Origin of the sequence: Caballeronia ptereochthonis (assembly GCF_001545075.1) — a bacterium.
GTDB lineage: Bacteria > Pseudomonadota > Gammaproteobacteria > Burkholderiales > Burkholderiaceae > Caballeronia > Caballeronia ptereochthonis.
This window is the reverse complement of sequence record NZ_FCOB02000011.1, coordinates 173,014-218,753: the sequence shown is the minus strand read 5'-3', so window position 1 is coordinate 218,753 and position 45,740 is coordinate 173,014. Positions and strand designations below refer to the sequence as shown.

The 45,740-nt window shown below is 65.2% G+C and carries 52 protein-coding genes and 1 pseudogene (1 of these 53 running past the window's edge); 38 read left to right on the top strand and 15 right to left on the bottom strand.

Translation table 11 applies throughout. The features are described from left to right. The first annotated feature begins 219 nt into the window (after positions 1–219). Positions 220–600, top strand: coding sequence for a TraR/DksA family transcriptional regulator (locus AWB83_RS14205; protein ID WP_087046185.1), 381 nt, complete (start codon positions 220–222; stop codon positions 598–600). Between the two features lie 58 nt (positions 601–658). Here the strand turns inward: AWB83_RS14205 and AWB83_RS14200 are convergent, their stop codons facing one another. Together AWB83_RS14200 and AWB83_RS14195 are read right to left on the bottom strand one after the other, a co-directional pair. Continuing rightward, entirely contained in the window at positions 659–1,045 is a 387-nt protein-coding gene (locus tag AWB83_RS14200; RefSeq protein WP_087046184.1) for a VOC family protein, read from the bottom strand. 224 nt (positions 1,046–1,269) lie between these two features. Continuing rightward, positions 1,270–1,881, bottom strand: a complete 612-nt coding sequence (locus tag AWB83_RS14195; protein WP_087046183.1) for a TetR/AcrR family transcriptional regulator — start codon at positions 1,879–1,881, stop codon at positions 1,270–1,272. Positions 1,882–2,002: 121 nt separating this feature from the next. Between AWB83_RS14195 and yghU the strand changes: the two genes are divergently transcribed. The 9 genes and pseudogenes from yghU to AWB83_RS14150 all read left to right on the top strand — a co-directional run bounded on the left by yghU (position 2,003) and on the right by AWB83_RS14150 (position 9,496). Next, positions 2,003–2,878 (top strand): glutathione-dependent disulfide-bond oxidoreductase, encoded by an 876-nt coding sequence (gene yghU, locus AWB83_RS14190; protein WP_087046182.1) that lies wholly within the window; start codon positions 2,003–2,005, stop codon positions 2,876–2,878. A gap of 23 nt (positions 2,879–2,901) precedes the next feature. After that, entirely contained in the window at positions 2,902–3,798 is an 897-nt protein-coding gene (locus AWB83_RS14185; RefSeq protein WP_087046210.1) for a LysR family transcriptional regulator, read from the top strand. Between the two features lie 97 nt (positions 3,799–3,895). Further along, positions 3,896–4,912: a succinylglutamate desuccinylase/aspartoacylase family protein gene (locus AWB83_RS14180; protein WP_087046181.1), complete on the top strand. Its 1,017-nt coding sequence runs from the start codon at positions 3,896–3,898 to the stop codon at positions 4,910–4,912. Positions 4,913–4,928: 16 nt separating this feature from the next. Then, positions 4,929–6,281, top strand: coding sequence for an MFS transporter (locus AWB83_RS14175; protein ID WP_087046180.1), 1,353 nt, complete (start codon positions 4,929–4,931; stop codon positions 6,279–6,281). A 2-nt stretch (positions 6,282–6,283) separates the two neighbouring features. Beyond that, positions 6,284–7,171, top strand: a complete 888-nt coding sequence (locus tag AWB83_RS14170) for an MBL fold metallo-hydrolase (protein WP_087046209.1) — start codon at positions 6,284–6,286, stop codon at positions 7,169–7,171. Positions 7,172–7,191: 20 nt separating this feature from the next. Then, a pseudogene (locus tag AWB83_RS14165) lies at positions 7,192–7,899 on the top strand (SDR family NAD(P)-dependent oxidoreductase); the annotation flags it as partial. A 168-nt stretch (positions 7,900–8,067) separates the two neighbouring features. Further along, positions 8,068–8,313, top strand: a complete 246-nt coding sequence (locus AWB83_RS14160) for a hypothetical protein (protein WP_087046178.1) — start codon at positions 8,068–8,070, stop codon at positions 8,311–8,313. Positions 8,314–8,632: 319 nt separating this feature from the next. Then, positions 8,633–8,899 (top strand): hypothetical protein, encoded by a 267-nt coding sequence (locus AWB83_RS14155; protein WP_143750054.1) that lies wholly within the window; start codon positions 8,633–8,635, stop codon positions 8,897–8,899. A gap of 120 nt (positions 8,900–9,019) precedes the next feature. After that, a complete protein-coding gene (locus AWB83_RS14150; protein ID WP_087046176.1) occupies positions 9,020–9,496 on the top strand; it encodes a ProQ/FinO family protein in 477 nt (158 codons plus the stop codon). A gap of 144 nt (positions 9,497–9,640) precedes the next feature. Here the strand turns inward: AWB83_RS14150 and AWB83_RS14145 are convergent, their stop codons facing one another. Together AWB83_RS14145 and AWB83_RS14140 are read right to left on the bottom strand one after the other, a co-directional pair. Further along, positions 9,641–10,882 carry a multidrug effflux MFS transporter gene (locus tag AWB83_RS14145; RefSeq protein ID WP_087046175.1) on the bottom strand — a complete coding sequence of 414 codons (1,242 nt, stop codon included), beginning with the start codon at positions 10,880–10,882 and terminating at the stop codon, positions 9,641–9,643. A 164-nt stretch (positions 10,883–11,046) separates the two neighbouring features. Further along, positions 11,047–11,955: a LysR family transcriptional regulator gene (locus tag AWB83_RS14140; RefSeq protein WP_087046174.1), complete on the bottom strand. Its 909-nt coding sequence runs from the start codon at positions 11,953–11,955 to the stop codon at positions 11,047–11,049. A 123-nt stretch (positions 11,956–12,078) separates the two neighbouring features. Between AWB83_RS14140 and metE the strand changes: the two genes are divergently transcribed. From metE to AWB83_RS14125, 3 genes are all read left to right on the top strand, one after another. Then, positions 12,079–14,370, top strand: a complete 2,292-nt coding sequence (gene metE, locus AWB83_RS14135) for a 5-methyltetrahydropteroyltriglutamate--homocysteine S-methyltransferase (protein WP_087046173.1) — start codon at positions 12,079–12,081, stop codon at positions 14,368–14,370. 151 nt (positions 14,371–14,521) lie between these two features. Beyond that, positions 14,522–15,106: a glutathione binding-like protein gene (locus AWB83_RS14130; RefSeq protein WP_087046172.1), complete on the top strand. Its 585-nt coding sequence runs from the start codon at positions 14,522–14,524 to the stop codon at positions 15,104–15,106. 93 nt (positions 15,107–15,199) lie between these two features. After that, on the top strand, positions 15,200–15,523 hold the full coding sequence (locus tag AWB83_RS14125; RefSeq protein ID WP_143750053.1) for a hypothetical protein: 324 nt from the start codon (positions 15,200–15,202) through the stop codon (positions 15,521–15,523). A gap of 24 nt (positions 15,524–15,547) precedes the next feature. Here the strand turns inward: AWB83_RS14125 and AWB83_RS14120 are convergent, their stop codons facing one another. Then, the gene (locus AWB83_RS14120; RefSeq protein WP_087046170.1) at positions 15,548–15,901 is read right to left on the bottom strand and encodes a DUF3022 domain-containing protein; all 354 of its coding nucleotides are present in this window, start codon (positions 15,899–15,901) and stop codon (positions 15,548–15,550) included. Between the two features lie 119 nt (positions 15,902–16,020). Here AWB83_RS14120 and AWB83_RS14115 point away from each other — a divergent pair, with 119 nt between their 5' ends. Genes AWB83_RS14115 through AWB83_RS14105 form a run of 3 tightly spaced genes read left to right on the top strand, consistent with a single transcriptional unit; the run spans position 16,021 to position 16,811 of the window. Then, positions 16,021–16,248, top strand: a complete 228-nt coding sequence (locus AWB83_RS14115) for a hypothetical protein (protein ID WP_087046169.1) — start codon at positions 16,021–16,023, stop codon at positions 16,246–16,248. An 18-nt stretch (positions 16,249–16,266) separates the two neighbouring features. Then, positions 16,267–16,545, top strand: coding sequence for a hypothetical protein (locus AWB83_RS14110; RefSeq protein WP_087046168.1), 279 nt, complete (start codon positions 16,267–16,269; stop codon positions 16,543–16,545). 50 nt (positions 16,546–16,595) lie between these two features. Further along, the gene (locus AWB83_RS14105; protein WP_087046167.1) at positions 16,596–16,811 is read left to right on the top strand and encodes a hypothetical protein; all 216 of its coding nucleotides are present in this window, start codon (positions 16,596–16,598) and stop codon (positions 16,809–16,811) included. A gap of 145 nt (positions 16,812–16,956) precedes the next feature. On the opposite strand, the gene AWB83_RS36490 is transcribed toward AWB83_RS14105, so the two are convergent. Beyond that, positions 16,957–17,184, bottom strand: a complete 228-nt coding sequence (locus tag AWB83_RS36490; protein ID WP_159463053.1) for a hypothetical protein — start codon at positions 17,182–17,184, stop codon at positions 16,957–16,959. Here AWB83_RS36490 and AWB83_RS14100 point away from each other — a divergent pair. Next, entirely contained in the window at positions 17,183–18,979 is a 1,797-nt protein-coding gene (locus AWB83_RS14100) for a thiamine pyrophosphate-requiring protein (protein WP_087046208.1), read from the top strand. The genes AWB83_RS36490 and AWB83_RS14100 overlap by 2 nt on opposite strands. A gap of 138 nt (positions 18,980–19,117) precedes the next feature. Here the strand turns inward: AWB83_RS14100 and AWB83_RS14095 are convergent, their stop codons facing one another. Next, the gene (locus tag AWB83_RS14095; protein WP_087046166.1) at positions 19,118–20,878 is read right to left on the bottom strand and encodes a SulP family inorganic anion transporter; all 1,761 of its coding nucleotides are present in this window, start codon (positions 20,876–20,878) and stop codon (positions 19,118–19,120) included. 100 nt (positions 20,879–20,978) lie between these two features. Between AWB83_RS14095 and AWB83_RS14090 the strand changes: the two genes are divergently transcribed. Next, a complete protein-coding gene (locus AWB83_RS14090; RefSeq protein ID WP_087046165.1) occupies positions 20,979–21,563 on the top strand; it encodes a ParB-like protein in 585 nt (194 codons plus the stop codon). Positions 21,564–21,565: 2 nt separating this feature from the next. Here AWB83_RS14090 and AWB83_RS14085 read toward each other — a convergent pair whose 3' ends face one another. Beyond that, a complete protein-coding gene (locus AWB83_RS14085) occupies positions 21,566–22,666 on the bottom strand; it encodes a glycoside hydrolase 5 family protein (RefSeq protein WP_244197725.1) in 1,101 nt (366 codons plus the stop codon). Positions 22,667–22,706: 40 nt separating this feature from the next. Here AWB83_RS14085 and AWB83_RS36095 point away from each other — a divergent pair, with 40 nt between their 5' ends. The 6 genes from AWB83_RS36095 (at position 22,707) to AWB83_RS14055 (ending at position 28,768) form a co-directional block, all read left to right on the top strand. Continuing rightward, positions 22,707–22,892, top strand: a complete 186-nt coding sequence (locus AWB83_RS36095) for a hypothetical protein (RefSeq protein ID WP_143750052.1) — start codon at positions 22,707–22,709, stop codon at positions 22,890–22,892. Between the two features lie 469 nt (positions 22,893–23,361). After that, positions 23,362–24,405: a cytochrome c oxidase subunit II gene (coxB, locus tag AWB83_RS14075; protein WP_087046163.1), complete on the top strand. Its 1,044-nt coding sequence runs from the start codon at positions 23,362–23,364 to the stop codon at positions 24,403–24,405. After that, positions 24,402–26,387: a cytochrome c oxidase subunit I gene (ctaD, locus tag AWB83_RS14070; protein ID WP_087046162.1), complete on the top strand. Its 1,986-nt coding sequence runs from the start codon at positions 24,402–24,404 to the stop codon at positions 26,385–26,387. Before coxB ends, ctaD begins: the two co-directional genes overlap by 4 nt. Next, positions 26,384–26,998: a cytochrome c oxidase subunit 3 gene (locus tag AWB83_RS14065; RefSeq protein WP_087046161.1), complete on the top strand. Its 615-nt coding sequence runs from the start codon at positions 26,384–26,386 to the stop codon at positions 26,996–26,998. Before ctaD ends, AWB83_RS14065 begins: the two co-directional genes overlap by 4 nt. A 1-nt stretch (position 26,999) precedes the next feature. After that, entirely contained in the window at positions 27,000–27,437 is a 438-nt protein-coding gene (locus AWB83_RS14060; RefSeq protein WP_087046160.1) for a hypothetical protein, read from the top strand. Between the two features lie 56 nt (positions 27,438–27,493). After that, positions 27,494–28,768 (top strand): c-type cytochrome, encoded by a 1,275-nt coding sequence (locus tag AWB83_RS14055; RefSeq protein ID WP_244197729.1) that lies wholly within the window; start codon positions 27,494–27,496, stop codon positions 28,766–28,768. Positions 28,769–28,808: 40 nt separating this feature from the next. Here AWB83_RS14055 and AWB83_RS14050 read toward each other — a convergent pair whose 3' ends face one another. Together AWB83_RS14050 and AWB83_RS14045 are read right to left on the bottom strand one after the other, a co-directional pair. Then, positions 28,809–29,441, bottom strand: coding sequence for a LysE family translocator (locus AWB83_RS14050; protein ID WP_087046158.1), 633 nt, complete (start codon positions 29,439–29,441; stop codon positions 28,809–28,811). Between the two features lie 98 nt (positions 29,442–29,539). Continuing rightward, a complete protein-coding gene (locus AWB83_RS14045; RefSeq protein WP_087046206.1) occupies positions 29,540–30,286 on the bottom strand; it encodes an SDR family NAD(P)-dependent oxidoreductase in 747 nt (248 codons plus the stop codon). 194 nt (positions 30,287–30,480) lie between these two features. Between AWB83_RS14045 and AWB83_RS14040 the strand changes: the two genes are divergently transcribed. Continuing rightward, positions 30,481–31,299: a class I SAM-dependent methyltransferase gene (locus tag AWB83_RS14040; RefSeq protein WP_087046157.1), complete on the top strand. Its 819-nt coding sequence runs from the start codon at positions 30,481–30,483 to the stop codon at positions 31,297–31,299. A 17-nt stretch (positions 31,300–31,316) separates the two neighbouring features. On the opposite strand, the gene AWB83_RS37250 is transcribed toward AWB83_RS14040, so the two are convergent. From AWB83_RS37250 to AWB83_RS14025, 4 genes are all read right to left on the bottom strand, one after another. Then, the gene (locus AWB83_RS37250; RefSeq protein ID WP_244197724.1) at positions 31,317–31,685 is read right to left on the bottom strand and encodes a hypothetical protein; all 369 of its coding nucleotides are present in this window, start codon (positions 31,683–31,685) and stop codon (positions 31,317–31,319) included. Next, on the bottom strand, positions 31,621–32,232 hold the full coding sequence (locus AWB83_RS14035; RefSeq protein ID WP_244197723.1) for an FAD-dependent monooxygenase: 612 nt from the start codon (positions 32,230–32,232) through the stop codon (positions 31,621–31,623). The genes AWB83_RS37250 and AWB83_RS14035 overlap by 65 nt, the downstream gene beginning before the upstream one ends. Before the next feature lie 112 nt (positions 32,233–32,344). Beyond that, complete coding sequence (locus AWB83_RS14030; RefSeq protein WP_167389112.1) at positions 32,345–32,653, bottom strand: DUF1634 domain-containing protein; 309 nt, start codon at positions 32,651–32,653, stop codon at positions 32,345–32,347. Continuing rightward, positions 32,653–33,516 carry a sulfite exporter TauE/SafE family protein gene (locus AWB83_RS14025; RefSeq protein ID WP_087046155.1) on the bottom strand — a complete coding sequence of 288 codons (864 nt, stop codon included), beginning with the start codon at positions 33,514–33,516 and terminating at the stop codon, positions 32,653–32,655. Before AWB83_RS14025 ends, AWB83_RS14030 begins: the two co-directional genes overlap by 1 nt. A gap of 133 nt (positions 33,517–33,649) precedes the next feature. Here AWB83_RS14025 and AWB83_RS14020 point away from each other — a divergent pair, with 133 nt between their 5' ends. Next, on the top strand, positions 33,650–34,564 hold the full coding sequence (locus AWB83_RS14020) for an IclR family transcriptional regulator (protein WP_087046154.1): 915 nt from the start codon (positions 33,650–33,652) through the stop codon (positions 34,562–34,564). Here AWB83_RS14020 and AWB83_RS14015 read toward each other — a convergent pair. Further along, positions 34,561–35,634, bottom strand: coding sequence for a porin (locus tag AWB83_RS14015; protein ID WP_087046153.1), 1,074 nt, complete (start codon positions 35,632–35,634; stop codon positions 34,561–34,563). The genes AWB83_RS14020 and AWB83_RS14015 overlap by 4 nt on opposite strands. 474 nt (positions 35,635–36,108) lie before the next feature. On the opposite strand from AWB83_RS14015, the gene AWB83_RS14010 reads away from it, so the two are divergent. The 12 genes in view from AWB83_RS14010 to AWB83_RS13955 are tightly spaced (at most 44 nt apart) and all read left to right on the top strand, a layout consistent with a single transcriptional unit that may run on beyond the window. Continuing rightward, a complete protein-coding gene (locus AWB83_RS14010; protein WP_087046152.1) occupies positions 36,109–36,426 on the top strand; it encodes a non-heme iron oxygenase ferredoxin subunit in 318 nt (105 codons plus the stop codon). Between the two features lies 1 nt (position 36,427). Then, positions 36,428–36,736 (top strand): recombinase-like helix-turn-helix domain-containing protein, encoded by a 309-nt coding sequence (locus AWB83_RS14005; protein WP_087046151.1) that lies wholly within the window; start codon positions 36,428–36,430, stop codon positions 36,734–36,736. 32 nt (positions 36,737–36,768) lie between these two features. Next, on the top strand, positions 36,769–37,830 hold the full coding sequence (locus AWB83_RS14000) for an aromatic ring-hydroxylating dioxygenase subunit alpha (RefSeq protein ID WP_087046150.1): 1,062 nt from the start codon (positions 36,769–36,771) through the stop codon (positions 37,828–37,830). After that, positions 37,823–38,569, top strand: a complete 747-nt coding sequence (locus tag AWB83_RS13995) for an SDR family oxidoreductase (protein ID WP_087046149.1) — start codon at positions 37,823–37,825, stop codon at positions 38,567–38,569. Before AWB83_RS14000 ends, AWB83_RS13995 begins: the two co-directional genes overlap by 8 nt. A gap of 44 nt (positions 38,570–38,613) precedes the next feature. After that, positions 38,614–39,141 carry a cupin domain-containing protein gene (locus AWB83_RS13990; RefSeq protein ID WP_087046148.1) on the top strand — a complete coding sequence of 176 codons (528 nt, stop codon included), beginning with the start codon at positions 38,614–38,616 and terminating at the stop codon, positions 39,139–39,141. Between the two features lie 16 nt (positions 39,142–39,157). Further along, complete coding sequence (locus AWB83_RS13985; RefSeq protein ID WP_087046147.1) at positions 39,158–40,018, top strand: alpha/beta fold hydrolase; 861 nt, start codon at positions 39,158–39,160, stop codon at positions 40,016–40,018. Next, positions 40,015–40,884 (top strand): IclR family transcriptional regulator, encoded by an 870-nt coding sequence (locus AWB83_RS13980; RefSeq protein ID WP_087046146.1) that lies wholly within the window; start codon positions 40,015–40,017, stop codon positions 40,882–40,884. Before AWB83_RS13985 ends, AWB83_RS13980 begins: the two co-directional genes overlap by 4 nt. Continuing rightward, positions 40,881–41,702, top strand: coding sequence for an SDR family oxidoreductase (locus AWB83_RS13975; RefSeq protein ID WP_087046145.1), 822 nt, complete (start codon positions 40,881–40,883; stop codon positions 41,700–41,702). Before AWB83_RS13980 ends, AWB83_RS13975 begins: the two co-directional genes overlap by 4 nt. After that, positions 41,695–43,362, top strand: a complete 1,668-nt coding sequence (locus tag AWB83_RS13970; protein WP_087046144.1) for a thiamine pyrophosphate-binding protein — start codon at positions 41,695–41,697, stop codon at positions 43,360–43,362. Before AWB83_RS13975 ends, AWB83_RS13970 begins: the two co-directional genes overlap by 8 nt. Beyond that, a complete protein-coding gene (locus AWB83_RS13965; protein WP_087046143.1) occupies positions 43,355–44,188 on the top strand; it encodes an aspartate dehydrogenase in 834 nt (277 codons plus the stop codon). Before AWB83_RS13970 ends, AWB83_RS13965 begins: the two co-directional genes overlap by 8 nt. 21 nt (positions 44,189–44,209) lie before the next feature. Continuing rightward, a complete protein-coding gene (locus tag AWB83_RS13960; protein WP_087046142.1) occupies positions 44,210–45,700 on the top strand; it encodes an aldehyde dehydrogenase in 1,491 nt (496 codons plus the stop codon). A 19-nt stretch (positions 45,701–45,719) separates the two neighbouring features. Beyond that, positions 45,720–45,740: the beginning of a VOC family protein gene (locus AWB83_RS13955; RefSeq protein ID WP_087046141.1), read on the top strand. Its footprint extends 945 nt past the window's final position; only the first 21 of its 966 coding nucleotides appear in the window; it begins with the start codon at positions 45,720–45,722; its stop codon lies beyond the right edge, outside the window.

Here is a 45,740-nt window from a genome sequence, read left to right as displayed (position 1 = left end):
ATCTGCGCGAGACACTGACGTTCCTGATGTTGACGAGCGAGGCTTCGGTTTCCATCGCGGCGGGGGAATGACGCCCGAAGGGCGCGGAAGACGGGCGCGCCGACGAGTCGGGCGGCGCGCCCACGCTGGACAAGCGCATCGCGCATTGCATTGACAACGCAGAGTCCCGAAGCGTAGGTTTGACGGATACAGGCTTCCTTCTTTCACTGGAGCACGATCATGGCCAGTCAACAAAGCGGGCTGAGCGACGACTTCATCGCGAAGCAGCGCGAGCGTCTCGAAGCGATGCAGCGCGAATTGCTCGGTAACGAAGAAGGCACGATCGCGCGCGAACGGCGACTGCAGGAGGAGCGCGGTTCCGAAGCCGAGGAATTAGAAGACGATGCTCAACGCATGGAGCAGGACATCGCGAATCAGGCGCTGCGCAACGTGAACGATCAGCGCATCGGCGACATCCGGCGCGCGCTGCAGAAGATCGCTGAAGGCACCTACGGCCTGTCGGACGAAAGCGGCGATCCGATTCCCAAGGCGCGGCTGGAGGTCATGCCCGAAGCCATTCTCACGGTCGAAGAGCAGAGCAAGCGCGAAGCGGGGCGCTGAGCGCGGGATCGGGCCGCACGCGTCATTGCCCGACCGTGCTCGCCGCGCTCGCGCCGCATCAGTTGTCGAACGTTCCCTGATACTCGGGAGCCGCATCGGATCGCGTGTTCATCTCGAACATCACGCCGCCCGGCGCGCGGCAGAAGAAGCGCGAACCGCGGCCGTTGTTGAAGATGCCGGTCTCCATCTCCACGCCTTCGGACCTGAAGCGCTCATGGAGATCGCGGACTTCATCGAGCGTCTGCAATTCGAAGCCGACATGAAATGCCCGAGGCCAGTCCGGCGTGCCGTCGCGTGCGTGGTCGATCACCACGTCGAAGCCCGGGCGCTTCAGGATATACGACTGCTCCCACGTTCCCGCGATCGTGAAGCCCAGATACCGTTCGAAGAACCGGGCCGTCGCGGGCGTATCGGCGGAAGGAAAGCCGAGGTGGTTGAGCTTCATGCTTTTGATCGAGTCTGTCATCATCGGTCTCTCATACACGGTGGGCGCGGCCCCATGCCGTATCCGCCCGATGACGTCAGAATATAAGCAAAAGCTCACATTCACTACTCGCTTTGCTGCTGCGTCCGGAACGCCCTCGAACCCGCATGACGGCGCGGCTTGCAGCGATCGCAGGCGGCGCGCTCGAACCGATTGCTCGCATTCGCGTCTTTCGAGGCGAACGCTCACGCGGCGCTGCTCCTCGACAGATAGCCGAAAACCGCAGCCCGCACGCGACGCTCCAGGTCTTCGAGATCGCGCTCGCCGCGCTCTCCCGCCGCATCGACCATGCCCCGGACGATGGCGAACAGATCGCCCGCCGCGACCTCGGGACGCTCGTGCTTCGGCGCGGCGCGCCTGACCACCGTCGTCACGAGTTCCTCCATCTCCACGCCGCCCACTTCGCCGCGCAGCGCCGGACGCCCTTCCGCGATGTCGAGAAGCCGGGCCAGCATCGGACGCTGCAACTGCTGGCGCACCGCGGCGCCGACCAGATACTCGAGCGCCGCCTTCCCGCTTCGCCTGGTCAGTGCGAGCGACGCGTCTTCGTAAAACCGCCCGGTTTCGCGTCGAATCAGCGCGACAGTGAGCGCGTCCTTGCCCGGAAAATACTGATACAGCGAGCCGATGCTGACGCCCGCGCGCCGCGCGACCGCGTTCGTGTTGAAGCCCTCGAAGCCTTCGGTCTCGAGCACCTGCGCCGCCGCCTCGACGATCGACGCCACGGTTGCCTCGGAGCGCGACTGAGCCGGCGTCTTGCGAGGCCGGAAAGGTTTGTGCGACGGACGCTGGCTCATGCGTATCTCCTGGCGGAATCCTGCGCGATTGTACAAAGCGCGACGCAGACCGTCCGAGCACGGTTTGCATCGACCTGCTAACCTCGCCTGAATCGATCGTCCTGGCGCAGGAGCATGAAACATGAGCAAAACACCCGAATACGTGCCGCCCTCAGTGTGGACCTGGAACAAGGAAAACGGCGGACACTTCGCCAACATCAATCGCCCCGTCTCCGGGCCGACGCATGAGAAGGCATTGCCCGTCGGCCGTCATCCGCTGCAGCTCTATTCGCTGGGCACGCCGAACGGCGTGAAGGTCACGGTGATGCTGGAAGAGCTGCTCACGCTCGGCCATACGGGCGCCGAGTACGATGCATGGCTCATCCGCATCGGCGACGGCGAGCAGTTCGGCAGCGGCTTCGTCGAGGTGAATCCGAACTCGAAGATTCCCGCGCTCGTCGATCGCAGCGGTCCCGCGCCCGTGCGGGTGTTCGAATCGGGTGCGATCTTGCTCTATCTCGCGGAGAAGTTCGGCGCGTTCGTGCCGACGAAGCTCAGCGAGCGCGCCGAGTGTCTTTCGTGGCTCTTCTGGCAGATGGGCAGCGCGCCGTATCTCGGCGGCGGCTTCGGACACTTCTATGCGTACGCGCCGAGCAAGATGGAATATCCGATCGACCGCTTCGCCATGGAAGTGAAGCGTCAGCTCGACGTGCTCGACAAGCGTCTCGCCCACAGCGCATATATCGCGGGCAGCGAATACACCATCGCCGATATCGCCATCTGGCCGTGGTACGGCGGCCTCGTGAACGGCTGGCTCTACAACGCGGCCGAGTTCCTCTCCGTGCAGGACTACAGGCACGTGCGCCGCTGGGCCAGCGAGATCGGCGCGCGTCCCGCCGCGCAGCGGGGCCGCATGGTCAACCGGACCTTCGGCGATCCTTCGAGTCAGCTGCACGAGCGCCATGACGCCTCCGACTTCGACACGCGCACGCAGGACAAGCTGACCGCCGCTCAGTGATGGAGCGCCCGGCCGCGCGTTCCATGGAGCTTCGTCATCTGCGGTATTTCATCGCCGTTGCCGAGCTGCGCAGCGTGCGCGCCGCCTCCGAGCACTTGCACGTCACGCAGCCGGCCATCTCGCGGCAGATTCAGGACCTGGAGGAAGCGATCGGCGCGGCGCTGTTCGAGCGCACGCCGCGCGGGCTGAAGCTCACGCCCGCCGGGCTCGCGTATCTCGGCGAGGCGCGCGACATTCTCGCGCGCGTGGATGCGGCGAACCGGCTCGCGCACCGGATCGCGTCGGGCGTGCACGGGCATTTGCGCGTGGGCTTCGTCGAGAACGCTTCGTGGAGCGGGCTCGTGCTGTCGGCGCTCAACGCGTTTCAGCAAGCGGCGAGCGAGGTCGCGCTCGAACTTCAGCCGATGAACACGCCCGAGCAGCTCGACGCCATCGCGGCCGAACGCCTCGACGGCGGCTTCTGCTATCGCTTCGGCGCGTTGCCCGATGGCTTCACGAGCCTGCCGCTCCTCGAACAGAACGTGGTGCTCGCCGTGCCCGAGCAGTGCCCGCTCGGCAAGGAAGGACCGGTCGACGCGCGCGAGTTGTCCGGGATGCCCTTCATCGCGTTTCCGCGTCACGTGTATGCCGCGTACTACGACCGTCTCATCTCCGCATGCGCCGAGCGCGGCCTGACACTCGACATCCGTCAGGAAGCGTCCACCGAAACCGCGATTCTTTCGCTCGTGGCGGCGGGCGTGGGCGCGGCGCTGGTGAATGCAGCGAACCGCGAGCGGCCGCCCGCGCGCGTGCGCTTCGTCGAGGTGCGGGATCTTTCGGTGCGTCTGCCGCTGGAATTCTGCTTTCTCGCGCAGCACGGCAATGCGGCGCTGCAACGCTTCATCGATCTGCTGAAGGCGCAAGGCGCCCCGCGACAGTGATGCCCGCAAGGCATCGGCAGCTGCAGAAAACGGCATTGGCCACGGGGATCATCGTCATCGATAGTGGAGTCGAACCCACTCGATCCGATATCCGCTCATGTCCACGCCCGCATCGCTCATCGCCACAGACATCGATTACGAACGCATAGGTTTTCAGACCGGCACGCTTCGTCTGCCGTACTCGCACGACCGCTCCGCATACGGTCACATTCCGATTCCGCTCGCCGTCCTGAATTCGGGCGACGGTCCCACCGTCGTGCTCACGGGCGGCAATCACGGCGACGAATACGAAGGCCCCGTCGCGCTGATGAAGCTGGTCCAGCGCATGCCGACGCTTTCGATTCGCGGCCGGCTGATCGTCATTCCGGCGCTCAACTTCCCGGCGTTCCTGAACGGCACGCGCACGTCGCCCATCGACGGCGGCAATCTCAACCGGCTCTTTCCCGGCGCGCGCCACGGCATGCCCACCGAGATGATCGCGCATTACATCGAGGCCGAGCTGCTGCCGCGCGCGGATATCGTGTTCGACTTTCATGCGGGCGGCGCCTCGTTCGAGCATGCGCCGACGCTGCTCGCCTCGCCGCCGCCCGCGAGCGATCCGCAACGGCGTGGGCGCTATCTCGATCTCGTGCGCGCGTTCGGCGCGCCGAACACGATGGTCATGGATCTGCTGGGCGAGGACCGCACCTTCGCGGCGGCGGCGGAGCGTCACGGCACGTTGTTTCTCTGCGGCGAGTTCGGCGGCCATGCGGGCTGCGATGCGCGCAATCTGGCCATCGTCGAGAGCGGCTTGCAGCGTGTGTTGCAGCGCCTGGGCGTCGTCCAGGCCGAGCGCCTCGCGCCGCCACCGCAGACGCGCTGTCTGCGTGTCGAAGGGGCGCGGCACTACGTCCATGCGCCGCACGCCGGCGTCTTCGAACCCGCCTTCGCGCTCGACGACGACGTGCGCGAAGGCCAGCTCGCGGGCCGTCTCTTCGATCCGCACGAGCCGTGGCGCGCGCCGCGCGAGATCGCGTTTCGCGGCGACGGCCGCGTGATGTGCGCGCGCACCTTCGCGCGCGTCGAAGCGGGCGACTGCATCGCGCTGCTCGCATCCGAATCCTCTCTCGACTGACCACGAAGGAGCCCGCATGAGCGCTCATCCCGCACTCTCGCCGCAGGGCGACGCCGCGCACTCGGGCGCGTCGCCCGACGTGCGTCATCCGACGTACATCGTGCTGCTGTTCTTCACGTGCTTCGCGTTCTCGTATCTGGACCGGCAGATCGTGAGCATTCTCGTGCAGCCGATCAAGCTCACGCTCGCCGTCAGCGATACGCAGATCGGCCTGTTGCAAGGCTTCTCGTTCACCATGTGCTATGCGACCGCGGGCGTGTTCATCGCGCGTCGTGTGGATCGCGCCAACCGCGTGAAGCTGATCGCCGCGTGCGTGGCGATCTGGGCGGTGTCGACGGCCCTGTGCGGCTTCGTGACGAGCTTCGCCGAGCTGCTCGCCGCGCGCGCGGGCACCGCCGTCGCCGAAGCGGCGCTGAGTCCCGCGGCGCTCTCCATCTTCAGCGACATCTTTCCGCCGCGCAAAGTCACGCGGGCGAGCAGCGTCTTCATGCTCGGGCCGTATATCGGCGGCGGACTCGCGCTGTTCGGCGGCGGCATGCTGCTCTCGGCAACGGGCGGCGACGCTGGCGCGCGGCTCGCGTCACACGGATTCGCGCCGTGGCAGGCCGTGTTCGTGCTGGTCGGCGCGCCGGGGCTCCTGCTGGCGGCGCTCGTCGCGGTGACGGTGCGCGAGCCCGAGAGACGCGAAGCCGACATTGCGCCCGCCGGCGAGGCGCTGCCATCCCTGCGCGAAGTGCTCGCCGAACTCTTCGTGCGCAACCGCTTCTGCGCGCCGTACTTTGCCGCATATGTCGCGCTGATCACGCTGTTCTACTCGCACGCGGCGTGGTTTCCGACCCTGCTGATGCGGCATTTTCATCTCGCGCCCGCCGCAGTCGGCCGGATGGCCGCGCCTGCCTACATGATCGGCGGCGTGATGGGCGTGGCGGCGGCCGGCATGCTCGCGGCGCGCGTCACCGACGAACGCACGCTGCAAAAGGTGCTGATGCTCTCGGCCTGCGCCGTGGCCGCGCTCGCGCCCGCCGCGATCGCGATGCCGCTCGTCGCCGACAGCACGCTCGCGATCCTGCTGTACGGCCTGTGCGCGCTCGCCGCGAGCATCGCGATGGCGCTCGCGCCGGTGCCGCTGCAAATCGCCGTGCCGAACCGCATGCGCGGACGCTCGCTCGCGCTGCTCGTCTTCATGACCAACGCGATCAGCGGCGGCGTCGGTCCGCTCGCGGTAGGTTATCTGAACGAGCATTTCGGCGGCGGACACGCGGGGCTCGGCACGGCGCTCGCGATCGTCGGCGGATGCTCCGCGCTGGCGAGCGCGCTGCTCTATGCATTGGCCACGCGGCGCGTCCCGTCGGCGCGCAAGGAGATCTGACGATGACTCACGCAGCCTTCACCTGCCGTATCGGCGACATGAGGATCACGCGCATCGACGAAACCGGGTTCGCGCTCGCGCCCGGTACGCTGTATCCCGAGTGGAGCGATGCGAGCGCGGGCGAACTCGCGCGCCGCGTCGGGCACGCGAGCCTCGATCTCGACGCCGACCGGGTTCCGCTGCGCACGCATCTGTGGGTGGTCGAGAAGGATGGGCTCACGATCGTCGTCGATACGGGCATCGGCAACGGCAAGCCGCGCCCCTTCAGCGCGCTGTTCGACCGGCTCGACAATCCCGTGATCCAACGCTTCGAAGCCGCCGGATTCGATCGCTTCGAGGTGGACCATGTGCTGCTCACGCATCTGCATGTCGATCATGTCGGCTGGAACACGCAATGGGAGGACGGACGCTGGACACCGGTGTTTCCGAACGCCACACATGTGTTCGGCGAACGCGAGCGCGCATTCTTCGACACGCACGAGAGCGAACCGCGCCGCATGGTCTACGAGGACAGCGTCCTGCCGCTGATCGAAGCGGAACTCACGCGCGTCATTCCCGACGAAGGCGCGACGCTCGTCGAAGGCATCCGCTTCCGGCCGACCTTCGGGCACAGCGTGGGACACATGGCAATCGAGATGGAGTCGCGCGGCGAACTCGCGCTCTTCTCCGGCGATGTGATGCACAGTCCGATTCAGGTCTATCGGCCGCAGTGGCGCTCGATATTCTGCCGGCAGCCGGATCAGGCGCGCGGCGCGCGCGCCTGGCTGCTCGATCGCGCCGCCGACCGCCATGCCGCGGTCTTCACCGCACACTTTCCGGAGACGTCGGCGGGCAGGATCGAACGGACAGCGGAAGGCTTCGCGTGGACTTATCTCGCCGCGAACGAATGAAGCGCGCGCCTTTCAGCCCCCTGGGCGAATCGCCCGCCCTGTTGCCGGTCGCGCTCGACGTGACCAGCGAAGCGCAGGCGAAGGCCGCCGTGGATGCCGCCGTGCAGAAGTTCGGCCGCATCGACGTGCTGGTCAACAACGCGGGCTTCGGGCTGCTCGCGGCCGTCGAGGAATCGAGCGACGCGGGCGTCCGCCGGATGTACGACACCAACGTCTTCGGCCTGCTCAACGTGAGCCGCGCCGTCCTGCCCGTCATGCGTCGCCAGCGCTCGGGGCATGTGATCAACATGTCGTCGATCGGCGGCTATCGCGCGGCGGCGGGCTTCGGCGTCTACAGCTCGACGAAGTTCGCCGTCGAGGGCATCACCGAGGCGATGCATGCCGAGCTGAAGCCGCTCGGCGTGCACGCGACCGTCGTCGAGCCGGGCTATTTCCGCACGGACTTTCTGGATGCGTCGTCGCTCCTGGTCGGCAAGGAGATCATCGACGATTACGACCAGACCTCGGGCAACGTGCGCCGCTTCGCCGTCGGGATGAATCACGACCAGCCGGGCGACCCCGGAAAGCTCGCGACGGCGCTCGTCACGCTGGTCGACGCGCCGACGCCGCCGCTGCGGCTCGCGCTCGGCACCGACACGCTGAAGGCGATCGCCGAAAAGAACGCGTATGTCGCGGCGGAAACCGAAGCGTGGACGGAACTGTCGCGATCGACCGATTTTCAGAACTGATCGCGAGTGATGCAATTGCAGCGCGCGGCGTCGTGATCGGCGTCGCGCGCATTTTCATGGCCTTCAACCCTCCCGGCCCCCGCTTTTCTCCACCCCCCGAAGGAGGGTGTTCGGCCACAGCGCGTTCTGTGCACTATATGGACTTAATAAATTCCTCAGAAAAGCGGCATGAACCGCAGAAAACACCGACTGACGGACGCTCGCCGACTCGCCCTCACGGACGCCGACATCGCGCATCTGCGGCTCGTGATCGAGTCGTCGGTGAGAGACGATCATCCCGCGCTGCCGCCCGCTTACTGGCGTCGTCGCCTGAAAAAGCTCGTGAGCGACGGCAATCTGCTGCCGACGCAGTTGCAGCAGATCGATGAGCTTCTCGAGCGGCTCGGTCCGGACGCATCGGAGGACAACACATAGCGTGAGTCCGCGAAACCGGGCTGGCGCACATCCAGCAGAAGGATTAACTTTCCGCCTGCTTCGGTATATGTTTTATAAGTGCGCAATTTTTTCGCGCACGCCATTGATCTGGCGGCTTTTCTGGTGCCCCTGTCACCTCGAGCGCCACGCGCGGCTACATCCGCGTGTTGCAGGTCTTTTGCAAGAACCCGGCAACCCATCGCAAACCATCTCCCGCAACCGGGTCCAGGCCGCAGCGCATCCGTGCGCTTCGATTCCGCCGCAGCAAAGGACCAAAGGACTATCAGGCAGCAGCAGGCCTTGATTGAAGGAGATCGTCATGAAAACCGCTGTCGTATCGGCCTTGGTGGTGGCCGCGTTCTCGCTAGGAAGCCTGACCCAGGCACAGGAGACCACCGACACCTTGCAGTCCATTCCCGCATCCAGCCAGCAGAACGCGCAGAGCGCCGCGCCTTCGGGCGACACCGCGTATGGCGGCGTCAGCGCCGGTCAGGGCGCGAGCGGCAGGATGTCGAAGTGGACGAACGATGCTTCGCGCAACTGCACGCCGCTGCCTTTCTGCAATATCTATTCCGGTGGACAGTGATCGTCGTGCCTTCGATCGGCGGCCTCTGCGATGTTCGCTCGCATCGGCCGGGGGCCGCTGACCGGAAAGCGTCAATCGGGGCTGCTAAAATTGACGCACGTTTTCCAAAGGTACGACGTAATGGGTTTCGAACAACTCGCAGGACTGAAAAAACAACTCGCGAAGCAGGCTGAGCAGGCCAAGGCGAAAAAGCCGCCGCGCGCGCGGCGACCGGCCCCGGCGCCCGCGCCGGCGGTTCCGTCGAAGCCCGTGGACCCGGTCGTGCATACGATCGGCAAGCTGCAGAAGCGGTTTCCTCTCGCATTCCCGAAGAATCCCGCGCCCAAGGTCCCGCTGAAGGTCGGCATCTTCGAGGATCTCATGAAGCACGCGCCCGAGCTCCAGCTCAGCGAGCGCGAATTGCGCAGCGCCATCAAGGTATGGTGCAGGGGCAACCGGTACTGGACGTGCCTCGTCGAAGGCGCGGCGCGGGTCGATCTCGCAGGCGTCGCGGCGGGCGAAGTGACGTCGGCGGATGCCGCGCGCGCGGTGCACCTCGAATCGAATCGTGTGGCCCGATCGGCGTCGGCGGAAAAGGCTCCGCAATCCAGCGCGTAATCGTTCGCGCGTATTTGTCAGGCGTGGAACGCTGCCGCACATGATCCGGCAAGACAGCCCGGTTATCGCGCGCTGAGCATCATCAAGCGGCGCGCGTTGCCTCGCACGGTGCCTGGCCGCAAATAGAACGAACGTGCCATGCGTTCAGGCCGCATCGACTCCGCGGCGCACGACACATTCGTCGTTCCGTGATTGCTCGAGGTGCCGCAGCAACAGCGTGACCATCATGACGACCGTCAGCGCGAGCAGAACGAAGAACACCGCGAGCGGCGTCAGGACCTGCACCGAAACGAATCCGGCGAGCCCCATCATCGCCGACGACACGAGCAGCAGCGCGCATCCGAGAATCGCGCTCGTCAGGCCCGCGATGTGCGGGAACAACGAGTTGCCCTTGGCCATCAGCGTCGGGTACATCGCGCCCGCGCAGAAACCCATCACGAGCACGGGCGTCGCGAGCGTCCACACGCGCAGGCCGACCGTCAGCGCGAGCAGCAGCATGGCGATGGACGCGCACGCCATCACCCGCGCACCGATGCGCAGCCGTTGCTCGGCGTTCGGCAGCCGCGGACCGTGCACGCGGTTCGACAGGCCGCCGAGAAAATACATCATGCCGATGCCGAGCGCGAGGTAGCCGAAGTAAGTCGGCGGCTTGTGCAGCGTGTTCTGCACCATGAACGGCCCGACGATGTTGAACACGAGCAGAATGCTGTAGCACAGGCCCTGCGCGAGAAAGCAGCTCTGGAACACCGGGCTCGCGAGCACCTTGCCCGCGTTGGTCATCAGCGTGCGCGGCGCCAGATGCACGGGACGCGGCAAGGTCTCGCGATAGCGCCACACAAACGCCCACATGACGAGCGAATAGATCAGCAGAAAGACGAGACACGCCTGCCAGTCGAACCACTCCTGCAGGTGCGCGCCGATCACGGGGGCGACAATCGGCGCGACGCCCCACGCGATCGACATGTACGTGAACGCGTGCATCAGCGCCTGCCCGGAAAACGAATCGGTGATGATCGCTTTCGCGAGCAGATTGGTCGCGGCGATGCCGAAGCCCTGCAGGCAGCGCGCGAAGAGGAAGGTCTCGAGGCTCGTTGCGGAAAGCGAAAGCAGGCATCCCGCCGTGAAGACGATGAGCCCGAAGGCGAGCACGCGCTTGCGTCCGTAAGCGTCGGCGATGGGCCCGAAGACCAGCTGGCCGATCGCATACGCCGCCATGTAGCCCGACACGCTCGACTGGATCGCCTGCGGCGAGGTGGCGAAGTAACGCGCCATCGCGGGCAGGGCGGGCACGTAGATGTCGATGGCGAGCTGCCCGGCGGAAGCAAAGAGGCAAACGAGAAACAGCAGGAAACGCGGGGAGTTCGATGCGCGGCGTTGTGGGTTCATGACAGCGATGAGTGAGCGGAGACCGGCGACCTCTCGCGGGTCGGCTCGGATGTCGAAGGCGTATTGTGCCTGTCCTCACGCGAATCGACACAAAGCCCACGTCGGGCGCGCAGTCTCGCGCCCGGAGCGTCGCCGTCACAGGGAAGATGTGCCGGTATTCCGCTTCATGCGCGAATGCGCGCCTGCGCCCAGTCCGCATCGCGCGCGAGTGCGATGAACGCGGAGAGATAGTCGATCGCATCGTCGGCTTCCCGTGTGCCGAGAAAGATCTGCTTCGCGATGCCCTTCTTGCCGAGCTTCTTCGCGACGATCGGCATCCAGTCCGCATACTCCTCCGCGAGCCAGCGCGGCAGCGCGGCCACGCCTCGCCCGCTCGCTACCATCTGCAACATGATGTCCGTCGTTTCGATCACCTTGTGGCGCCGGGGCACGGCGTTCGCGGGCGTCAGGAACTGCGTGTAGATGTCGAGCCGATCCGTTTCCACCGGATACGTGATCAGCACTTCCTGCGCGATCTGCTCGGGCGTGACATGAGGCACATGGGCGAGCGCGTGCCCCTCCGGCACGACCAGCACCTGCTCGTAGTCGAACACCGGCTCGAAGCGCAGGCCCGGCTTCGTCAGCGGATCGGGCGTCACGAGCACGTCGATGTCATAGCCGAACAGCGCGCCGATGCCGCCGAACTGGAAGCGCTGCTTCACATCGACATCGACATCGGGCCAGCGCGCGAGATACGGCGCGACGACCTTGAGCAGCCACTGGTAGCACGGGTGACATTCCATGCCGATCCGCAAGGTGCCCCGCTCGCCCCGCGCGTACTGCCTCATGCGCGCTTCCGCGTGCTCGAACTGCGGCAGCAGCCGGTTCGCGAGACCAAGCAGATACTGGCCGGCCTGCGTGAGCCGCATCGAGCGGCCTTCACGCGTCCACACCTGCGTGCCCAGTTGCTGCTCCATCTTCTTCACGGTATGGCTCAGCGCGGACTGCGTGAGATTCAGCACGTCGGCGGCGGCGGTCAGCGAGCCCTGGCGCTCCACTTCTCTCACGACCATCAGATGAGCGCGTTCGAGCATCGGCTTCCCTCATGAGCAAAATTGATCGATGCATGAAATTAAACCATTTTTATTCATGCAATGGAAATTCTATCATCGCAGCCAGTTCCCCTCTTTTCGCCTTATCCGACAAGAAAACGCACGATGATCACGACACACAACCTGGGTTTCCCGCGCATCGGCGCGCAGCGCGAACTGAAGTTCGCACTCGAAAGCTACTGGAAGAACCAGTCCTCCCGCGACGAACTGAAGACGGTCGGCACGCAGTTGCGCGCGCGTCACTGGCAGGATCAGGCGCGCCTCGACTTCGTGCCCGTCGGCGATTTCGCGTTCTACGATCAGGTGCTCGACATGAGCTTCACGCTCGGCAATCTGCCCGAACGCGTGAGAGGCTTTCACGGCGATTCGCTCGACAACTACTTCCGCGTCGCGCGCGGGCGCTCGGCGCAGAATGCCGAACAACACGCGGCATGCTGCGGCGGCGTGGCCGCCGGCGAAATGACCAAGTGGTTCGACACGAACTATCACTACATCGTCCCCGAGCTCGATGCGGCCACGCAGTTCACGCTCGATACGTCGCGTCTCGTCGAACAGCTCGGCGAAGCGCGCAGGCTCGGCGTGAATGCGAAGCCGGTGCTCATCGGACCGGTGACGTATCTGTGGCTCGGCAAGACGAAGGACGATTCGGACAAGCTCGCGCTCCTGCCGCGCCTGTTGCCGGTGTATGCGGCGCTGCTCGATCATTTCGCGGCGCTCGGCATCGAGTGGGTGCAGATCGACGAACCCGCGCTCGTCACCGAACTCGATGCGAAGTGGCGCGACGCCTTCGTCACCGCATACGATGCGCTCTCCGCGCGCCGCGTGCGCCTGCTTCTCGCGACCTATTTCGGTCAACTGCGGGAGAACCTCGATCTCGCGTGCAAGCTGCCTGTGGACGGCCTGCATATCGATGCGATCAACGCGCGCGAGGAAGTCTCGAAAGCGGCGTGCGTGTTGCCAGATTCGGCGGTGCTGTCGGTCGGCGCGATCAACGGCCGCAACATCTGGAAGACCGATCTGAACGCCACGCTCGAATGGCTCGAGCCGCTGCATGCTTCGCTCGGCAATCGCCTGTGGATCGCGCCTTCCTGCTCGCTGCTGCACACGCCCGTCGATCTGACGAGCGAAGAAAAGCTCGATGCCGAGATCAGGTCGTGGCTCGCGTTCGCACTACAAAAGCTCGATGAACTGAGCGTGCTCGCGAGCGCGCTGAATCACGGACGCGCCTCCGTCGCCGATGCGCTCGCGGCCAATGCCGCCGCCATAGAAAGCCGCCGCACGTCGACGCGCGTGCACAACCCGGCAGTCAAGGCTGCGATCGCGAAGATCGACGCGACGTTCGGCCGGCGCGCGAGCGCCTATGCGCAGCGCGCGCAGAAGCAGGCCGCGATTCTCGACCTCCCCGCTTATCCGACGACGACCATCGGCTCGTTCCCGCAAACGAGCGAGATCCGTCATGCGCGCAGTCAGTTCAGGAGCGGTGCGCTCGACATGGCAGGCTACAGGATCGCGATGGAACGCGAGATCACGCGCGCCGTGAAAGAGCAGGAAGCGCTCGGCCTCGACGTGCTCGTGCATGGCGAGGCCGAACGCAACGACATGGTCGAATATTTCGGCGAACAACTCGACGGCTACGCGTTCAGCCAGTTCGGCTGGGTGCAGTCCTACGGCTCGCGCTGCGTGAAGCCGCCGATCCTCTTCGGCGACATCAGCCGCCCGAAGGCGATGACCGTCGAATGGATCAAGTACGCGCAAGCGCAGACGAACAAGCCGATGAAAGGCATGCTGACCGGTCCGGTCACGATCCTCAACTGGTCGTTCGTGCGCGACGATCAGCCGCGTTCGGTGTCGTGCCATCAGCTCGCGCTCGCGATCCGCGAGGAAGTGCTCGATCTCGAGAAAGCCGGCGTGCGCGTCATTCAGATCGACGAGGCTGCGCTGCGCGAAGGCCTGCCGCTGCGGCGCTCGCAATGGGGCGAGTATCTGCGCTGGGCGGTGGAATCGTTCCGCATCACGGCCAATGGCGTGAGGGACGAAACGCAGATCCACACGCACATGTGCTACTCGGAGTTCAACGACATCATCGCGTCCATCGCGGATATGGATGCCGACGTCATCACCATCGAAACCTCGCGCTCCGACATGGAACTGCTCGACGCCTTCGACGAGTTCAGCTATCCGAACCAGATCGGGCCGGGCGTGTATGACATCCATTCGCCGAACATCCCGAGCCAGGAACACATCGTCGGGCTGATGAAGAAGGCGGCGGAGCGCATTCCCGCCGAGCGCCTGTGGGTGAATCCGGACTGCGGCCTCAAGACGCGGCAATGGGATGAGGTCATTCCGGCGTTGAAGAACATGGTCGCGGCGGCGCATACGCTGCGGCAATCCGCCTGAAACCAACCGGGTCATTGCCTGAATCGTGCGCTGCCTCAGGGTCTGCACGCTCCGGCCGGTGCGAAACGTCAGCCGCGGTACCATGCGGCATACGCCTTGCTCACGTATCAACGGTCGCCGTGCAGGCGACCACCAACCCAGGAGCCGCGCCATGAAACTCTATCTCTCGCCCGGCGCGTGCAGTCTCGCCGATCACATCGCGATGCACGAAGCGGGCATGAAGTTCGACCGCGTGAAGGTCGATCTCAAGACCAGGCAGACGGAGGACGGCCGGCCGTTCGACGAGATCAATCCCAAGGGCTACGTGCCCGTCGTCGAATTCGACGACGGCAAGCGTCTCACCGAGAACATCGCGATTCTCTGGTGGGTCGCGCAGCGCGCGCCGCAGCTCGCACCTTCGGGCGACGACGGCAACCTGCGCCTGCTGGAGATGCTCGCGTTCATCTCGACCGAGATTCACAAGCAGTTCGGCCGCGTGTTCCGTCCGGCTTGCGATGCGGAAGCGGCGGCGGCGCGCGAGAAAATCGGCCAGCGTTTCGCGCTCGCCTCGAAGATGATGCGGGGCGATTATCTGTTCGGCGATGCGATGAGCGTCGCGGACGCCTATCTTTTCACGATGCTGACGTGGGCGAAGAAGATGGGCATCGATGCGCCGGCGAATCTCCATGCGTTCTACAAACGCATGCGCGAGCGGCCCGCCGTCAAGCTCGCGTTCGAGCATGAAGGGCTTGAATGAGGCCACGAGCGAAACGGGCCGGAACACGCCTTGCGCACGAATCGATGGACGACTTCGAGCACGCACGAACGTCCTGATTCCCGGAGACATGTCATGCAAGCGACCAGAAAACTCGTTATCTCCCTGTTGATGCTGGGCCTGTCGGGGGCCGCGCTGGCGACCGCCGATCAGACGCAACCGGGCGCCAGCAACGGCCCGTCGAGCGCGAAAAATGCCGCGACCGCTCCATCCGGCCCCGGCTCCAATGGCGGCCCGTCCGGAGGACAGTCGGGCTTGGGCGGTACGGCGAACGGAACGAGTGCCGCGGGTAAAGGAAACACTCAGGGTCCCGGCGGCATGCAGCCGCGCATGAACGGCGGCAATTCGAACGGATCGACGAGCCCTTCCACGGGCAACGGCGGCGCGCAAGGCTGGTGAACCGGCACGCGGCGGCCGACCGAATCAGCTTGGAGCATCGGGCGCGTCGAACCAGCCGTCTTCCGCGCTCATGTCCAGCGAGCATTCGTTCGCGTTCGGCCGCCCTTCGCGCGACTGTGTGAAGGCGTCCCTCAGGCGCTCGATCAGGCGAGCCTGAACGTGCCTGCGCCGGTCGGTGGCCATCGCGGAATAGCGATCGATCTGGCGCGATGCGAAGCGGATAGATGCGCTGCAGCGTGAATCGAGCGTGGTGTCGCGGCCGGTCTCGATCACCCATGACAGGTTCATGATGAGTTCGTCGCCTTCATCGAGCACGCTGACGGCCGGTGCCTTGAGCGAGCCGAATGCACGCGATAGCGCAAGTTGCAGTTCCTCCACGCGCTGGTAAAGTCCTCGTCATGCGAGAAGGGCGGCAAGTGCCGAACCTGCCGATGCGGCGCCGCACGCGGGTACGCAGATTGCTCGCGTCGAGGCAATGTCACCAACGGGAGACCCTCATGCAACACGAACCCGGTTCGGCGCGTGTGAACGAGCACGTGCCGCACGCCACCGCGGACGACATGGATGAACCCGTCGGCCGCGACGGTTCGCCCGCGACTTCCAGTTTGGACACGAAGCAGCGCAAACTGGACGAGCGCGAAAAGCGCACGCACGAGGCATCGGAAAACGAATTGCCCTCGACGCAGGAGAAAAATCGCGTTCCCCCCGATTCGACACGCCGGTAACCCACGCACGGCGAGCCGATGATCGCCTGGCAAGCCCTGTTAGCGGCTGCGCTGATGGGCGTAGTCGTCTGCTACGCACACTACGAGATACCGAGCTTCACGAGCGGAGCCGCGAAGCGCCGAACGGCCCATGTCGTGCTGATCGTCGTGGGCCTCGCATTCGGCGCGATGGGCGCCTACACGCTGGATCTTCCCTTGCCGCGATGGCTCGTGCTCGCACTGGGCTTCGGCATCGTGCATCTGCCAGCTGCCGCGATACTCGTCCTCAAGCGACTGCGCGGCGCGGGTATGTCGTGAACGGCCGCTCACGCTGCAAGGCGCATTTCACTGACTGAAGAGATCACATCATGGCTACCGAAACCTATGTTCGCAACGGCCATACCGTCGAGATCACCGTGGACCACGATCCAACAGGACGGTACATCTGGTCCTACATGATCGACGCGGACGGCTACACCGAGATGCGCGACCGTCCGCTGGACAGCTTCGAGGCCGCGCTGGGTGCGGCGAAGCATCACGCGAATGCAAAGGCCGATGTCCTGCCGGCCGGGACCAACGCGTAAGCGCGCCGCACGCAGGCCTCGACTGTCTCGTCGTGACCGTCCGGCCATTGAAGGGTGAGAGGCATGAGCGCCATGTCGCTCGTTCCTTGTGCATCGAAATGAACGCCGCCGTGCCCGAATGCGCGGAAGGCCTTCGGTGCCGGAATCAGCGTATGAACCATCGACGTGAAGCAATCATCGATCCCGCGTCGTCCGGACAGAGCCGGCGCATGGCCTTCCATTCGCTTTCCATCACCACGCGCTTGCCTTGGAAGACGGGAAGCGGCATGTCGTTTGCGCATCGAAGCGTGCAGGCGATGTGTGCAAGCACCCTCTGGCCGGTTCGGCATGCATCCGCACTTCCCGATTTCTGTCTTCCGGAGACTTCCATCATGACCACCACCGTCGGCGATTTTTTGATCGATCGTCTGCACGCCTGGGGCGTGCGGCGCATCTATGGCTATCCCGGCGACGGCATCAATGGCGTGTTCGGCGCGCTCAATCGCGCGAAAGGCAGGATCGAATTCATTCAGGCTCGCCATGAAGAGATGGCCGCGTTCATGGCTTCGGCGCATGCCAAGTTCACCGGCGAGCTGGGCGTGTGCATCGCGACCTCGGGGCCGGGCGCATCGCATCTGCTCACCGGCCTCTACGATGCGCGCCTCGATCACATGCCCGTGCTCGCGATCGCGGGCCAGCAGGCGCGCGCGGCGCTCGGCGGCCACTATCAGCAGGAAATCGATCTCCCCGCGATGTTCAAGGACGTCGCTGGCGCCTTCGTGCAGCAGGCGAGCGTGCCCGCGCAGATACGCCATCTCGTCGATCGCGCGGTGCGCATCGCGTTGTCCGAACGCAGGGTAACCGCGCTCGTGCTGCCCAACGATCTGCAGGACCTCGAATACGAGCCGCCGGGCCGCAAGCACGGCACGCTGCATTCGGGCGTGGGTTACCGTGCGCCGAAAATGGTGCCCTATTCCGACGACCTCCAACGCGCCGCCGATGTCCTCAACGCCGGCAAGAAGGTCGCGATGCTGGTCGGTGCGGGCGCATTGCAGGCGACCGACGAAGTCATCGCCGTCGCGGAAAAGCTCGGCGCGGGCGTGGCGAAGGCGCTGCTCGGCAAGGCCGCGTTGCCCGACGATCTGCCGTTCGTCACCGGCTCCATCGGCCTGCTCGGCACCGAGCCGAGCTACAAGCTGATGACCGGCTGCGACACGCTGCTCATGATCGGCTCGGGCTTTCCCTACTCCGAATTTCTGCCGAAGGAAGGCGCCGCGCGCGGCGTGCAGATCGACATCAAGGCGGACATGCTCTCCATCCGCTATCCGATGGAAGTGAATCTCGTCGGCGACAGCGCCGAGACCTTGCGCGCGCTTCTGCCCCTGTTGCAGAAGAAGACGGACCGCGCGTGGCGCAAGGACATCGAAGGCTCGATCGTCGACTGGTGGAAGACGCTGGAGAAGCGCGCCATCGAGCCCGCGAAAGGCGGCGTCAATCCGCAGCGCACGGTGTGGGAGTTGTCGCCGCGCGTGCCGGCGAACGCGATCGTCACGAGCGATTCGGGGTCGGTGGCGAACTGGTATGCGCGCGACCTCAAGGTGAAGCGCGGCATGATGTGCTCGCTCTCGGGCGGGCTCGCGTCGATGGGCGCGGCCGTGCCGTATGCGATCGCGGCGAAGTTCGCGCATCCGGAGCGGCCGGTCGTCGCACTGGTCGGCGACGGCGCGATGCAGATGAACAACATGGCCGAGCTCATCACGGTGGCGAAGTACTGGAAGCAATGGTCCGATCCGCGCTGGATCTGCATGGTGCTCAACAACGAGGATCTGAACCAGGTCACATGGGAGCAGCGCGTGATGGAGGGCGACCCGAAGTTCGAGGCGTCGCAGGACATTCCGTCGGTGCCTTATCACAAGTTCGCGGAGCTGATCGGCCTCAAAGGCATTTATGTCGACGATGCCGAGCGCGTCGCAGCGCTCTGGGACGAAGCATTCGCGTCGGACCGTCCGGTCGTGATCGAGGTGAAGGCGGACCCCAATGTGCCGCCGCTGCCGCCGCATATCACGCTCGCGCAGGCGAAGGCGTTCGCGACGACGCTCATGAAGGGCGATCCGAACCAGAGCCATGTGATCGTCGATACGGCGAAGCAGGTGCTCGGCGCAGTCCTGCCCGGCCACAAGGACAAGTAGGATGCCGTGCATCTCTTGCGGACAGCGCGATCGAAGGAACACTGTCGCGCTTCCATCGCTTTCGTCGCATGCTTCCTGTCGAAGTCCACGGTTCATGCGCAGTCCCGGCAATGATTGCGCCCGGCCCAGGCGCGCGGCTCATGCATCCTCCCAGTCGCGCCATTCGACATCATGCGTCGCGAGATAACCGCTGACCGCCTCGCCGATGGTGGGAAACAGGCGTTCCTCGCCGATCTTCCGAAGCACGCCATAGCGCTTCAGGTTGTCCTTCACCGGCCCTTTCAACTCCGCGAAGCACAGCGTGATGCCTTTTTCGGCGAGCTCGTCGTGCAATCGCTCAAGCACTTCGGCAGCCGTCAGGTCGATGTCCGTCACCGGCTCCGCCGCGATGACCATCCAGTGCACGGTTTCACCGGATGCTTCGATCGCGCCGAGCACGTGCTCGCGAAAGATCTCCGCATTGGCGAAGAAGAGCGGCGCGTCCCAGCGGAACAGCACGAGACCGGGCACGCGCCGCGCTTCCGGATGACGCGATACGTCGTGATAACCCTTGCGTCCGTCGATGCGACCGAGCACCGCGTCATACGGACGCCACGCGCGCCACAGGAAAGACAGCACCGTCAGCGCCAGCGCGAGCGCGATGCCGTTGACGACGCCCAGCACCGTCACGCCCACGAAGCACACGAGCGCCTGGACGAACTCGCTCTTGCGCAGCCGATAGAGCCGTATCACGCCGCGCACTTCCAGCATGCCGAGGCATGCGGCAATCACCACGGCCGCGAGCGACGATTGCGGCGTGCTCGTGAGCGCGTGCGGCGCGAGCACCAGCAACAACGCCACGACCAGCGCGGCGATCACGCCAGTCAGCTGCGTCTTGGCGCCGGCGGCTTCGGCCACGGGCGTGCGCGAGCCGCTCGCGCTCACCGCGAAGCCCTGAAACAGCCCCGCCGCGATATTCGACAGGCCGAGCGCGACGCATTCCTGGTTGCGGTCGACGGTTTCCTTGTTGCGCACCTCGTAGGTGCGGGACAGCACGACGACGTCCGTGAACGAGACGAGCGCGATTGCCGCCGCCGCGCCCGCGAGTTGCCACCATTGATCGAGCGGCATCAGCGGCAGCTCGATCGACGGCAGACCGCGCGGAATGCTGCCGACCGTCGCGACGCCCGCGCGCGTGGCCAGATCCATCGCTTTCACGATTGCGCTAGCCAGCCCCACCGCGATCAGCACGGCCGGCAGTCTCGGCCAGAATCGCTTGCACAGCAGGATCAGCGCGAGCGCGCCGATGCCGATGCCGAACGACGTCAGGTTCACCTTCGCGGCCGATAGCCCGTCGATCAGATCGTTCACCTGCTCGAAAAACGATTCGCCCTTGCCCTTGAAGCCGAGCAGCTTCGGCGTCTGACCGACGATGATCGTCAGGATGATGCCGTTGAGAAAGCCGTATCGGACCGGCAGCGACAGGAGCTCGGTGACGAAGCCGAGCTTCAGCAAACCGACGACGATGCAGATCGCGCCCGCCAGCACCGCGAGCGCGCCGGCCGCGACCAGCGCGCGATGCGCGTCGCCGTGGCTCAGGGGCACGATGCTCGCGACGATGAGCGCGACGAGCGCCGAATCCGGACCGATGACGAGAAAGCGGCTCGGGCCGAAGAGCGCATACGCGAGCATCGCCGCGAAGGACGCGTAGAGGCCGTTCACCGCCGGCAGCCCGGCGGCTTCGGCATAAGCCATACCCGCGGGCACGAGCACGGCGCTCACCGACAGCCCGGCGATGAAGTCGTGGACCAGCCACCGCGCCTGGTACGCGCGTAGCACCGCCAGCCCGTTGATCCAGCGAAGCGGGTTCCGCGCGCTTTTGCGCGGCGTGCGGCCATGGTGGCCGGTTTTTATGCCCATCGTTGCGCCCCTGCTTCTGCGGGAAGCAAAAGCGGTTCCCACCGGGAACGCCGCTTGCCTGAGAAATACGGGCCCGTCATTGCTCGACGGGAACCGGGATATGAATACACTGAAAATCGATCGCCTGCGCCCGACGCAGATGACGCACGGCGAGCGCCAGATCAGGCAGAAGACAGCGGCGTATCAGGCGCTGAGCGGCCACGATCTGGAGATGGCCATCGCCGAAAAACCGATCGCGATCGTGCTCGGGCCGAATGACGAGCCGTTCGTCATCGACCATCATCATGTCACGTGTGCGTTGTCGCGCGTCGGCGTGAAGCGCGTGCCGTTCGTCCTGGTCAGGGACTTGTCTTCGCTTTCGCCCGCCGAATTCTGGCTGGCGCTGGAAAACCGTTCATGGGTCTATCCCTATGACGCTGAGCGCCGCCGCGTGCCTTTCCGCGACATGCCCCGGCACATGTGGGACGCCGTGAACGACGAGTTCCGCAGCCTCGCGGCATTCGTGCGCGACGCCGGCGGCTATGACAAGACCGACGTGCCGCTCGCGGATTTTCGCTGGGCGGACTTCCTTCGCGCGCATTTCCCGCGGCCGGAAAGCGATGCGGCTTTCGACGCATTGCTGAAGCCAGCGCTCGATCTTGCACGCAGCGACGCGGCCGCGGGCCTGCCCGGCTTCATCGGCTGAGTCTATTTCGGCTTGGCGGCGATGAAGTTCCTGACCGCGGCATAGTCCGGCTTGTGCGTCGTGCCGTCGTTCAACATGATGCCGTACGGTCCCTGGCCGGTTGGAGGGTCATCGTAGAGTTCATAGACCTGGAGTGATTCGATGTCGTACTGCGGCGCAATCGACATGAGCGCGTTGAGCATGTCGTTATAGAGGAACGTCGCTGCCTGGTCCGGCGTTCCGGGGAAGTCCGGGCGAATGCCCACTTCGTTGATCCAGATCGGCTTGCCGAAGGACTTGAGCGTGCCGATCACGTCGTAGCAGCCCGAACCGCCGCATGCGTGCCGGATGTCGCCCTGCTCCGAATACCAGTGCCACGCGGTGATGTCCCATGTGACGACGGGATGACCGTTCGTGCCGTCCGGTTGCGTGCCGTTCGCGAGCATCTGGTCGAAGCCGTAGTGCATCCACGTGTTCCCGCCGATGATGATCTTGCCCGCCGGATCGACGGACTTGATGCCCGCGATCATCCCGCGAATGATGCCGCGCGCGATCTGGAAGCACCGGTTGTCGTAGTCGGTGCTATGCACGCCGTCGACCCAGCCGACGAGGCACTGCGGGGCGAGTTCGTTCGTGACTTCGTAGTAGGCGTACTTCTGCACGTTGACGATCTGTTGAGCGAGCGTGTACGACGCCTGATAGGCGGTTTCTTCGTCGGAGAAGTTTTTGACTAGCTGCAGCAGCACGGGATAGACCGTCACGCCGGACGGCTGCATCGTCTGCGCGAGGCTCGCGAGCTTGACCGCTTCCGCCTGACTGGAGACGTCGTTTCGATACAACGTGACGTTGAGATCCTTCAGTTGCGAGAGTTGCAGTGCGGGGCTCGCGGCCGCATAGGCGCCGCCGGCATTGATATGGCCGTTCATGCCATAGAAGATGCTGCCCGCGGGCGCGATCACGGCGGCGGGAGCCGATGTGCCGGGCGAGCTTTCTGAGCCCGCGGACCCCGTGCCCGAACCCGAAGCGCTCGAAGCACCGGACGCCGTCTGCGATCCGCCGGGACTGCCCGCGCCGCCGTCACCGCCCCCGCATGCCGCCAGCAGCACGGCCGTTGCGCCAGCCAACGACGCCGCAGCCCGTGGGCGCGAAATGAAGCGCGGGACAATGAAGAAAGAAGCAATGAAGCAAGCTATGCCTGACGAGATGAATGAGATGATCGCTGTCATGCGCATATCTGAAATTGAGAATTCGATGGAAGGCATTGCGTTCTTGACAAGAGAGAAACAGCGATCGAGAACGCTTGCAGATGCACGAGGCCGGCGGCCGCCCGGCTTCGATGCGAAGAGATGAAAGATCACGCCCCGCTTGACCGATGCGCGAAAACCGCGATGGCCCGGAGAACCGCTGACCCCACATGACGCCGGGAGCGGCGGCGTTGCGTTCGACCGGAGCACGAGCCCGCGATGGATGTGTCGAACGGATCGGGCGCGCGACCGGCTAGCAATCTCGCGCCGCCATGAATACGTTAGTACGTCGTAACGATTCAGGAAGCTTAAAGCAATTCAAATAGGGAACGGGCATCAAAAATTTAATCGCGTTGTGTGCTTGCATTCGACTGATGAAAACGATTCTCGAGTATCGCCGGTTGAAAAAACGCTATGGCCTGGGTTTCGATAAATAGTTTCATCGACGGAGCAATTCAGTCGTAAGCCGATCGTCGGGACCGCCGATTGCTAAAGCGAGCTAAAGCGACGATGAATGACGCGCGATTGGCCGCGCTCGAATCGACTGGACCCCACCTTTGCGGAGACGATTGCGGATGCTTGCTACGCACATCACGACCGATTGTGCTAGACGAAGCACCCGCGCCGCGATCGCCGTTCTCGGCGCGCTCGCCTGTGCACCGGGCGCGCATGCCGATGCGCCGCTGAACTACTTCCTTCACGCCGACGGCCCCGCCGCCATGCCGACCATGCACCTCGGCTGGGCGCTCGCGGCGCTGGCGGTAGCGGTCGCGCTGATCGTGAGCGTTCTGCTCGCCGGGGCAATTCTGCGCAAGCGTCCACCGCCCACCGAACTCGACGCCCGACACGTTCAGGCCGAAGGCGGCGGACTGCACTGGGTATGGATCGGCACCGGCATCTCGTCGGTCGCGCTCTTCGCGGCGCTCGCGTATGTCCTCGTCACGCTGGAGTCCGTCGCGTCTCCGCGCAGAGAGCCGGGCCTGACCATCGCCGTCACCGCCTACGACTGGTGGTGGAGGATCGACTACGTTCGCGGCGGCAAGCCGGAAGTGACGACCGCCAACGAGATCCATATTCCGGTCGGCGAGCCCGTGAAGATCGAGCTGCGCAGCGCCGATGTCGTTCATGCGTTCTGGGTGCCGCGTCTCGCGGGCAAGACCCAGACGATACCGGGCATCGTCAACGAGCAATGGATCGAGGCGGACCGCGCGGGCGTCTATCGCGGGCAATGTTCGCAGTTCTGCGGCGCGCAGCATGCGCACATGGCTTTCGAAGTGATCGCCGAGCCGCACGCGCGGTTCGATGCGTGGTACGCGGCACAGGCGCTGCCGCATGCATCGGAAGCAAGCGCCCGGGCCGGAGAGAAGCTCTTTCTCGATCGCTGTGCAGGTTGCCACGCCGTGCGCGGCAGCGATGCCAACGGCAGGCAGGCGCCCGATCTCACCCATCTGAACTCGCGCAGGCTCATCGCGGCGGGCGCGCTGCCGAACACCGCGCAGGACCAGCTCGACTGGATCCAGCACGCTCAGCGCATCAAGCCCGATTCGCTGATGCCGTCGATCGCGCTCTCCCCAGCGGACGCCATCGCGCTTTCCGCCTACCTTCGCACACTGCAATGACCGAACACGCTTCCTCGCCTGCGCTGCTGCAACGCTCGCTCACGATCGGCCGCATCGAACCCGGCAGTGTCAAGGAGCGCAGACTGCGCGACATCTGGGAGACGCCGGCCGGCTGGCGCGGCTGGCTCTCGACGGTCGATCACAAGCGCATCGGCCTGCGCTATCTCGTCACGGCGTTCGCCTTCCTGATCGCGGGCGGCATCGAGGCGCTGGTGATGCGCGTGCAGCTCGCGCGCCCCGAGGCGACGCTGCTTACGCCCGAGCAATACAACCAGCTCTTCACGATGCACGGCGTCACGATGATCTTCCTCTACGCGCTGCCCGTGCTGTCCGGCTTCTCGAACTATCTGTGGCCGCTCATTCTCGGCGCGCGCGACATGGCGTTCCCGCGCCTGAACGCGCTGTCGTACTGGATCTTTCTTTTCGCGGGACTCTTTCTCTACGCGAGTTTTCCGTTCGGCGAAGCGCCCAATGCGGGCTGGTTCAACTATGCGCCGCTCGCGGGTCTCACCTACAACACGGGGCCGAACATCGACGTCTATGCGCTCGGCATGGTCCTGCTCGGCATCTCGACGACGGTCGGCTCGATGAACTTCGTCGTCACGTTTCTGCGCATGCGCGCGCCGGGCATGTCGCTCGATCGCGTGCCGGTGCTCGTGTGGGGCACGCTGACGGCGTCGGGCGGCAACCTGCTCGCGGTGCCGTCGGTGAGTCTCGCGTTCTTCCTGCTGTGGCTCGACAGGCGCATCGGCACGCACTTCTTCGACGTGGTCAACGGCGGCCGCGCGCTGCTTTGGCAGCATCTCTTCTGGATCTTCGCGCATCCGTGGGTCTATGCCGTCGTGCTGCCCGCCATGGGCATCGTCTCCGACGCGCTGCCGGTGTTCTGCCGCAGGCCGCTCGTCGGCTATCTGCCGGTCGCGCTGTCGACGGTCGCAACGATGGTCATCGGCTTCGTCGTGTGGATTCACCATATGTTCGCGACCGGCATCCCCGCGCTCGCGCTCTCTTTCTTCGGCGCGGCGAGCATGGTCATCGCGATTCCGAGCGCGGTCGCGACCTTCGCGTGGATCGCGACCATCTGGACCGGCAGGCCCGTGTTTCGCGTGCCGTTCCTGTACTTCGCGGGCTTCGTGTTCCTGTTCGTGATCGGCGGGCTGTCGGGCGTGCTGACCGCCGCCGTGCCGCTCGACTGGCAGCTCACGGATACGTACTTCATCGTCGCGCACCTGCACTACGTATTGCTCGGCATCAACGTGTTTCCGGTGATCGGCGGCATCTACTTCTGGTTCCCCAAGTTCACGGGCCGCATGATGAGCGAGCGCATCGGACGCGTTGGCTTCTGGATTCTGTTCGCGGGCTTCAATATCGCGTTCTTTCCGATGCATATCGCAGGCTTGCTCGGCATGCCGCGGCGCATCTATACCTATGCGCCCGACATGGGCTGGAACACGGTGAACATGATCACGTCCATCGGCGCGTTCGTCTTTGCGATCGGCGTGCTCGTGTTTCTCTGCGATTTCATTTACAGCCTGCGGCGCGGTCCCGTTGCCGGCGACAACCCGTGGGATGCGCCCACGCTCGAATGGGCGACATCATCCCCGCCGCCGCCCTATAACTTCGCGATCGTGCCGTGCATCGCGAGCCGTCATCCGCTGTGGGAGGAACGCATCTCCGGAAGGATGCGCTCGCAGCTCTCGCGCGGCTACGTGCTCGACGAGGGACGCGAGGCGCTCGGCACCACCGCGCTCGACGGCGACCCGGACGTCATCCTCAAGATGCCCGAAGACTCGTATGCGCCCTTCTGGCTCGGCGTCGCGTCGCTGTTGTTCTTCACCGGGCTCGCGCTGACCGCGTGGTGGTTCGCCGCGCTGATGCTGCTCGCGTGCGGCGCGGCCATCGTGGTGTGGCTGTGGCCGCGGCGCGAACTGGGCCAGCGCGACGACGCGGCGCAGCCCCGGCGTCCGGGAGCGGTCTCATGAGCGAACTAGCAGAAGCGCTGCCCGAGCGCGCGAGCCTGCCCATCGGCAGCCCGGGCGAACGTTCGGGCGGATGGTGGGGATGCCTCACGCTCGTCGCAACCGAAGCCGCGCTCTTCGGCTATCTCATCTTCTCGTATCTTTATCTGGCTTCGCAGACGACGGATCGCTGGCCGCCCGAAGGCATGCCGAAGCTCGGTCTCGGCATCGGGAACAGCTGCGTTCTCCTGTCGAGCAGCGTGTTCGTGTGGGCGAGCGAGCGCTTCGTGCGACGCGGCAGGCGCGGCATGGGCGTGCTCATGCTCGCGATCGCCATCTCGCTCGGCTCGACCTTCGTCGCCATCCAGCTCAAGGAATGGGCCGATCATCCATACGGCCTCACGACGCATCTCTACGGCTCGCTGTACTTTACGATCACCGGCTTTCACATGATGCACGTGCTCGTCGGTCTGGTCGTGCTGGCGTTCCTGCTGCTGTGGACCGCGCTCGGCTACTTCGACCGGGCGCGCTCGGCGGCGCTCACCATCGGCGGGCTTTACTGGCATTTCGTCGATGTCGTATGGCTCTTCATCTTCGCGACGCTGTATCTGTCGCCCTACGTGCTGGCGAGATGAGATGAACGATGCATCGCCCGTCGACGTGAACAGGCATCCAGCGCGGCCCGGCGGCGTGGCGCTCGCGCTCGGCCTGCTGCTCGCGCCCGCCGCGTGGATGGCGCAGACGACGCTCGCGCAGACGCTGGCCGCATGGGGATGCTTCCCGCACGAACGCCCGGTGAATGCGCCCGCGCTGCCGTGGCTCGAACACGGACTGCTGATCGTCGCGTCGTGTGCGCTGCTGCTCGGCGTCGCGGGCGCGGTCATCGCGTGGGGCAACTGGCGGCGTACCGGCGAGCTCGCATCGGTGCCGACGGAACATGGGCCGATCGACCGGCACGCCGCACGCGATACGTTCATCGCGCGCGCAGGCGCGCTGGCGAGCGCGCTCTTCGTGTTCGCGCTGATCGCCACCGACCTGGCGTGGCTGCTCGTGTCTCCCTGCGGCGGACGGTGAACGTCATGGATCACGGACGCCGCGCCTTCCTTCACCTCTTCGTCACGCTTGCGGCGATGATCGCATGGCCGCAGCGTCCGCATGCGGACACGCCGGCATCGTCGCCCGATCTCGTCACGCGCGGCGCCTATCTCGCGAAAGCCGCCGATTGCGCCGGCTGCCACACGGCCGCACCCGTGCCCGGAAAGCCGCAGCCGCATCCGTTCGCAGGCGGCCTGCCGATGGGATCGCCTTTCGGCACGATCTGGTCGAGCAACATCACTCCCGATACGCGCTACGGCATCGGACGCTACAGCTATGAAGACTTCGCGCGCGCGCTGCGCGAAGGCGTCGCGCCGGGCGGCAAGCGCCTTTATCCGGCGATGCCTTACCCGTCGTTCTCGAAGATCGATGACGACGACATGCGTGCGCTCTATGCATATTTCATGCATGGCGTCGAGCCGGTGCCGCAAGCGGCGCCCAAGACGCGCCTGCCGTTTCCGTTCAACCAGCGCTGGGCGCTCGCGTTCTGGAGCCTCGCGTTCTCGCCGACGAAGCCCTTTGTCCCCGATCCGAACCGCGACGCGCAGTGGAATCGCGGCGCGTATCTCGTGCAATCGCTCGGACATTGCGGCGCGTGTCACACACCGCGCGGGCCTGCCTATAACGAACTCGGTTACACGGAATCGTCGGGCGCGTATCTCGCGGGCGGCACCAACGATCACTGGCACGCGCCGAACCTGACGGGTGCGGCCGGCGCCGGCCTCGGCCGCATTTCCGCCGAGGACATTGCCGCGTTTCTCAGGACCGGACACGGCGCGGGGCTCGCCACGTTCGGCAGCATGGTGCAGGTTGTCGAGGACAGCACGCAGTATCTGGACGATCGGGATCTGAACGCGATTGCCTCCTATCTGAAGGCCCTGCCCGCGAAGGGAAGCGGCGGCACATACGACGCGCAATCGCCATCCGCCCGGCAGAGCGTGGCCGCGCTGCGCACCGGCGACGACGAGCGCCCGGGCGCGGGACTCTACCTGAGCACGTGCGCGCGCTGTCACAGGAGCGACGGCGCGGGCGTCGCGTTCAAGTATCCGCGGCTTGCGGGCAATCCGGCCGTGCTCTCGGAGAAGCCGGACTCGCTCATCAGGCTGGTGCTTCAGGGCGGACGCCCGCCATCGACCGGGCAAGGGCCGGAGCCCAAGAAAATGCCCGCGTTCGCCGACAAGCTCACCGATACGGAAATCGCCCGCGTGCTGACGTTCGTTCGCTCGGCATGGGGCAACGATGCGGTGCCCGTCACGACGCGCGACGTGAAGCGCATGCGCGATGCGGTGGCCCCGGCTGTGAGCCACTGATCACGCATCCGGCGGCAACGGACGACCGCCGCCGATCGAGTCAGCGGCGCGCCTCGGTCGCCATCCTCACCGCGAGCCCGGCGAGCACGGTGCCCATCAGCCAGCGCTGGATGAGAAGCCATGCCGGCCTGCGCCCGAGAAACACGGCGATGGTTCCGGCCGTCATCGCGACCGTCGAGTTGACGGCGATGCTCAGCGTGATCTGCACCACGCCGAAGACGATCGACTGACCGAGCACGCTGCCGTGCTGCGGATCGATGAACTGCGGCAGCAGCGACAGATACAGCACGGCGATCTTCGGGTTCAGCAGATTCGTGACGAAGCCCATCGTGAAGAGCTTGCGCGGGCTGTCGACGGGCAGGTCACGCACCTGGAAGGGCGAGCGGCCGCCCGGCCTCACCGCCTGCCACGCGAGATACAGCAGATACAGCGCGCCGCCCAGGCGCAGCGTGTCGTAGGCGAAGGGGACGGCAATCAGAAGCGCGGTGATGCCTAACGCCGCGCACAGCATGTAGAACACGAAGCCGAGCGCAACGCCGCCGAGCGAAATCAGCCCGGCCGCGCGGCCCTGACAGATGGAACGCGAGATCAGATAGACCATGTTCGGCCCGGGCGTGAGCGCCATGCCGAGCGCGACGAGCGCGAATGCGAGCAGTTGCGGTGTGTGTGGCATCTTTGCGGGTTCCGGCGAGAGAGAGCTGCCGATTGTCCGGGGAGATGCACGGGCGCGCCAGATACAAAATCCAAACCGCCCGTCGATACACCTGGGCCTTACCGCATGCCGCCGCTCGCAATGAGATTCTCACCTGTCATCCAGCGCGCATCGTCGGAAGCCAGGAACACCGCGACCGACGCGATGTCGTCCGGTTGACCCAGCCGGCCGAGCGGAGTTTGCGCAAGCGCCGCCGTTTCGAAGTCGGAACCGATGACGCCCGCTGTATGCGTGCCTTCGGTCACCACGACGCCCGGATTGATCGAGTTCACGCGAATCTTCTTCGGGCCGAGTTCGCGCGCGAGCGCACCGGTGATCGCATCGACCGCGCCCTTCGTGCCGCTATAGACCGCGGTCGCCGGCGGGGTGATGCGGCTCGCGACCGAACTGACGTTGATGATGCTCGCGCCTTCGCCGAGATGCTTCACGGCGGCCTGCGTCGTGAGAAGCGTGCCGAGCACGTTGACATTGAATTGCTTATGGAAGTGCTCTTCGGTGATTTCCTCGATGGGCGCGAATTCGTAAATCCCTGAATTGTTCACGAGGATGTCGAGCCGGCCATAGGTTTCGATCGCCGCGTTCACGATGCCCTGCGCGTCCGCCGCCTTCGAGACATCGCCGCCGATGGCGGTCGCACGGCCGTTCGCCGCGTTGATCTCCGCGACGACGGCATCCGCGCCGGCCTTGCTGCTCGCGTAGTTGACCACCACCGATGCGCCTTCCGCCGCCAGGGCCTTGGCGATTGCGGCTCCGATTCCCTTCGATGCGCCCGTGACGACGGCGACCTTGCCTGCGAGTTTGCTCATGATGGTTTCCTTGAACTGTTGAATTAACATCGAGTCCGACCGGTTCAGTCGAATGAACTGGCCTGCGTTGGCGTCAATGTAGGCATCTCATCGTCTGCGATAAAGCGGCCTGAAGCGAATTGACTTGCATGTCTTCACGAATAATCGGATAACGGATTGACATGCGGTGCAAGCGCAATGACCGGAGGCGGCGCATGAACACGCTTCGTACCGACACGAATTTCGCCGGCCGGATTCCGGAGATCTATGACCGGCTCCTCGTTCCGATGATCTTCGAGCCCTATGCGGACGATATGGCGAAGCGAGTGGCGGCGCTCGGCCCTTCGCGCCTGCTCGAGACCGCCGCCGGAACCGGCATCGTCACGCGCGCGATGGCGCGAACGTTGCCCGCTCATGTCGACATCGTCTCAACGGACCTGAATCAGGCGATGCTCGATCGCGCGGAAGCAATCGGCGCCGGCAGGCCGCTCACGTGGCGGCAAGCGAACGCGCTGCAACTGCCGTTCGACGATGCGAGTTTCGATATCGTCGCCTGCCAGTTCGGCGCGATGTTCTTTCCCGACAAGGCGGCCGCGTTCGCCGAAGCGCGGCGCGTGCTCCGGCCCGGCGGCACGCTGTTGTTCAACGTGTGGGACCGCATCGATCAGAACGACTTTGCCGACACGGTGAGCGGCGCCCTCGGCCGCGTCTTTTCCGCGGACCCGCCGCTTTTCATGGAGCGCACGCCGCACGGCTATTTCGATCCGCGGACCATCGCCCGCGACCTCGCACGTGCAGGTTTCGATGCGACACCGGACGTCGACACAGTGACGGCGCGAAGCCGCGCGACATCGGCGCGCGTAGCGGCCATCGCCTATTGCCAGGGAACGCCTTTGCGCAATGAAATCGAATCACGTTCCGGAGCGAGTCTGGACGAGGCGACATCGGCATGCGCCGCCGCGATCGAAGCGCGGTTCGGCGCGGGTCCCGTCGATGGAAAGATCCAGGCGCACGTGATCACCGTGCAGCGCTGATTCGACCGCGTGGCACGCTATCGAGCGCGCTGCGCCGCTCTGCCGCGCACATTGTCGAGCCAGGCGACCAACGCATGCGCCTCGCACGACGCGCTCCTGTATCCGATATGTCCGTCGGGCCGCACCACCCACGCCATGCCGTTGCGCGCGCCCAACGCCGCTGCGAACTCCCCGTCGACATCGCTCAGCGTGCGATACGCCTCGCTCGCGGCGCGCCCGACCGACGGCGATACGAACAGCACCGCGCCTGCGGCCATGCCGAGCGCCGCGCGCCACGCATCGACAGCCGCATCGAACGCGGCGACGCGCGCGCCGCCTGCGTCATCGTCGATATAGCCGACGAGCGTATGGCGACCGCGCCCGAGGTGATCCGCGAGCCGCTGCACATGTCCGACGAATGCCTCCGCCAGCCCGCCGACCGTTCAGATGACGCCGCACCGTGCTTCGCGCACCGTCGCAACCGACGAGCCAGCGGCACCGAAGCGTGCGGAGCTCGCCGTCCGCATGCTGGATGCGCGCATCGATGGCATCGCCCGATTCGGCGAAATCGACGAGCGTCGCGCCGTATTCGACATGTCCGCCGTGTCGCGCGAGCGCGGCCTCCAGAACGCGCTCGGTCTCGAACTGCGCGAGCGAGAGCGCGCCGTACGGCATTCCTTCGCGCGGAAACTGCGCGCTGAACACGGGCGCGCCGTCCTGGAACGTCTCGGCGCCGGTGAGCCAGACGCCTGCATCGATCGCCTCGCGCACGATGCCGAGATCCTCGAAAATCTCGAGCGTGCGCGCGGTCACGCCCAGCGCCTTCACGAAGAACGTGCGCTCCTCGTGCGCGTCGATCAGGCGCACGTTCACGCGGTCCCGTTTCAGCTCCGCGGCGAGCATCAGGCCGACGGGGCCTGCGCCGACAATCAGCACATCGGTCGTATCGATCATGTTGCGATTTCTCCCGAGGAAACGAGCGCGTGTCTTCGCGCACGCGACGAGATCGTCTGCCGCCCTCAGCGAGAATAACCGTTGTGTGCGCGCTTGTGGCGCGATTCGTTCGTCAGCCGGCGAGCGGCCCGAGACGCATCCCGATCACGCAGCCGGCCGCGATCAGGGCGAGAACCGTCACAGCGATTGCAACGTAGAGATAGTTGCGCTGCCGGGCGAACATCGCGAGCATCAGCACGAGGCGCAGAACGGGCAGCATGATGAACAGCGCGACGCCTGCTGTCAGCGCCCTCATGCCCAACCCGGCGGCGTGCGCGTCGAGCACCAGCCCCGCGCCGATCAGGACGCACGCGGCCCACGTTCCGCACTGAAGGAAACGCGCGAGGAGGCTATCGAGCGAAGCGTGCGCATGAGACTTCATCAACCGGTGTGCTCCATGAGATTGACGCCCATGCCCTGCAGAACCATCTGGCATGCGACGAGCACGAGCATCGAAAGAAACAGCAGGCGCAGGCGCTCGCTTCTCACTTTCATCAGCACGCGCGCGCCCAGTACCGCGCCGAGCACCGAACCGAGTGCGACGGGCCCGGCGATCGCGCTGACGATCTCGCCGCGCAGAAAGTACGCGCTCGCGCTCGCGGCAGCCGTCACGCCGATCATGAAGTTCGAGGTCGCGGTCGATACCTTGATCGGCAAGCGCAGCGCGTTGTCCATCGCCGGAATCTTCAGGATGCCGCTGCCGATGCCGAGCAGCGCGGAGACGAGGCCGGCCACGTACATCAACGTAAGACCGGCCGGCACCCGCCGCACCTCATAGGCAACCTCGCGGTGCAGGCGGCTGTCGGGATAACTCGAATGCAGATCGAGCGCGGCGGCGAGTCCTTTGGCCGGTGCCGGCAGGGATGAAAGCGCCGGATCCTCGCGACGCACGAACATCTGCCAGGCAGACACGAGCAGCACGCCGGCGAAGAGATAATCCAGCGCGGCGACCGGGACGATGCCCGCGAGCAGCACGCCTGTGAGCGCACCGAGCGTCGTGCCGGTTTCGAGCACCACGGCGAGCCGCACGTTCGTCAGGCCGCCCCGCAGAAAGGCGGCCGCGCCGCCGCACGAACAGGCGATGACGGAGACGATGCTCGTGCCGATCGCGGCGTGCATGTCGAGGTGGAAGAACATCGTCAGAATGGGCACGATGAACAGGCCGCTCGCCATGCCCAGCATGCCACCCGCCGCGCTCGCACCCAGGCCCGCGCAGAACAGCCAGAGGGTCGGTTCGAAGCTCATCGCATTGCCTCGGGAAGATATCGGCAAGACCTTAATATAACATGTTATAACATGTTGCGAAAGCCGCGGCGGGACATGCTCCGATCGTCTCGCGCTATGATTGCCCATCGCACGACCACAACGACAGCCGAACATGGCCCGACCAAGCAAGCAGGAAGACACGCGGAAGGAGACCCCGCGCGAGAGCGCCGCAGCCGAGACCGCCGAGGACGAATCGTCCGGCGGCGCCTCCTCGTATCTCGTGCCGGGGCTTGAGCGCGGCTTGCGCATCCTGGCCGAGTTCTCGGCGCGCGAGCCCGTGCTGGGCGCGCCCGAGCTGTCGCGGCGCATCGGCATTCCGCGCACGACGACTTTCCGGTTGCTGCAGACGCTGGAGGCGCTCGGCTTTCTGGAGCGCGTGAACGGCGACCGCAATTTCAGGCTGGGCGTCGCCGTGCTGCGGCTCGGCTTCGAATACGTGAACTCGCTCGAACTGACCGACTTCGGCACGCCGATCCTCGAGCGCTTGCGTGATGCAACCGGGCTGTCCACGCATCTGCTGATCCGCGATCAGCGCGACGTCGTGTTCGTCGCGAAGGCGCAGAGCCACGAGCCGCTCTTCAGTTCGGTGAAAGTGCAGGTCGGCACGCGCCTGCCCGCTCACGCGACCGTGCACGGTCACGTGCTGATGGGCGATCTGTCGCTCACCGCGCTCGAGGCGCTCTATCCTGAAGCGCAGCTCGAGAAATACACGGAGCGCACGCCCGCGACCGTCGAAGAACTCCACGAACGCGTGCGCGAGTGCGCCGCGCTCGGCTACGGCCTGAGCGAAGCGTCGTTCGAGCGCGGCATTTCCGTCGTCACCGTGCCCGTGCGCGATCATTCGGGCGCGATCGTCGCGGCCGTCGCCGCGACCGTGCCGCGCTCGGACATCGGCACGGACGAGGAGAAGGCGCGCCTCGTCGAAACGATCTGCGCCGCCGCGATGGAACTCTCCACGCGGCTCAACTATCGCCCTTCCGCCGACGACCCGACCGCCGCGCTCGCCGCCCGCAAGCGCTTCGCTTAGAACGAGTGATGAATGCCCGCGAGCACGATGACCTGGTTCGCCGTGCTCGACACGCCCGCCGTGAAGAACGCCGCTTTTGCGCCCGAGGTCGCGTGCTCGTAGAGCGCGTTCACGTAGAGTTGCGTCGACTTCGAGAGCATGTAGATGTCGCCGATCTCGAACTGCGTCCAGCGGCCGCCGGCGAAGGTCGTGGTGGCCGCGCCGCCCGCGATCCAGTTCGTCGGCACCATCTTGAAGGTCAGTCCCGCATCGTATGACTGGAACGTGTTCGAAAAGCCGTTCGACTGCAGCTTGACACGCGTATAGAGGCCGTGCACGACGAACTTGCCGATCTCGTACGACGCGCCCGCGCCCATCACTTCCTGCTTGTCCGCCACGTAGGTCGCCGCGGGCTGCCCCTGGAACGTCGTGATGCCCGTCGTCGCGATCGCGGGCGTGCGGTCGTGCTCGTTCGAATATGTGGCCGCCGCCTTGAACGGACCGTTCGCATACGAGATGCCGAAGCCGTAGTTCCGTCCCGTCGAGAAGTTCGTCGTGTTGCCGAGGCCCATCATCGCGCCGACGGTAAAGCCGTAGAAATTCGTTGAGCGGAACTTGACCGAATTGTCGTACGGCACGACGCCCGTGTCCGCGAGCTCATCGATGTTGCCCGGGTGGAACGCGTACCAGCTCGCCGCGAGGTACCCGGTGGAAAGCGGCCCGAGCATGTCGAAACTGAAGGGTGTCTGATGACCGAGCGTCAGCGTGCCGACGTCTTCCTGCTCGAGCCCGAGATACGCCTGACGATTCCACAACGTGCCGGCCTTCGCGAAGTTGCCCGTGTTCGTATAGAAGCCGTTCTCCAGCTGCGCGACGGTCTTGAGGCCGCCGCCCAGATCCTCGACGATGCGAAAGCCCCAACGATCCGGCTGCATGTTGCCCTGCTCCTCCATCCATTTCGGATGGCCGCCGACGTTGTTGATGTACGCGATGCCGGCATCGAGGCTGCCGTAGAGCGTCACTGTGCTTTGTGCCGCCGCGCCGGTTGCGACGCCGGCTCCGATGAGCCCCGCTGCGATGATGTGCTTCACCCTTCGTTCTCCTAACCGTGTGGTTCAAGGGCGGACCCCGCCCGCTTTTCCTGTTGCCGCTGAATTGCCGTTCTTGCGCCTCGTTTTCCGGATCTGGATGGCGATGATTCCCACGTTCCAGAAGGCTTTCCGTTGATCGCCTCTTTTGTTCCATATAAGGATCAACGTCCTGCCTATGGAAAGTATAGTGAGGTTTTCAGTGCCGAAAAAATTAATTTGAGATGGATTCGGGTAGACCCTGAGCGCAGGGCGCGGAAGGCAGACCGTTCAAAAAAAAGCTTACGAATCAACATCGAACGGACGTTCTCTCGCGGTGGACCATCCTCGGTTCCACTTTTAAGCGTCCCGGCTTCAGTGTTTTCACCTAGAGGTCCAGATTTTTGTTTTGTCCGGCTCGGACGACTCCTATAATGCCCATACATAAACTGATGTTCCTTAGGTGGAACATAGTTGATCCAGAGGAAAGGGTGAAAGATGTTTGAACAATGGCGTTGCGCCGGACATGCCGGCGACCTGTCGGAAGACGCACCGATCGAATTCAAGCTCGATGACGGCGCGGAGATCGGTATCTATAAGGTGGGCGACGAACTGTACGCGCTCGAGAACGTCTGCCCGCATGCCTATGCGCTCCTGACGCAAGGCTTCGTCGACGGCGACACCGTCGAATGCCCGCTGCACGAAGCGGTGTTTCACATCCCCACGGGCAAATGCCTGAAAGAGCCCGGCGGACGCGACCTGAAGACGTATTCGGTGCGCCTCGCCGGCGAGGAAATCCAGATCAAGGTGGCGTGACATGGAAAAAGTCGTGAACTTCAATCCGCATCTCAAGCCGTGGCTCGCGCCGCAGCCGAACAACGTCGCGGGCAAGGGCGTGATCGAGAAGCCGGGCGAGACCGAGAACTTCATCTGGCAGACGCGCCGTGCCGAACCGACGCAATACGAGAACGACTTCGGCGATGCGCTCGAACGCGTCTTCGAAGCGGGCGCGCTGGAGCTCGAGCAAGTGGTCGAGGGCCTGAACAAGGATGGCTTCCGCACGCCGGAAGGTACGACCTGGACCGCCGAGCGTCTCGCGACCGAGCTGCGCACGCTCGCCGAATAAAGCAGAACGACATCGATTCCGGAGCACATTCCATGACGTCCCCTCAGCAATCCACAGCCGCCGTCGATCCCGTTCAGGCTTATCTCGATCGCGGCTTGCGTAATTACTGGTATCCCGTCGCGCCGAGCTGGCAAGTGGCGAATGCGCCCATCGGCCTCACGCGCCTCGGCGATCAGATCGTTCTCTGGCGCGACAACGAAGGCAAGGTTCACGCGCTCGAAGACCGCTGCCCGCATCGCGGTGCGCGTCTGTCGCTCGGCTGGAATCTTGGCGGCAGCGTCGCGTGCTGGTACCACGGCATCGAAGTGGATGGCAGCGGCACGGTGCAGAAAGTGCCTGCGGTTTCCGCGTGTCCGCTCGAAGGCCAGAAGTGCGTGAAGTCGTATCCGGTCGAAGAGCACGCGGGCGCGATCTTCCTCTGGTTCGGCGACGACGCCAACACGGAACCCGCGCCGCTCGTGCTGCCGGAAGAACTCGTCGGTGACGAATACGCGAGCTTCCTCTGCATGTCGCACTGGAAGTGCAATTACCAGTACGCGATCGACAACGTGATGGACCCGATGCATGGCGCGTATCTGCACGCGACCTCTCACTCGATGGCCGAAGGCGACAAGCAGGCCGACATGCGCGTGCGCAAGACCGAAACGGGCCTCATGTTCGAGAAGGTGAATCAGCGCGATGTGAACTTCGACTGGGTCGAGCTCGGCGAGACTGGCTGCCTGTGGATGCGTCTCGCGATTCCGTACAAGAAGAAGTTCGGCCCCGGCGGCAACTTCGGGATCATCGGCTTTGCGACGCCCGTCGACGAGAACAACTGCCAGGTCTACTTCTGGCGCACGCGCAAGGTCTCGGGCTGGCAGCGCGATGCATGGCGCTTCCTGTACCGCAACCGTCTCGAAGGCCTGCACTGGGCCGTGCTCGAGCAAGACCGCTACGTGCTCGAAAGCCTCGCGCCCAACGCGCGCAATCACGAGTTCCTCTATCAGCACGACGTCGGCATAACGCGCGTGCGCCGCATGTTGAAGCAGCGTGCCCAGCAGCATCTCGCCGCGCTCGAAGCGCTGCCGAAGAACGCGGAGCACGCTCATGCGTGATGCCCTCAACGGCCGCCGCGTGCTCGTGACGGGTGGCGCTCGCGGACTCGGCGCGGCGTTCGTCAAGGCGCTCGTCGAGAACGGCGCGCGCGTCGCGTTCGGCGACGTGCTGCACGAAGAAGGCGAAGCGCTCGCGCGCTCGCTTGAGGGCGCGGCGCATTTCGTTCCGCTCGATCTCAACGATCCGACGAGCATCGAAGCGTGCGTCGCGGAAAGCGTGAAAGCGCTGGGCGGTCTGGACGGCCTCATCAACAACGCGGCGATCACGAACTCCGGCGGCAAATTCGCCGACGAACTCACGCCCGGGACCTGGGACGCCGTGATGAACGTCAACGTGCGCGGCACGTGGCTGATGAGCGTCGCGTGCCTGCCGCATCTGCGCGAATCGGGGCGCGGCTCGATCGTGAACATCGCATCGGACACGGCCTTGTGGGGCGCGCCGAAGCTGCTCGCCTACGTCGCGAGCAAGGGCGCCGTGATCGCGATGACACGCTCGCTCGCGCGCGAATTCGGCGCGAGCGACGTGACCGTCAACGCGATCGCGCCGGGCCTCACCGAAGTGGAAGCGACCGCCTACGTACCCGCCGAGCGCCACGAGTACTACCTCAAAGGCCGCGCACTGACGCGCGCGCAAGTGCCCGACGACGTGAACGGCCCCGTGCTGTTCCTGCTCTCGGATGCGGCGCGCTTCGTGACGGGTCAGCTGCTGCCGGTGAACGGCGGCTTCGTGATGAATTGAATTGCCCCTCTGACTTTCAGAACTTCAGAACCTGGAGAGAAACAATGGCCGATGCAGACATCGAACGCAAATCGTGGGACCAGCCCGCCGACGCGAGCTTCCAGCAATGGATGGATACGCGCGTCGCGCGCCTGGAGACGCGCCGCTACGACTGGGACGCGCTCAAGTTCCAGGCCGCCTACGACCCGAAGTATCGCCGCGCGCAGATGCGCTATGTCGGCACGGGCGGCACGGGCGTCGCGAAGGACGTGAACACGGTACCCGCCGGCAGCTTCACGTTCTCGACGATGGTCATCCCCGCCGGCAACATCGGACCGAGCCATATCCACATCGACGTCGAGGAAATCTTCTTCGTGCTGCGCGGCAAGATGAAAGTCATCTGCGAGAGGGACGGGCAGACGTGGGAAGCCGTGCTGGGCGAGCGCGATCTCATCTCCGTGCCGCCCGGCGTGTATCGCACGGAGATCAACATCGGCGAGGAGGACGCGCTGATGTGCGTGATGCTCGGCGCGTCGAAGCCCATCACGCCGACGTATCCGCCGGATTCGCCTTTGGCGAAGCTCAAGCGCTGATCGGGTTGGACAAGCCATGAACGCTCACACGCTCACGCTGTTTCCGGAAGCGCAAATCGATACCGCGCACGGCATCACGGGTTATCGCGAGGCAGGTGCATCGCATCTGCGCACCCTGCCCGTCGTGCTGTTGCACGGCATCGGCTCGGGCGCGGCGTCGTGGGTGCGGCAGCTCGAAGCGCTCGGGCCCGCACGCCGCGTGTTCGCGTGGGATGCGCCGGGGTATGGCGTGTCGACTCGCGTGGCCGATGATTCGCCCGTTGCGCTCGACTATGCGAACGCATTGGCCGCATGGCTCGATGCGCTCGGCATCGCGCGCTGCGTGCTGGTCGGCCATTCGCTCGGGGCGATCATCGCGGGTTCGTTCGCGGCGAATGCGCCGGAACGCGTCGCGGGCCTGCTGTTGATATCGCCTGCCGCGGGCTATGGCGCTGCACCGAAGGAGGTCCGCGAGTCCAGACGCGATGCGCGCCTGAAGATGCTCGCCGAACTCGGCCCGCAAGGACTCGCCCGCGAACGCGGCACGAACATGGTGTCGCAACACGCCGACGAAGCCGCGCGCGAGTGGGTGCGCTGGAACATGGCGCGCATCGTTCCCGAAGGCTACGCGCAAGCGACGCATCTGCTTGCGAACGCGGATCTCGCATCGGATATCGCGCGCTTTCACGGACGCATCGCGGTTGCAGTGGGCGCGGAAGACACGATCACGCCGCTCGCCGCATGCGAGCGCATCGCTCGGGCGGCCCGTGTGAGTCTGCAAGTGATCCCGCGCGCCGGACACGCGGGCTACGTCGAAGCGCCCAAGGCATACACAACACTGATCGACTCGTTTTGCCAAGGCATCGAATGTCAAATGAAAGACGGAGTAACGCAATGACATCCCTCGAGGCCGCTAACGTCAATGAAGCCGACAAGAGCGAACCGACCTACATCGTGCCGGGGCTCGAACGCGGTTTGAAGATCCTCACCGAGTTCTCGCCGCGCGAGCCGGTGCTCGGCGCGCCCGAACTGTCGCGCAGGCTCGGCATTCCACGCACGACGGTCTTCCGTTTGCTGCAGACGCTCGAATCGCTCGGCTTTCTGGAGCGCGCGGACAAGGACCGCAACTATCGCCTGGGCGTGGCCGTCCTGCGCCTCGGCTTCGAATATCTGAGCTCGCTCGAACTGACCGATCTCGGCTTGCCGATCATCGAAGGTCTGCGCGACGCGACCGGTCTCACGAGTCACATCCTCATTCGCGATGGCCGCGATGTCGTGTTCGTCGCGAAGGCGCAGAGCCACGCGCCGATCTTCAGCTCGGTGAAGGTGAACGTCGGCACGCGCCTGCCCGCGCATGCCACCACGCATGGTCACGTTCTGATGGGCGATCTCTCGCTCGACGAATTGCGCGCGCTCTATCCCGAAGAGCATCTGGAGCGCTTCACCAAGTCGACGCCCGAAACGGTCGAGGAACTCTACGAGCGCGTGAAGGAAGACGCCGAGCGCGGCTTTGCTACCAGCCAGTCGTCGTTCGAGCGCGGCATTTCGGTGGTCACCGCGCCGGTGCGCAACGACACGGGACGCATCGTCGCCGTCATCACGACGACGATCCCGCGTCCCGAGATCGATGCCGCGCTGCTCGAAACCGGCCTCATCGACAAGGTCCGCGAAGCCGCCGACGCGCTCTCAATGCGTCTCAACTATCGTCCGGCCGCGCGGTCCTCCGTGTCGACTCGGTACATGAAGTCTCTGGGGCTGCAATGATTCAGATCGATCTCACAGGACACGTCGCGGTCGTCACGGGCGGCTCGTCGGGCATCGGCTTCGCGACCGCGCGCCTGTTTTTGCAAGCGGGCGCATCCGTCGCCATTTGCGGGCGCGACGCCGAGCGGCTCGAAGCCGCGGAAGCAGCACTGAAGAAGCAGTTTCCCGATGCGCAACTGCTCGCGGCGCGCTGCGACGTGCTCGATGCGGACCAAGTGACCCGATTCGCCGCACGCGTGACGGCGCGCTTCGGCCGCGTCGACATGCTGGTGAACAACGCGGGACAAGGCCGCGTCTCCACCTTCGCCGATACCACCGACGACGCCTGGCGCGACGAACTGGAACTGAAGTACTTCAGCATCATCCGCCCGACGCGCGCATTTCTGCCGATGCTCAAGGAAGCGCCATCGCCCGCGATCGTCTGCGTGAACTCGCTGCTCGCGTTGCAGCCCGAGCCGCATATGGTCGCGACATCGTCCGCGCGCGCGGGCGTGCTGAGCCTCGTGAAATCGCTCGCGACGGAACTCGCGCCTCCACGCATCCGCGTGAATTCGATTCTGATCGGCATCGTCGAATCGGGGCAATGGAAGCGGCGCTACCAGAACTACTTGAACGAGCTTGCAACCGACAGCCCCGAGCCGCGCCAGAGCTGGGAGCAATGGACCGCCGAGCTCGCGCGCAAGAAAAACATTCCGCTCGGCCGCTTCGGGGTTCCCGAAGAAGCCGCTCAAGCGCTCTTTTATCTCGCTACGCCGCTGTCGTCGTACACGACCGGCAGCCATATCGATGTTTCCGGAGGCTTTGCTCGTCATGTCTAAAACCACCACCGTCGGCGAACTGATTGCCGCGTTCCTCGAACAATGCGGCGTGCGCACGGCGTTCGGCGTGATCTCGATTCACAACATGCCGATCCTCGATGCGATCGGCCGCCGCGGCAACATCCGCTATGTCGGCGCGCGCGGCGAAGCGGGCGCGCTCAACATGGCCGACGGCCTCGCGCGCGTGTCGGGCGAACTGGGCGTCGCGTTCACCTCCACCGGCACCGCCGCCGGCAACGCGGCGGGCGCGATGGTCGAAGCGCTCACGGCGGGCACCGCGCTCGTGCATATCACCGGGCAGATCGAAACGGAGTATCTCGATCAGGACCTGGCCTATATCCACGAAGCACCGGATCAACTCTCGATGCTGCAATCCATCTCGAAGGCCGCCTATCGCGTGCGCACGGTCGAGACCGCGTTGCCGACGATCCGCGAAGCCGTGCGCGTCGCGCTGACCGCGCCCGCCGGCCCGGTCAGCGTCGAGATTCCGATCGACATTCAGGCCGCCGAAATCGAGTGGCCCGCCGATCTCGCCGCGCCGCACGTCGGCACGCTCTCGCACGACAGCCTGCGCGTGAAGCAGCTCGCCGAGGCACTGACCAAGGCGACCCGTCCGTTGCTGTGGCTCGGCGGCGGCACGCGTCATGCGCGCAGTGCCGTCGAGCGTCTGGTGAAGCTGGGCTTCGGCGTCGTCACCAGCGTGCAGGGGCGCGGCGTGTTGCCTGAAGATCATCCCGCGACGCTCGGTGCGTTCAATGTGCATCCGTCCGTCGAGGCGTTCTACAAGACCTGCGATGCGCTCGTCGTCGTCGGCTCGCGTCTGCGCGGCAACGAGACGCTGAAGTACAAGCTCGCGCTGCCGCAGCCGCTCTATCGCATCGACGCCGATGCGCTCGCGGACAATCGCGGCTATCGCAACGACCTCTTCGTGCACGGCGATGCATCGTCCGTGCTCGATGAACTCGCGACGCTGCTCGAAGGCCGCATCCGCGTCGATCCGGCGTTCGCGAGCGATCTCGCCGCCGCGCGCGAAATGGCCGTCGCGGAAGTATCGAAGGGACTCGGGCCGTACAAGCGCCTCGTCGATTCCCTGCAGCGCGCCGTGGGCCGCGACTACAACTGGGTGCGCGACGTCACGATCTCGAACAGCACGTGGGGCAATCGCCTGCTGAAGATCTTCAATCCGCGCGCGGGCGTACATGCGCTCGGCGGCGGCATCGGTCAGGGCATGCAGATGGCGATCGGCGCGGCGCTCTCGGGCGCGGCCCAGAAGACCGTGGCCCTCGTCGGCGACGGCGGTCTGATGGTGAACGTCGGCGAACTCGCGACCGCCGTTCAGGAAAAGGCCAACGTCATGATCGTGCTGATGAACGATCAATGCTACGGCGTGATCCGCAACATTCAGGACGCGCAGTATGGCGGACGGCGCATGTTCGTCGATCTGCATCAGCCGGATTTCGCGCAGTTCTGCGCGAGCCTCGGTCTCGCGCATCGCCGCATCACGTCGCTCGATCAGGCCGATGACATCGTGCGGGAAGGGCTCGAAATCGAAGGTCCGGTGCTCGTCGAAGTGGACATGCTGTCGATCGGCTCGTTCGCCACCGCGTTCGCGGGCCCGCCGGTGAAGAAGGAAGAGCCGAAGGAGCCGGAATATGCGTGATCCTCGGTCATTACGCGATGCGAATCACGCGATCGACGTCGCGATGATCGGCTTCGGCGCGATCGGTTCGGCGGTGTATCGCGCGCTCGACAACGATCCGCACGTGCGCATCTCGCATGTGATCGTGCCGGAGCGCGATCGCGATCAGGTGCGCTCGCTGCTCGGCGATGGCGTCGATGTCGTATCGCACGTCGACGCGCTCGCGAGTCGCCCGGAATTCGCGCTCGAATGCGCGGGGCATGCGGCGCTCGTCGATCATGTCGTGCCGCTCTTGAAATCGGGCACGGATTGCGCGGTTGCATCCATCGGCGCGCTGTCGGAGGCCGGCTTGCTCGATGCGCTGTCGAATGCGGCCGATGAAGGCGCGGCCACCATCACGCTGCTTTCCGGCGCGATCGGCGGCATCGATGCGCTCGCCGCAGCGAAGGAAGGCGGCCTCGACGAGGTGCAGTACACGGGCCGCAAGCCGCCGCTCGGCTGGCTCGGCACGCCTGCGGAAGGCGTCTGCGATCTCAGGTCGCTGACCGAAGAGAAGGTGATCTTCGAAGGCAGCGCGCGCGACGCCGCCCGCCTCTATCCGAGGAACGCGAACGTCGCGGCGACCATCGCGCTCGCGGGCCTCGGTCTCGACGGCACGCGCGTGCGCCTGATCGCCGATCCGGCGGTCGAGCGCAATGTGCATCGCATCGTCGCGCGCGGCGCGTTCGGTGAGATGTCGCTCGAAATGTGCGGCAAGCCGCTGCCGTCGAACCCCAAGACATCCGCGCTCACCGCGTTCAGCGCGATCCGCGCGTTGCGCAATCTCGCCGCGCGCTGCGTGATCTGAACCCGAAGGAGCCTGAGAGACATGAATCATCCCGACACCTCGCTCGTCACGTCCGGCGATATCTTCCTCGGCGGCGTTTGGCGCAAGGGCCGTGGCAACAGCTACACGAGCATTTATCCCGCCGATCAATCGGTCAACGCGGAGATCAGCACGGCGAACGCCGACGATGCGCGCGAAGCCGTCGAGCTCGCGGATCGTGCTTATAGAAAGGCGGATTGGGCCGGATTGAAGGCACATCAACGCGCTGCGGTTCTGCATCGCATCGCGAGCCTGATCGAAGCGCGTCACGAAGCGCTTGCGCAACTGCAGCGCCGCGACAACGGCAAGCCGATCAGCGAAACGCGCGCGCTCGTCACGAGCGCGGCGAATACGTTTCGCTACTTCGCGGCGTGCCTCGAAACGCTCGAAGAAGAACTCACGCCCTCGCGCGGCGACTATCTGACGATGAGCGTGCACGAGCCGCTCGGCGTCGTCGCGGCCATCACGCCGTGGAATTCGCCGATCGCCTCCGATGCGCAGAAGCTCGCGCCCGCGCTCGCCGCGGGCAACGCGGTCGTCCTGAAGCCCGCCGAAGTGACGCCGCTCGCATCGCTCGCGCTGGCGCGCATCTGCGAGGAAGCGGGCGTGCCGCACGGCATCGTGAGCGTGCTGCCCGGCAAGGGCTCCGTGATCGGCGACGCACTCGTGCGTCATCCGCTCGTGAAGAAAGTCGCGTTCACGGGCGGCACCGAAGTGGGACGCGGCATTGCGCGTCTCGCGGCGGAAAAGCTGATGCCGGTGTCGCTCGAACTGGGCGGCAAGTCGCCGACCATCGTCTATGCCGATGCCGATCTCGATCACGCGGTAAACGGCGTGCTGTACGGCATCTTCAGCTCGTCGGGCGAATCGTGCATCGCGGGGTCGCGCCTGTTCGTCGAGCGCAAGGTGTACGGCGAGTTCATGGCGCGGCTCGTGGATGGCGCGCGCAAGCTGCGCGTCGGCGACCCGACACGGGAGAACACGCAGATGGGCCCGCTCATCACCGCGCAGCATCGCGAAGGCATCGAACGATATGTCGCGCTCGGTCTCGAAGAAGGCGGCACGCTCCTGTGCGGCGGCGAGCGTCCCACGGGCGATGGCCGCGAGAAGGGCTTCTTCTATCTGCCGACGATCATCGAAGGCCTGAGCAACGAAGCACGCATGTGCCAGGAGGAAATCTTCGGCCCGGTGCTCGCCGCGCTGCCCTTCGACGACGAATCCGCGCTGCTGCAGCAAGCGAACGACTCCGTGTTCGGCCTCGCCGCCGGCATTTGGACGCGCGACTACAAGCGCGCCTGGCGCACGGCCCGCGCACTCGCGACGGGCACGGTGTGGATCAACACCTACAAGCAGTTTTCGATTTCGACGCCTTTCGGCGGCTGGAAGGACAGCGGCATGGGACGCGAGAAAGGCCGCCTCGGCCTGCGCGAGTACATGCAGCAGAAGAGCCTGTACTGGGGCTTGAACGACGCCCCGCTGCCGTGGGCCAACTGAGCGAATTGACGAGGCGGCTATGACCATCCTTGGCATCGAA

What these genes read in the sequence shown, in the direction of transcription:
- AWB83_RS13975 (WP_087046145.1), top strand. Translation starts at nt 40,881, where the DNA reads ATGATTCAGATCGATCTCACAGGACACGTCGCGGTCGTCACGGGCGGC.
- AWB83_RS14170 (WP_087046209.1), top strand. Translation starts at nt 6,284, where the DNA reads ATGACTCACGCAGCCTTCACCTGCCGTATCGGCGACATGAGGATCACG.
- AWB83_RS13980 (WP_087046146.1), top strand. Translation starts at nt 40,015, where the DNA reads ATGACATCCCTCGAGGCCGCTAACGTCAATGAAGCCGACAAGAGCGAA.
- AWB83_RS14050 (WP_087046158.1), bottom strand. Translation starts at nt 29,441, where the DNA reads ATGCCACACACACCGCAACTGCTCGCATTCGCGCTCGTCGCGCTCGGC.
- AWB83_RS14205 (WP_087046185.1), top strand. Translation starts at nt 220, where the DNA reads ATGGCCAGTCAACAAAGCGGGCTGAGCGACGACTTCATCGCGAAGCAG.
- AWB83_RS14125 (WP_143750053.1), top strand. Translation starts at nt 15,200, where the DNA reads ATGCAAGCGACCAGAAAACTCGTTATCTCCCTGTTGATGCTGGGCCTG.
- AWB83_RS14115 (WP_087046169.1), top strand. Translation starts at nt 16,021, where the DNA reads ATGCAACACGAACCCGGTTCGGCGCGTGTGAACGAGCACGTGCCGCAC.
- AWB83_RS13985 (WP_087046147.1), top strand. Translation starts at nt 39,158, where the DNA reads ATGAACGCTCACACGCTCACGCTGTTTCCGGAAGCGCAAATCGATACC.
- AWB83_RS14200 (WP_087046184.1), bottom strand. Translation starts at nt 1,045, where the DNA reads ATGAAGCTCAACCACCTCGGCTTTCCTTCCGCCGATACGCCCGCGACG.
- AWB83_RS13970 (WP_087046144.1), top strand. Translation starts at nt 41,695, where the DNA reads ATGTCTAAAACCACCACCGTCGGCGAACTGATTGCCGCGTTCCTCGAA.
- AWB83_RS14185 (WP_087046210.1), top strand. Translation starts at nt 2,902, where the DNA reads ATGGAGCTTCGTCATCTGCGGTATTTCATCGCCGTTGCCGAGCTGCGC.
- AWB83_RS14000 (WP_087046150.1), top strand. Translation starts at nt 36,769, where the DNA reads ATGACGTCCCCTCAGCAATCCACAGCCGCCGTCGATCCCGTTCAGGCT.
- yghU (WP_087046182.1), top strand. Translation starts at nt 2,003, where the DNA reads ATGAGCAAAACACCCGAATACGTGCCGCCCTCAGTGTGGACCTGGAAC.
- AWB83_RS14060 (WP_087046160.1), top strand. Translation starts at nt 27,000, where the DNA reads ATGAACGATGCATCGCCCGTCGACGTGAACAGGCATCCAGCGCGGCCC.
- AWB83_RS14140 (WP_087046174.1), bottom strand. Translation starts at nt 11,955, where the DNA reads ATGCTCGAACGCGCTCATCTGATGGTCGTGAGAGAAGTGGAGCGCCAG.
- AWB83_RS14130 (WP_087046172.1), top strand. Translation starts at nt 14,522, where the DNA reads ATGAAACTCTATCTCTCGCCCGGCGCGTGCAGTCTCGCCGATCACATC.
- AWB83_RS14180 (WP_087046181.1), top strand. Translation starts at nt 3,896, where the DNA reads ATGTCCACGCCCGCATCGCTCATCGCCACAGACATCGATTACGAACGC.
- metE (WP_087046173.1), top strand. Translation starts at nt 12,079, where the DNA reads ATGATCACGACACACAACCTGGGTTTCCCGCGCATCGGCGCGCAGCGC.
- AWB83_RS36490 (WP_159463053.1), bottom strand. Translation starts at nt 17,184, where the DNA reads ATGATGGAAGTCTCCGGAAGACAGAAATCGGGAAGTGCGGATGCATGC.
- AWB83_RS14010 (WP_087046152.1), top strand. Translation starts at nt 36,109, where the DNA reads ATGTTTGAACAATGGCGTTGCGCCGGACATGCCGGCGACCTGTCGGAA.
- AWB83_RS14155 (WP_143750054.1), top strand. Translation starts at nt 8,633, where the DNA reads ATGAAAACCGCTGTCGTATCGGCCTTGGTGGTGGCCGCGTTCTCGCTA.
- AWB83_RS14045 (WP_087046206.1), bottom strand. Translation starts at nt 30,286, where the DNA reads ATGAGCAAACTCGCAGGCAAGGTCGCCGTCGTCACGGGCGCATCGAAG.
- AWB83_RS13965 (WP_087046143.1), top strand. Translation starts at nt 43,355, where the DNA reads ATGCGTGATCCTCGGTCATTACGCGATGCGAATCACGCGATCGACGTC.
- AWB83_RS14040 (WP_087046157.1), top strand. Translation starts at nt 30,481, where the DNA reads ATGAACACGCTTCGTACCGACACGAATTTCGCCGGCCGGATTCCGGAG.
- AWB83_RS14110 (WP_087046168.1), top strand. Translation starts at nt 16,267, where the DNA reads ATGATCGCCTGGCAAGCCCTGTTAGCGGCTGCGCTGATGGGCGTAGTC.
- AWB83_RS14005 (WP_087046151.1), top strand. Translation starts at nt 36,428, where the DNA reads ATGGAAAAAGTCGTGAACTTCAATCCGCATCTCAAGCCGTGGCTCGCG.
- AWB83_RS14105 (WP_087046167.1), top strand. Translation starts at nt 16,596, where the DNA reads ATGGCTACCGAAACCTATGTTCGCAACGGCCATACCGTCGAGATCACC.
- AWB83_RS13995 (WP_087046149.1), top strand. Translation starts at nt 37,823, where the DNA reads ATGCGTGATGCCCTCAACGGCCGCCGCGTGCTCGTGACGGGTGGCGCT.
- AWB83_RS14160 (WP_087046178.1), top strand. Translation starts at nt 8,068, where the DNA reads ATGAACCGCAGAAAACACCGACTGACGGACGCTCGCCGACTCGCCCTC.
- AWB83_RS14090 (WP_087046165.1), top strand. Translation starts at nt 20,979, where the DNA reads ATGAATACACTGAAAATCGATCGCCTGCGCCCGACGCAGATGACGCAC.
- AWB83_RS36095 (WP_143750052.1), top strand. Translation starts at nt 22,707, where the DNA reads ATGAAGAAAGAAGCAATGAAGCAAGCTATGCCTGACGAGATGAATGAG.
- AWB83_RS14195 (WP_087046183.1), bottom strand. Translation starts at nt 1,881, where the DNA reads ATGAGCCAGCGTCCGTCGCACAAACCTTTCCGGCCTCGCAAGACGCCG.
- AWB83_RS14150 (WP_087046176.1), top strand. Translation starts at nt 9,020, where the DNA reads ATGGGTTTCGAACAACTCGCAGGACTGAAAAAACAACTCGCGAAGCAG.
- AWB83_RS13960 (WP_087046142.1), top strand. Translation starts at nt 44,210, where the DNA reads ATGAATCATCCCGACACCTCGCTCGTCACGTCCGGCGATATCTTCCTC.
- AWB83_RS14020 (WP_087046154.1), top strand. Translation starts at nt 33,650, where the DNA reads ATGGCCCGACCAAGCAAGCAGGAAGACACGCGGAAGGAGACCCCGCGC.
- coxB (WP_087046163.1), top strand. Translation starts at nt 23,362, where the DNA reads ATGCTTGCTACGCACATCACGACCGATTGTGCTAGACGAAGCACCCGC.
- AWB83_RS14100 (WP_087046208.1), top strand. Translation starts at nt 17,183, where the DNA reads ATGACCACCACCGTCGGCGATTTTTTGATCGATCGTCTGCACGCCTGG.
- AWB83_RS14065 (WP_087046161.1), top strand. Translation starts at nt 26,384, where the DNA reads ATGAGCGAACTAGCAGAAGCGCTGCCCGAGCGCGCGAGCCTGCCCATC.
- ctaD (WP_087046162.1), top strand. Translation starts at nt 24,402, where the DNA reads ATGACCGAACACGCTTCCTCGCCTGCGCTGCTGCAACGCTCGCTCACG.
- AWB83_RS14145 (WP_087046175.1), bottom strand. Translation starts at nt 10,882, where the DNA reads ATGAACCCACAACGCCGCGCATCGAACTCCCCGCGTTTCCTGCTGTTT.
- AWB83_RS13990 (WP_087046148.1), top strand. Translation starts at nt 38,614, where the DNA reads ATGGCCGATGCAGACATCGAACGCAAATCGTGGGACCAGCCCGCCGAC.
- AWB83_RS14025 (WP_087046155.1), bottom strand. Translation starts at nt 33,516, where the DNA reads ATGAGCTTCGAACCGACCCTCTGGCTGTTCTGCGCGGGCCTGGGTGCG.
- AWB83_RS14030 (WP_167389112.1), bottom strand. Translation starts at nt 32,653, where the DNA reads ATGAAGTCTCATGCGCACGCTTCGCTCGATAGCCTCCTCGCGCGTTTC.
- AWB83_RS14055 (WP_244197729.1), top strand. Translation starts at nt 27,494, where the DNA reads ATGATCGCATGGCCGCAGCGTCCGCATGCGGACACGCCGGCATCGTCG.
- AWB83_RS14035 (WP_244197723.1), bottom strand. Translation starts at nt 32,232, where the DNA reads ATGATCGATACGACCGATGTGCTGATTGTCGGCGCAGGCCCCGTCGGC.
- AWB83_RS14175 (WP_087046180.1), top strand. Translation starts at nt 4,929, where the DNA reads ATGAGCGCTCATCCCGCACTCTCGCCGCAGGGCGACGCCGCGCACTCG.
- AWB83_RS14095 (WP_087046166.1), bottom strand. Translation starts at nt 20,878, where the DNA reads ATGGGCATAAAAACCGGCCACCATGGCCGCACGCCGCGCAAAAGCGCG.